This is a genomic window from Planosporangium thailandense (genome assembly GCF_011947195.1).
Classification (GTDB): Bacteria; Actinomycetota; Actinomycetes; order Mycobacteriales; family Micromonosporaceae; genus Planosporangium; species Planosporangium thailandense.
Map to the genome: position 1 here is coordinate 1 of NZ_JAATVY010000039.1, position 46,668 is coordinate 46,668.

The 46,668-nt window shown below is 71.6% G+C and carries 39 protein-coding genes; 21 read left to right on the forward strand and 18 right to left on the reverse strand.

What is annotated here, in order from left to right; all coding sequences use genetic code 11:
- Window positions 1-29 precede the first annotated feature (29 nt).
- On the reverse strand, window positions 30-1,559 hold the full coding sequence (locus HC031_RS29820) for a wax ester/triacylglycerol synthase domain-containing protein (RefSeq protein WP_167928788.1): 1,530 nt from the start codon (window positions 1,557-1,559) through the stop codon (window positions 30-32).
- A gap of 336 nt (window positions 1,560-1,895) precedes the next feature.
- Between HC031_RS29820 and HC031_RS29825 the strand changes: the two genes are divergently transcribed.
- On the forward strand, window positions 1,896-2,774 hold the full coding sequence (locus tag HC031_RS29825) for a ZIP family metal transporter (protein ID WP_167928789.1): 879 nt from the start codon (window positions 1,896-1,898) through the stop codon (window positions 2,772-2,774).
- Between the two features lie 33 nt (window positions 2,775-2,807).
- Here the strand turns inward: HC031_RS29825 and HC031_RS29830 are convergent, their stop codons facing one another.
- The gene (locus HC031_RS29830) at window positions 2,808-3,785 is read right to left on the reverse strand and encodes an EamA family transporter (RefSeq protein WP_167928790.1); all 978 of its coding nucleotides are present in this window, start codon (window positions 3,783-3,785) and stop codon (window positions 2,808-2,810) included.
- A 177-nt stretch (window positions 3,786-3,962) separates the two neighbouring features.
- On the opposite strand from HC031_RS29830, the gene HC031_RS29835 reads away from it, so the two are divergent.
- Window positions 3,963-4,526, forward strand: coding sequence for an NAD(P)H-dependent oxidoreductase (locus HC031_RS29835; RefSeq protein ID WP_167928791.1), 564 nt, complete (start codon window positions 3,963-3,965; stop codon window positions 4,524-4,526).
- On the opposite strand, the gene HC031_RS29840 is transcribed toward HC031_RS29835, so the two are convergent.
- Window positions 4,523-5,857 (reverse strand): MFS transporter, encoded by a 1,335-nt coding sequence (locus HC031_RS29840; RefSeq protein ID WP_167928792.1) that lies wholly within the window; start codon window positions 5,855-5,857, stop codon window positions 4,523-4,525. The two genes, HC031_RS29835 and HC031_RS29840, sit on opposite strands and share 4 nt — an antisense overlap.
- Before the next feature lie 138 nt (window positions 5,858-5,995).
- On the opposite strand from HC031_RS29840, the gene HC031_RS29845 reads away from it, so the two are divergent.
- Complete coding sequence (locus HC031_RS29845) at window positions 5,996-7,456, forward strand: aminotransferase-like domain-containing protein (protein WP_167928793.1); 1,461 nt, start codon at window positions 5,996-5,998, stop codon at window positions 7,454-7,456.
- Window positions 7,457-7,505: 49 nt separating this feature from the next.
- Here the strand turns inward: HC031_RS29845 and HC031_RS29850 are convergent, their stop codons facing one another.
- Entirely contained in the window at window positions 7,506-8,504 is a 999-nt protein-coding gene (locus HC031_RS29850) for a DUF3533 domain-containing protein (RefSeq protein WP_167928794.1), read from the reverse strand.
- Window positions 8,505-8,648: 144 nt separating this feature from the next.
- On the opposite strand from HC031_RS29850, the gene HC031_RS29855 reads away from it, so the two are divergent.
- Window positions 8,649-10,892 carry an EAL domain-containing protein gene (locus tag HC031_RS29855; RefSeq protein ID WP_167928795.1) on the forward strand — a complete coding sequence of 748 codons (2,244 nt, stop codon included), beginning with the start codon at window positions 8,649-8,651 and terminating at the stop codon, window positions 10,890-10,892.
- A 7-nt stretch (window positions 10,893-10,899) separates the two neighbouring features.
- Here HC031_RS29855 and HC031_RS29860 read toward each other — a convergent pair whose 3' ends face one another.
- Window positions 10,900-11,478: a hypothetical protein gene (locus tag HC031_RS29860; protein ID WP_167928796.1), complete on the reverse strand. Its 579-nt coding sequence runs from the start codon at window positions 11,476-11,478 to the stop codon at window positions 10,900-10,902.
- A gap of 26 nt (window positions 11,479-11,504) precedes the next feature.
- Between HC031_RS29860 and HC031_RS29865 the strand changes: the two genes are divergently transcribed.
- Both HC031_RS29865 and HC031_RS29870 read left to right on the forward strand, forming a co-directional pair.
- On the forward strand, window positions 11,505-12,212 hold the full coding sequence (locus HC031_RS29865) for a response regulator transcription factor (protein ID WP_167928797.1): 708 nt from the start codon (window positions 11,505-11,507) through the stop codon (window positions 12,210-12,212).
- Window positions 12,209-13,489, forward strand: a complete 1,281-nt coding sequence (locus HC031_RS29870) for a sensor histidine kinase (RefSeq protein ID WP_205863420.1) — start codon at window positions 12,209-12,211, stop codon at window positions 13,487-13,489. The genes HC031_RS29865 and HC031_RS29870 overlap by 4 nt, the downstream gene beginning before the upstream one ends.
- Window positions 13,490-13,876: 387 nt before the next feature.
- On the opposite strand, the gene HC031_RS34620 is transcribed toward HC031_RS29870, so the two are convergent.
- Window positions 13,877-15,580 (reverse strand): diguanylate cyclase, encoded by a 1,704-nt coding sequence (locus HC031_RS34620; RefSeq protein ID WP_167928798.1) that lies wholly within the window; start codon window positions 15,578-15,580, stop codon window positions 13,877-13,879.
- Between the two features lie 299 nt (window positions 15,581-15,879).
- Between HC031_RS34620 and HC031_RS29880 the strand changes: the two genes are divergently transcribed.
- Entirely contained in the window at window positions 15,880-16,257 is a 378-nt protein-coding gene (locus tag HC031_RS29880) for a hypothetical protein (protein WP_205863421.1), read from the forward strand.
- Window positions 16,258-16,410: 153 nt separating this feature from the next.
- On the opposite strand, the gene HC031_RS29885 is transcribed toward HC031_RS29880, so the two are convergent.
- Window positions 16,411-16,806, reverse strand: a complete 396-nt coding sequence (locus HC031_RS29885; protein WP_167928800.1) for a rhodanese-like domain-containing protein — start codon at window positions 16,804-16,806, stop codon at window positions 16,411-16,413.
- A gap of 495 nt (window positions 16,807-17,301) precedes the next feature.
- On the opposite strand from HC031_RS29885, the gene HC031_RS29890 reads away from it, so the two are divergent.
- Window positions 17,302-17,877 carry an NUDIX domain-containing protein gene (locus HC031_RS29890; RefSeq protein WP_167928801.1) on the forward strand — a complete coding sequence of 192 codons (576 nt, stop codon included), beginning with the start codon at window positions 17,302-17,304 and terminating at the stop codon, window positions 17,875-17,877.
- Between the two features lie 4 nt (window positions 17,878-17,881).
- Here the strand turns inward: HC031_RS29890 and HC031_RS29895 are convergent, their stop codons facing one another.
- The 3 genes from HC031_RS29895 to HC031_RS29905 form a co-directional block, all read right to left on the reverse strand.
- Entirely contained in the window at window positions 17,882-18,091 is a 210-nt protein-coding gene (locus HC031_RS29895; RefSeq protein WP_167928787.1) for a hypothetical protein, read from the reverse strand.
- A 100-nt stretch (window positions 18,092-18,191) separates the two neighbouring features.
- Window positions 18,192-18,350 (reverse strand): hypothetical protein, encoded by a 159-nt coding sequence (locus HC031_RS29900; RefSeq protein ID WP_167928802.1) that lies wholly within the window; start codon window positions 18,348-18,350, stop codon window positions 18,192-18,194.
- Window positions 18,351-18,521: 171 nt separating this feature from the next.
- Window positions 18,522-19,724 carry a CapA family protein gene (locus tag HC031_RS29905; protein ID WP_338090900.1) on the reverse strand — a complete coding sequence of 401 codons (1,203 nt, stop codon included), beginning with the start codon at window positions 19,722-19,724 and terminating at the stop codon, window positions 18,522-18,524.
- Between the two features lie 341 nt (window positions 19,725-20,065).
- Between HC031_RS29905 and HC031_RS32710 the strand changes: the two genes are divergently transcribed.
- The gene (locus tag HC031_RS32710) at window positions 20,066-22,063 is read left to right on the forward strand and encodes a hypothetical protein (protein WP_205863423.1); all 1,998 of its coding nucleotides are present in this window, start codon (window positions 20,066-20,068) and stop codon (window positions 22,061-22,063) included.
- Between the two features lie 52 nt (window positions 22,064-22,115).
- Here the strand turns inward: HC031_RS32710 and HC031_RS29915 are convergent, their stop codons facing one another.
- A complete protein-coding gene (locus HC031_RS29915; RefSeq protein ID WP_167928803.1) occupies window positions 22,116-23,288 on the reverse strand; it encodes an acyltransferase family protein in 1,173 nt (390 codons plus the stop codon).
- A gap of 627 nt (window positions 23,289-23,915) precedes the next feature.
- On the opposite strand from HC031_RS29915, the gene HC031_RS29920 reads away from it, so the two are divergent.
- The 4 genes from HC031_RS29920 (at window position 23,916) to HC031_RS29935 (ending at window position 26,900) form a co-directional block, all read left to right on the forward strand.
- A complete protein-coding gene (locus HC031_RS29920; protein WP_420813705.1) occupies window positions 23,916-24,740 on the forward strand; it encodes a serine hydrolase in 825 nt (274 codons plus the stop codon).
- A gap of 135 nt (window positions 24,741-24,875) precedes the next feature.
- A complete protein-coding gene (locus HC031_RS29925) occupies window positions 24,876-25,322 on the forward strand; it encodes a MarR family winged helix-turn-helix transcriptional regulator (protein ID WP_338090901.1) in 447 nt (148 codons plus the stop codon).
- On the forward strand, window positions 25,319-26,125 hold the full coding sequence (locus HC031_RS29930) for an ABC transporter ATP-binding protein (protein WP_167928805.1): 807 nt from the start codon (window positions 25,319-25,321) through the stop codon (window positions 26,123-26,125). The genes HC031_RS29925 and HC031_RS29930 overlap by 4 nt, the downstream gene beginning before the upstream one ends.
- Complete coding sequence (locus HC031_RS29935) at window positions 26,085-26,900, forward strand: ABC transporter permease (protein WP_167928806.1); 816 nt, start codon at window positions 26,085-26,087, stop codon at window positions 26,898-26,900. Before HC031_RS29930 ends, HC031_RS29935 begins: the two co-directional genes overlap by 41 nt.
- A gap of 3 nt (window positions 26,901-26,903) precedes the next feature.
- Here the strand turns inward: HC031_RS29935 and HC031_RS29940 are convergent, their stop codons facing one another.
- The gene (locus tag HC031_RS29940; protein WP_167928807.1) at window positions 26,904-27,350 is read right to left on the reverse strand and encodes a ChaB family protein; all 447 of its coding nucleotides are present in this window, start codon (window positions 27,348-27,350) and stop codon (window positions 26,904-26,906) included.
- 268 nt (window positions 27,351-27,618) lie between these two features.
- Between HC031_RS29940 and HC031_RS29945 the strand changes: the two genes are divergently transcribed.
- Both HC031_RS29945 and nicT read left to right on the forward strand, forming a co-directional pair.
- Window positions 27,619-29,295, forward strand: coding sequence for an alpha/beta hydrolase (locus tag HC031_RS29945; protein WP_167928808.1), 1,677 nt, complete (start codon window positions 27,619-27,621; stop codon window positions 29,293-29,295).
- A gap of 122 nt (window positions 29,296-29,417) precedes the next feature.
- On the forward strand, window positions 29,418-30,548 hold the full coding sequence (gene nicT, locus HC031_RS29950) for a Nickel transporter NicT (protein WP_205863424.1): 1,131 nt from the start codon (window positions 29,418-29,420) through the stop codon (window positions 30,546-30,548).
- Window positions 30,549-30,567: 19 nt separating this feature from the next.
- On the opposite strand, the gene HC031_RS34625 is transcribed toward nicT, so the two are convergent.
- Window positions 30,568-32,145: a diguanylate cyclase gene (locus HC031_RS34625; protein ID WP_167928809.1), complete on the reverse strand. Its 1,578-nt coding sequence runs from the start codon at window positions 32,143-32,145 to the stop codon at window positions 30,568-30,570.
- A gap of 90 nt (window positions 32,146-32,235) precedes the next feature.
- Window positions 32,236-32,838, reverse strand: coding sequence for a class I SAM-dependent methyltransferase (locus HC031_RS29960; RefSeq protein WP_167928810.1), 603 nt, complete (start codon window positions 32,836-32,838; stop codon window positions 32,236-32,238).
- A gap of 202 nt (window positions 32,839-33,040) precedes the next feature.
- Here HC031_RS29960 and HC031_RS29965 point away from each other — a divergent pair, with 202 nt between their 5' ends.
- Together HC031_RS29965 and HC031_RS29970 are read left to right on the forward strand one after the other, a co-directional pair.
- Entirely contained in the window at window positions 33,041-33,709 is a 669-nt protein-coding gene (locus HC031_RS29965) for a TetR/AcrR family transcriptional regulator (RefSeq protein WP_167928811.1), read from the forward strand.
- Window positions 33,710-33,854: 145 nt separating this feature from the next.
- A complete protein-coding gene (locus HC031_RS29970) occupies window positions 33,855-36,017 on the forward strand; it encodes a hypothetical protein (RefSeq protein WP_167928812.1) in 2,163 nt (720 codons plus the stop codon).
- A 67-nt stretch (window positions 36,018-36,084) separates the two neighbouring features.
- On the opposite strand, the gene HC031_RS29975 is transcribed toward HC031_RS29970, so the two are convergent.
- A complete protein-coding gene (locus HC031_RS29975; RefSeq protein ID WP_167928813.1) occupies window positions 36,085-36,738 on the reverse strand; it encodes a hypothetical protein in 654 nt (217 codons plus the stop codon).
- Window positions 36,739-36,861: 123 nt separating this feature from the next.
- Window positions 36,862-37,299, reverse strand: a complete 438-nt coding sequence (locus tag HC031_RS29980) for a hypothetical protein (RefSeq protein WP_167928814.1) — start codon at window positions 37,297-37,299, stop codon at window positions 36,862-36,864.
- A gap of 226 nt (window positions 37,300-37,525) precedes the next feature.
- Here HC031_RS29980 and HC031_RS29985 point away from each other — a divergent pair, with 226 nt between their 5' ends.
- Together HC031_RS29985 and HC031_RS29990 are read left to right on the forward strand one after the other, a co-directional pair.
- Window positions 37,526-40,624, forward strand: coding sequence for an ExeM/NucH family extracellular endonuclease (locus tag HC031_RS29985; protein WP_167928815.1), 3,099 nt, complete (start codon window positions 37,526-37,528; stop codon window positions 40,622-40,624).
- Window positions 40,625-40,840: 216 nt separating this feature from the next.
- A complete protein-coding gene (locus HC031_RS29990; protein WP_167928816.1) occupies window positions 40,841-41,779 on the forward strand; it encodes an MBL fold metallo-hydrolase in 939 nt (312 codons plus the stop codon).
- A 34-nt stretch (window positions 41,780-41,813) separates the two neighbouring features.
- Here HC031_RS29990 and HC031_RS29995 read toward each other — a convergent pair whose 3' ends face one another.
- The gene (locus HC031_RS29995) at window positions 41,814-42,137 is read right to left on the reverse strand and encodes a GYD domain-containing protein (RefSeq protein WP_167928817.1); all 324 of its coding nucleotides are present in this window, start codon (window positions 42,135-42,137) and stop codon (window positions 41,814-41,816) included.
- Between the two features lie 338 nt (window positions 42,138-42,475).
- Here HC031_RS29995 and HC031_RS30000 point away from each other — a divergent pair, with 338 nt between their 5' ends.
- Window positions 42,476-43,216 (forward strand): SDR family oxidoreductase, encoded by a 741-nt coding sequence (locus tag HC031_RS30000; protein ID WP_167928818.1) that lies wholly within the window; start codon window positions 42,476-42,478, stop codon window positions 43,214-43,216.
- Between the two features lie 62 nt (window positions 43,217-43,278).
- Here the strand turns inward: HC031_RS30000 and HC031_RS30005 are convergent, their stop codons facing one another.
- The gene (locus tag HC031_RS30005; protein ID WP_167928819.1) at window positions 43,279-44,544 is read right to left on the reverse strand and encodes an NAD(P)/FAD-dependent oxidoreductase; all 1,266 of its coding nucleotides are present in this window, start codon (window positions 44,542-44,544) and stop codon (window positions 43,279-43,281) included.
- 127 nt (window positions 44,545-44,671) lie between these two features.
- On the opposite strand from HC031_RS30005, the gene HC031_RS33665 reads away from it, so the two are divergent.
- Complete coding sequence (locus HC031_RS33665) at window positions 44,672-46,240, forward strand: helix-turn-helix domain-containing protein (protein WP_167928820.1); 1,569 nt, start codon at window positions 44,672-44,674, stop codon at window positions 46,238-46,240.
- Window positions 46,241-46,668: the final 428 nt, after the last annotated feature.

The window sequence follows — 46,668 nt, forward strand, 5'->3', positions numbered from 1 at the left end:
GTCCCGCCCGCGACCGCCCGGGCCGCCGGTCAGGTGGTCCTACTGACCAGGCTGGCCAGGGCGGCCGGCACGGCGTCGGCCAGCCGGCGCAGATCGGGCAGGGTCTGCCGGTCGGCGTGCAGGCCGACGTGGACGCGCCCCTGGTAGGCCGACAGGGCGATGCCGAGAGCCTGTCCGCTGGCCAGCGGCGCGATCGGGTACACCTCCTGCAGCTGCGCTCCGGCGAGGGTCAGGCCCCGTGCGGGGATGGGCACGTTGGTGATCATTGTGTCGAACAGCAGCGGCGCGCCGTGGCGTACCAGAGGCCCGGCCACCCGGTGAACCGCCGCCGGGACCCGGTCGGCGAGCACGGGGATCGCGCCCGGGCCGCGCGTGAACCCGGCGGCCTTGTGGCGGTCCATGGCGGAGCGGACCTGGCGCAGCCGGTCGAGCGGGTCCTCCTCCTGGATGGGCAGGTCACACAGGTACCCGGAGAGCAGGTTGCCCCGGCGCGGGCCGTTGGCGCCGCTGCGCCGGCTGACCGGGATGAACGCCCGTACGTTGAGGCTCTCGGCGCGGTGGCCCTGCTCGGCCAGCCAGTCCCGGATCGCCCCGGTGACCACGGCGAGCAGCACGTCGTTGTCGGTGCCGCCGTGGCGTTTGCGTACCTGCCGCACCGCGCCGACGTCCAGTTTCAGCAGGGCCAGCCGGCGGTTCGCCGCGGACCCGCGCGAGGCGGCCGTACCTGCGGTGGGCAGCGCCGGCGTGCCGGCCAGTGCCGCCGGCCCGCCGTTGAGCGGGGCGGTCAGGCTCGACGGGTCGGTCGGGATCGGTGCCGTGCTCAGGCTCGGTGGCGCGGTGAGCGCCGGTGACAGGAGCGCGCCGAGCCGGGCACAGGCCACTATGGACGATGCGATGCCGACGGTGCTCACCGCCTGCGTGATCGCGCCTGGGATCCCCACGGCGCTGCGGGCCAGCCCGGCCAGCAGCCGGTCCGGGCGGACGGCGGCCCCGGCTGCCGCCCGGGCCGTCGCGACCACCGACGACAGGCGGCCGGCCGGAGCGTGGTCCGCCGCGGCGGGTACGGCCGGCGCGACCGGCAGCCGGTCGCTGTACCCGTCCAGCAGGCCGACGCTCAACTCCACCGCCCTCAGCCCGTCGGCCATCGCATGGTGGAGCTTCACCAGTACCGCGAACCGGCCGGCGCCCAGTCCGGTCACCAGGTGCAGTTGCCACAGGGGCCGGTTGAGGTCGAGCGGTTCGGCCATCAGCTCCTCGGTGAGCCTGGCCAGCGCCGCCGACCCGCCCCGGTCGAGCTTGTGCAGGTGGAGGTGGCGGCTGAGGTCGAAGGCCGGGTCCTCCGCCCAGACCGGGGCGCCAAACGGCAGCAGCATCGGGCGTACCCGCTGCCGCAGGTGCGGCAGCCGGGTAATGCGCTCGCCGAGGACGGCGAGCAGGCGCGCCGACTGGACGCGTCGTGGCGACTGGAACACCGCGAGGGCTCCGAGATGCAGCGGGGCTTGCGGGGACTCCAGGCACAGGAAGGCGGTGTCGAGAGCGCTCAGTCGTTCACGATCCATCGGTGGCCTGTCTCATCGTGCGTCGCCCTTCATGGATTCCCGCTGCTTGCCCGCAGCCGGCGCGCCGGACCACCCAACCGAACCGTAGTCATATGACTACGCCGAGTCGATCGGGTGCATCCGACGTTACGATCCCGGTCCGGTCTGGTCGAGGCCGGTTTCGAGGCGTACCGGGATCGCCCCTGCGCCGTGCAGCGGCACGATCTCCCCTTTGGGCACAGATAAACCTGTATGTAGGAACGTCGAAGGCGTTAATGCCGGCGGTCCTCGGCCGGTCGGGTGGTGACGACGCGCTCTTGTTAGGCTAGCCTTGCCTAACGCTCAAGGGAGGCATCAATGTCCGCAGCCGGAATCGCGCTTCTGGGCGCTGTCGCCGGGTTCACCATCTTCCTCGGTCTGCCCGTCGGCCGGTTGCGCGCCGACGCGCCGCGGCTGCGGGCGCTGCTGAACGCGGCAGCCATCGGCATCCTGCTGTTCCTGCTGTGGGACGTGTTGACGCACGCCTGGGAACCGATCGACGACGCTCTCGCCAAGGGTGCGTACGCCCCGGCCGTCCGGAACGGCCTGGTGCTCGCGCTCGGATTGACCGCCGGCCTCGCCGGACTGGTGTACTTCGACCGCTGGATCGGTCGGCGCCGGAGCCGCATGGTCGCCGCCACCGCCGTGAGCGCGGCGGCACCGGTGCCGGCGACCGTTCCCGGCGCGCCGGCGACCGCCGGGGCCGCGGGGCCGGCGGAGACCGGTACGGGCTGGCGCAGCACCGGCGGTCAGCTCGCGCTGCTGATCGCGGTCGGCATCGGGCTGCACAACTTCGCCGAGGGGCTGGCCATCGGCAACTCGGCGGCCAAAGGGGAGATCGCGCTCGCGGTGCTGCTGATCGTCGGGTTCGGTCTGCACAACGGCACCGAGGGGTTCGGCATCGTCGCCCCGATGGCCGCGAGCGGGACCCGCCCGTCGTGGGGGTACCTCGGCGTGCTCGGCCTGATCGGCGGCGCGCCGACGTTCCTCGGCACCCTCGTCGGGCAGCGCTTCACGAGCGAGCCGGTCAGCGTCGCGTTCCTGGCGCTGGCGGCCGGATCGATCCTGTACGTGGTGATCGAACTGCTCGCCGTGGCCCGGCGGATGGCCGCCAAGGAGATCACGACGTGGGGCATCCTGGCCGGGCTGGCGGTCGGGTTCATCACCGACGCCATCGTCACCGCCGCCGGGGCGTGACCGCTCGCCGGGGCGTGACCCGCCCGCCGACGGTCAGGAGGTGGCCGGCGCCGGTTCCGGCTGCGGCTCGGCCTGCTGTCCGCGTGCCCGAGCCGCCGGCAGCCGCAGCATGCCCTGCGAGACCGCGACGCCGGTGAGGACCACGAGCGCGCCGACCGGCTGGTGCCAACTGATGTGCTCGCCCAGACCGGCCAGGCCGATGAGGGTGGAGACGATCGGCATCAGGTAGGTGACCGAGGCTGAGGTGCTCGCTCCGGCGAAGCGGATGACCCGGAAGTTGAGCACGAACGCCAGGCCGGTGCCGAGTACCCCGAGCGCCAGCACGCTCGCGACCACGGGTGCGGACAGCGAGGTCGGCGCGGGCGGCGCGCCGGCCACCAGCGGCGCCACGATCAGCAGGGCGAGGGCGGCCATGATGAGCTGCCCGGCGGGTACGGCCAGCCCGGAGCCGGACAGCCCGCCGAGGAAGCGCCGCTGGTACGGGATCGCGATGCCGTAGCAGGCCGCGGCACCCAGGCACATGAGCTGGCCGGTGAGCTGTACGCCGCCGATGCCGTGCCAGACGCCGAGGACGACCAGGACGCCGGCGAAGCCGACGAGGATGCCGGTGAGCCGCCGGGCCGTCATGCGCTCGGTGCGGAAGACCAGGGTCGCCACCGGAAGGGCCACCAGCGGTGTGGTGGCGTTCCAGATGCCGGCCAGCACGGACGAGACCCGCTGCTCGGCGTATCCGAACAGGGTGAACGGCATCGCCACGCCGAGGATGCCGATGACCGCCAGGTGGCCCCAGACGCGCGGGTCGCGGGGTAGCCGTACGCGGGTGATGAGCACGGTCGCGAGTACGGCGAGCGCGCCGGCGAGGACCCGGCCGAGGGTGACGTAGAGCGGGTGCAGCTCCCGGATGCCCACCTTGATGAACAGGAAGCTGGAGCCCCAGATCATGGCGAGAACGAGGTAGCCGGGCAGCCAGGCACGCAGCCCGGCCCTGTCAGGACTGGTAGCCGTGTTCACCCGTGACACGATGCCGGACCGGTGTGGCGTTGTCGCGCGACTTTCGGACGCTTTGGTGCCACTTCCCGTCAATCCTGCCGGCCGGCGGCCGTCACACTCCGTGGATGCTCCCGACAACCGTGACGGCGCGCCCGATACGGTGCGAACCGCCAGACACGCCGCAGAGGAGGAGCTTCGGTGCTGAAGTTGCAGATCATCATCACGAGTACCCGTCCCGGCCGGGTGGGCCTGCCGGTCGGCCAGTGGTTCGCCGAGCGGGCCCAGTCGCACGGCGGCTTCAAGGTCGAGGTGGTCGACCTGGCCGAGATCAACCTGCCGTTCCTGGACGAGCCCAACCACCCGCGGCTGCGGCAGTACACCCACCAGCACACCAAGGACTGGAGCGCGACCATCGACTCCGGTGACGCGTACGTGTTCGTGATGCCCGAGTACAACTACGGCATGAACGCCCCGATGAAGAACGCGATCGACTACCTCCACCAGGAGTGGCAGCACAAGCCGGTCGGCTTCGTCAGCTACGGCGGCGTCTCGGCGGGTACCCGGGCGGTGCAGATGGCCAAGCAGGTGGTGACCACGCTGAAGATGGTGCCGCTGCCCGAAGCGGTGTCGATCCCGTTCGTCGCGCAGTTCCTCGACGACGAGGGCCGGATCCAGCCCAACGACGTGATGAACACGTCGGCCGACGCGCTGCTCGCCGAACTGCTGCGGTACGCCGAGGCGCTGGCCCCGCTGCGGGCTTAGGCACCGGCGAGCGCGGATTCTTCCGTGGCGGGCGCCGTTTCGTCCGTCGCCGTTTCGTCCGGAGCCGCTTCGGCCGGCGCTGCTTCGTCCGGAGCCGCTTCGGCCGGCGCCGCGGGCATCGTCCGCAGCGGGCGTACCGCCGACAGCAGGACCGCGAGGGTGCCGAACGGGATCGCCGCACCCGCCACGGCCACCGTGGCGTGCAGCCCGATGCCGGCCGCGAGCAGACCGCCCGCCCCCGCGCCGAGCGGCATGGTGCCCCAGATCAGGAACCGGTTGGTGGCGTTCATCCGCGCCAGCATCGGCGCCGGCGTCGTCGTCTGACGCAGGCTCACCGCGTCGACGTTCCAGATGCCCTGCCCGGCCGCGGCGACCAGGAAGCCGCCGATGAGCCACGGCAGCGGATGGGTACGCGGGGCGAGGGCGGCCCCGAAGTAGGCGCCGTGCAGGAGCACGCCCAGCGCGATGGTCAGGCCGAGGCCGATGCGCCGGTTGAGCCACGGGGTGAGGAGCGAACCGCCCAGGTAGCCGAGGTTGGCCACGCCGAGCACCACGCCCACGGCGGCCGCCGGCAGGTGCAGGTGCCGCACGGCGTACGTGATGAACACCGCGAGCAGCGCCTGGGTCCAGAAGTTCATCCACGCGGCGGCCATCGCCAGCGGCCGGATGTAACGGTGGGTGAGGCAGAAGCGGATGCCGGCGCGGATCTGCGCCACCAGCGGTTCCCGCGCCCCGGCGGGGGCCGCTGGTGGCAGCGCCGGCAGTCCGTGCAGGAGCAGTGCGGACAGCAGGTAGCTGACCGCGTCGACCACGAGCGCGACCGGCGCGGTGATCGCTTGTACGAGGGCGCCGCCGAGGGCCGGCCCGCCGGTCTCGGCGATCGCCCGGGTGGCTTCCAACCTGACGTTCGCGGCGGCGATCCGGCCGGGCCGGACCAGCGCCGGCAGCACGGACAGCGAGGCAACGTCAAACGGCACGCTGAGCGCCCCGATCCCGGCGGCCACCACGTACAGGTGGGGCAGGGTCAGCACGCCCGCCGCGAACGCCAGTGGGACGCTGATCAGCAGGGCCGCGCGGATCAGGTCGGCGGAGACCATGAGGCGCCGTGGCCGGCACCGGTCGACGATCGCCCCGGCCGGCAGCCCCAACAGGAGAAAGGGCGCGGTGCCGGTCGCGGCGAGCGCCGCCACCTGCCCGGCCGAGGCGTGCAGCGCGGCGAGCGCCGTCAGCGGCAGGGCGAGCGTCGTCACCTGGGTGCCGATGAGGCTGACGCCGACCGAGCCCCACAGTCGGCGAAGGGTACGGCGCTCCGTCGAATCCGGCGTTTCCATCGCTCCTCCTCGTGGCCGGGCTGTGCGGCGGGGTTCGCCGATGGGCGGGCGCGCGGCCAATGACACCATAGATCAACAAAATTTATGGTGTCAATTTAAACTTGTACGGTGTCAATATGGCGTGGGATGATCGCAACCATGGCACGACCGACCACCACGCGATCGGGCGCCGCTCAACCGGGCAGCGCTCAACCGGGAAGCGCTCAGCCGGGCAGCGCTCAGCCGGGCGGCTGGAGCCCGCCGCCGCTGGCCCAGGACCGCCCCGCGTACCAGGCGCTCGCCGACGCGATCGCGGCCGACGTCGCCCACGGCCGGCTCAAGCCGGGAGATCGGCTGCCCACGCACCGGGCGCTCGCTCGTACGCTGGGGGTGACGGTCGGCACGGTGGCCCGCGGTTACGCCGAGGCCGAGCGCCGGGGACTACTCGGCGGTGAGGTGGGCCGGGGCACCTTCATCCGGGGCGGGTTCGGCGTGAGCCCGGCGGCGGGCGCGGACCTGGTCGACCTGGCGAGCCTGCATCCTCCAGCGCGGCGAATTGACTCCATTGCGCTGCTGGCGGAGACGCTCAATTCCATCGCGACCGACCGGTCGGCCCTGCGGACCATCGTCGACACCGACCACGGCGACGACGCGCCAGCGCACCGGCGCGCGGCCGCTGCCTGGCTGACCCATCGCGGCTTCCGCCCCGATGCCGGCCAGATCACGCTCACGGCGGGCGCACAGCACGCGATCACCGCGGCCCTGAGCGCGCTCGTCGAGCCCGGCACGGTCATCGCCACCACCGCGCTGACCAATCCCGGCCTCCTCGCCGGCGCCCGCCAACTGCGCCTGCCCGTCGTGGCGGTGGCGTCCGACGACGACGGAATGGTGCCGGCGGCCCTTGCCGAGGCCTGCCGGGACAACGCGGTCTCCGTCGTGCACCTGCAGCCCACGCTGGACAACCCGACCGGCCGGGTCATGCCGGCCGAGCGCCGCGCGGCGCTCGCCCAGGAGTGCGCCCGCGCCGGTGTGTGGGTGCTCGAGGACGATCCGCTCGGGGTACTGGTGGCCGACCGTCCCGACCCGGTCGCCGCGCTGCTGCCCGAGCGCACCTGCCACGTGGCGAGCGCGGCGAAGGTCCTCAGCCTGGGTCTGCGCGTCGGCGTGCTCACCACGCCGCCGGCCGCCCGCGCCCGGGTGGTCGGCGCGGTCCGCGCGACCGCCTGGCTCGCCGCGCCCCTGCTCGGTGAGGTGTTCGCGCGATGGGTCGGCGACGGGACGGCGGACCGGTTGGTGGCCGCCCGGATCGCCGCCGCCACGGCGCGCCGGGCGCTGGCCGGGGACCTGCTCGCCCCGTACCCGATCGCAGCCGCGCCGCAGGCGGCGCACCTGTGGCTTCCGCTGCCCGAACCGTGGACGGCCGGACTGCTCGTCGCCGCCGCCCGGCAGGCCGGGGTACTGGTGTCGCCGGGTGACGACTACGCGGCGACCCGGGCCGTGCCGGCCCACGGCGTCCGCCTCGGGCTCAACGCCGAGGTGGACGACGACCGGCTGCGCGAGGCGCTGCTGACCCTGGTCGCGCTCCTGGCCGCCGGCCCGGTGCCCGGTGGCCTGAGCTGATCGCGCCGGGCACCGGGCCGGTGCCGCGCGCTTCATCACGGTACGCGTGTCAGCCGGGTGACTCGGTCGGCTTGCGACCTGTCACCCGTACGGAGATCAACAACGCTGCGAGGCAGCCCACCAGCCACAGGCCTTCGACGAGGAACGGTCCGCGGCGCTGGGTGTGCGCGAAGTACACCGTCTGGTGGATCAGGCGCACCGCCGCGCCGGACGGCGTGAGGCGGCCGACGAGAGCGTAGAGCTGGGGTAGCAGCGGCGCGGCGACCGCGCCGCCCGACGACGGGTTTCCGAATGCGATGAACAGCAGCCAGGTGGGGATGATCGCCCAGCGGTGGAACAGGACGAGCATCGTGGAGTTGAACAGCGCCGCCACCGCGATCTGGACGGCCAGTACCCCCCACAGCTCGCCGAACGCGCCGCGCAGCGCGTGCAGGATGGGGTCGACGACCACGGTGAACGCGAGACCGCCGAGGACGGCGAGGATCCCGATGAAGGACAACCAGTCGCGCAGCGACAGCCCCGCCGCGTTCGCCCGCAACTGGAACATCACGACGAACCCGAGGACCGTGGCCGCGATCGTCACGTAGAAGCTGACCAGGCCCTGCGGATCGGTGGGCGGCAGCGGGTGGACGTCCACGACGCGCACCGGCTGAGCTCTCCCCGGTGCCAGCTGTTCGCCCACCTGTTCGGCCGCCCGCTCGAGTACCAGCGCCACGGACGCGCCCGACGCGCTCGAGACGAGCAGCAGCGCGCGATCGGGGCTCAGCACGAGCGCGGCGAAGAGCTCTTGCCGGTCGATCGCGGCCCTGGCCGCCCGAGCCGACGGGTACGGGTGGAGTACCAGGGCCCTGCGGGTCGCCTGCTCCAGCGCCGCCACCAGAACGGGGTGCTGGGCCGGGTCGCCGACCACGCCCGTCGGTATGCGCCTCGGCGCCGGCCGGCCGAGCGCGAGGCTGTACGACGCCACGAACAGCGACGCCATGATGATGCCGATCAGGATGACGACAAGCCCGGCGCGGTACTCCCGCCGCGCGGTCCTGTCGTTCACGCGGAACGCATGCCCGGGTCGAACCTGAACATGCCGGGAAAGAAAGCCCTATGGTCACAAATGGGGGAGATCCCACTGCGCCCTGCAACTGAGCGCAAACCGAACGGCACCGGCCGGTAACCCCGACTCATCGAGACTGATCGGGTGACCAGTAAGGGCGACCGGCTGCTGCGGGCGTGGCTCGCGGGCGGACTGCTGGCCGTCGTCGTCTACTGCCTTCTGCCGGCCCGCCCCTGGTACGGCGTACTGATCTACGAACCCCTGGGGTTCGTGTCGCTGATCATGATCCTGGTGGGGGTTCGCCGGCACCGTCCGGCCCGGCGGCGCATCTGGTACTGCATCGCGGCCGGCCAGGCCCTCTGGGTGCTCGGCGACGTCACCTTCGACTTCTACGACTACGTCCTGCACCGCTCGCCGTTCCCCTCGCTCGCGGACGTCTTCTACCTGGCCGGATACCCGGTGCTCATGGCGGGGCTGTTCATCCTCGTCCGCGGCCGCACCGCCGGTCGCGACCGGGCCGGTCTGATCGACGCCGCCGTCATCGCCACCGGGCTGGGTCTGGTGTGCTGGGCCTTCTTCATGCGGCCGATCGTCCAGGACGACTCGCTGTCGCCGGTGACGGCCGTGATCTCACTCGCGTACCCGGTCATGGACGTGGTCATGATCGCGATGATCGCCCGGTTGTTCACCGGCCCGGGCGCCCGCACCCCGAGCTACCGGTTCCTGATGGCCGGGGCGGTGCTGCTGACCGGCTCCGACATCTTCTTCTCCGCGCTCAACGCGTTCTTCACCTACGACGGCGGCGCGACGGACGCTGGCTTCCTGCTGTCCTACCTGTTGTGGGGAGCCGCCGCCCTCCACCCCTCCATGCGCTCGCTGTCGGAGCCGGCCACCGACCACGTCGCACGGCTGAGCCGGGTTCGCCTCGCGCTACTGGCCGCCGCTTCGCTGCTCGCCCCGTGCCTGCTGCTCATCCAGGGGCTGCACGACCCGCGCCACGTCGACTGGGTCGCCAGCGGCGTCGGTGCCGTCGTCCTGTTCCTGCTCGTCCTGGTCCGCATGTCCGGCCTCGTGACGCTGGTACAGGAGCAGGCCACCCAGGACGAGCTGACCCGGCTGGGCAACCGCCGGCTCCTGCACCGGGAGGTTGAACGGGCGCTGGCCGAGCTGGCGCCCGACCAGGTGCAGTTGGCGCTCATCGACCTCGACGACTTCAAGACGGTCAACGACCGGCTCGGCTACCACGTCGGCGACCAGTTGCTCACCGCCGTGGCGGGCCGGCTCACCGAAGCGACCGCGCCCGGCACGGTACTCGTGCGGCTCGGCGGTGACGAGTTCGCGGTACTCCTCGCGCCCGCGACGCAGCCGGAGGCCGACGCCGTGGTGCGGGAGGTCGCCGAGGCGCTGCGGCAGCCGATGTGCGCCGACGGCCACGATCTGTTGATCCGCGCCAGCATCGGGGTGGCCGACGCCGCCGACACCCAGGAGCCGCGGGAACTGCTGCGCCGCGCTGATGTGGCCATGTACGCGGCGAAGGACAACGGCAAGCAGCGGGTGGCGCGCTACCACCTCGAGATGGACCTGCACTCCGTCGAGGAGGTCCGGCTCGGCGCGCAGCTGCGGCACGCCATCGACGCCAGCGAGATGCACCTGGTCTACCAGCCCATCGTCGAGCTTCCCGACGGGCGCATGGTCGGGGTCGAGGCGCTGGTCCGGTGGCAGCACCCGCAGCACGGGCTGGTGTCGCCGGGCCTGTTCATACCGGTCGCCGAACGCAACGGCCTCATCGTGACGCTCGGCGAATGGATTCTGCGCGAGGCGTGCCAGCAGGCCGCGCGGTGGCAGAACGGGCCCGGGTCGCAGCACCTGCGCCGCATCTCGGTGAACGTGTCCGCGCGGCAGCTGCGTGAACCGGACTTCGCGGCCACGGTCGCCGGGATTCTCCGCGCGACCGGGCTGGAGCCCGAACGGCTGGTGGTGGAGGTGACCGAGACCGCCGTCTTCGACGGCGGTGCGGCGCTGGAATCGGTGTGGGCGCTGCACCGGCTCGGTGTGACCATCGCGCTGGACGACTTCGGTACCGGGCACTCCTCGCTCGGGCTGCTGCGTACCTGCCCGGCGAACATCCTCAAGGTGGACAAGAGCTTCGTCGACGAGGTCGGTGGTGGCAGCGACCAGGACGTGATCGCCACCGCGTTGATCCAGATCGCCGGTGGGCTGCGACTGGACGCGATCGCCGAGGGCGTGGAGTCCGCCGGCCAGGCCGACCACCTGCACCGGATCGGGTACCGGTACGCGCAGGGGTTCCACTTCGCCCGTCCCGTACCGGCGGCCGAGATCACCGAACTGCTGCGCGCGGAGGCGGCCGGCAGCCTCGTGGTCCCCTAGCCGCCGGTTACGGCACCTCGGTGACGCTGGCGTCTGGCGCGTCGCCGTCCCACCGGACCTCGAGCGCCGACGTGTGCAGGATCATCGTGAACGTCACCCGGAGCGGGTCGCTGCCGGCGGGCGTGACCGTCATGACGTACCCCGGCCGGGGCGTGGCGGACAGCAGCGCGACCTCGTCCGGGCCGGCCTGGACCGTGGCGGTGCCGCCGGTCAGCCGGAAGGTCCGCACGTAGCGCCCGTCGCCGGTCGGCGTCCACCCGGCCGGCACGGGCACCGCCGGCGAAGCGGTCACGCTGGCCGACGGCGCCGGCTGCGGTGTCCGGGAGGGCGATCGGGAAACCGGTACGCCCGACCGCGGCGCGGCGCTGCGCGTGCCCGGCGGGCGGCTCTCCGATGAGGCCGGTACGGCAGGGGTCTGCGGCGCCGTCTGCAGCCCGCTGACCGGGAAGGCGACGAGGCGCTCCGGCACGGCGGCGTCCAGCAGCGGGCGTACGCCGAACCAGGACACCCCGATCCCGACGCCGGTCGCCGCGAACCAGATAGCGGCAGCTCTTGCTGTTTTGGCCCCGCTACGCATGGCCGCCATCTTCGCACCTCGATACGGTGCCTTGCATGCCAACGGTGCTTCTGGTCGAAGACGACAGCATGATCCGCACCGCCCTGGTCAAGGCGCTCACGAACGCGGGGCACGTGGTGAGCGCCGTCGGAACCGCGATGGACGCGCTGCGCGAGGTGGCCGTACGGCCGCCGGACGTGGTCGTGCTCGACCTCGGGCTGCCCGACGTCGACGGTGCGGCGGCGCTGCGGATGATGCGTGGTGACAGCGACGTGCCCATCATCGTGGCGACCGCGCGCACCGGGGAGAACAACATCATCCGGCTGCTGAACGCCGGCGCGGACGACTACCTCACCAAGCCGTTCTCCGCCGAGCACCTGCTGGCCAGGATCTCGGCGGTGCTGCGCCGGCGGGGCAGCTTCGTGACCGCCCCGCCGGCGATCGAGGTCGGGTCCCTGCGCATCGACCTCGCCCGCCGCGCGGCCACCCTCGACGGGCAGCCGCTCGACCTCAACCGCAAGGAGTTCGAGCTGCTGGCCTACCTCGCCGCCCGGCGCGACACCCTGGTCACCCGGCAGGAGCTGATCGAGGAGGTGTGGCGGCAGCCGTACCGGGGCTCCGAGCAGACGGTGGACGTCCACATCTCGTGGCTGCGCCGCAAGCTCGGTGAGTCGGCCGCGAACCCCCGGTTCCTGCGGGTCATGCGCGGCGTCGGGATCATGCTCGTGGAACCGCGAGTGGAACCGCGAGTGGAACCGCGATGAGGTGGGCGCTCACCCGGGTCGCGCTGGCCACCACATCCATGGTGGCGCTGGCGTTCCTCGTACCACTGTGGATGGTGGTCGGCCAGATCGCCCCGGAGCGCGCGCTCGCCGACGCCCGCCAGCAGGCGTCCGCCATGGTTGCGGTGCTCACGGTCACCGACGACCGGGCCGCGCTGGCGGAGGCGGCCGCGAGTACCGAGGCTGGCGGCGCGGGGCGGCTGGCGCTGCACCCGCCGGACGGGCCACCGGTGGGGACCGCCCACGTCAGCGCCGGCGAGGTGGGCGTGGTGGCGCGGGCCCGGCGGGCGGCGGTCCGCGACGTCGCCGGCGGCACCGCATACCTGCAGCCCGTCGCCGTACGCGGAGGCCGCATCGCCGTGATCGAGGTTTTCGTGCCGCAGTCCGTGCTGCGTCGTGGCGTGCACCGGGCCTGGTTCGCGCTCGCCGCCGTCGCGCTGGGCCTGGTGGCGGGGTCGGTCCTGGTCGCCGACCGGCTGGCCGCGCGGATCGTCGCCGCCACCCGGAACCTGGCGGCCGCCACCCGGAGCCTGGGCCGCGACGACCTCGCGGTCCGGGTCACCCCGGACGGGCCGCCGGAGCTGGCCGAGGTGGGGCGCTCCTTCAACGCCATGGCCGAGCGGATGGTCGGGCTGCTGCGCGCCGAGCGGGAGCTCGCGGCCGACCTGTCCCACCGGCTGCGTACGCCGCTGACCGCGCTGCGGCTGGAGCTGGAGACGTGCGGCGGGCAGCCGGACGTGCAGCGGCTGCGCCGCGCGGTGGGGCTGCTGTCCGACGAGGTCGACGGCATCATCCGGACCGCGTTGGAGCCGTTGTCACGGCGTACGACCGAGTGGTGCGACCTGACCGACGTGCTCGCCGACCGGTTGGCCTTCTGGTCGGTCCTCGCCGAGGACCACGGGCGGGCGTGGACCGTGCTCGGCGATCCGGCGCCGCTGTGGGTACCGGTACCGCGTGACGAGGCGGAGGCGGCCGTCGACGCGTTGCTCGGCAACGTCTTCCACCACACGCCGGAAGGCACGGCGTTCCGGGCGGGGGTGGTCGGCTCGACGCTGGTCGTGGAGGACGACGGTCCGGGTATCGACGATCCGGACCGGGCGGTGCGGCGGGGGGCCAGCTCGGGCGGGTCGACCGGGCTCGGGCTCGACATCGTGCGGCGGATGGCGTCGACGTGCGGCGGCACCGTCGTCGTCACCCGTGGCCAGCGGGGCGGTGCCCGGATCGAGGTGCGCCTTAAAACAACCTCCGACCGCCCCTAACAGCACCTTAAACGATCTTTCCGTCGACATCGGCGGGCGTAACTTCTTACCCGTGCAACTCGGGATCGTCGCAGCCCGTACGGGTGCCGACGCAGGCCTGTCCCTGTCAGGTCACCGGCGGATCGATCCGCCGCCGGTGACTCGGCTTGCGGTGCCGGGCCGGCTCGGGCCGGCTGACCGGGCTTCCGTGCGGCCGCGGCCCGCTCCAGCCGCGTACCGCACCTAGGCGACGAGTACCGGCTGCCCCGCCCGCTCTCCTCCTCCCCGGCGGGGCAGCCGGTCGACGCCGGCGACGAGACCGTGCTGGCCGGGGGGTCAGTGGGGGTCGTGAACCGCGTGGCGCGGCCCCCACTGCGTGCGGCCGCTGATTCAGGGCTGCCTTGGACTTCAGCGGTCGGCGACCGTCCGGTCCCGGCCGGAGCGCTTGGCGATGTAGAGGTTGTGGTCGGCCCGCCGCAGCAGCGCGGACTGGCTCGCGCCGGCGGTCGGCACGGTCGCCACGCCGATGCTCGCGGTCACCGGAAGGCTGCCCGTCATGGGCTGCCAGGGGTACGAGCGGATCGACTCGTGGAGCTCGTCGAGCCGGGCCTCGGCCGCCGCGGCGTCGAGGCCGGGCAGTACGAGCAGGAACTCCTCACCGCCGAGCCGCGCCGCGAACGCCCCCGTGGTGGCGGCCCCGGCGGAGCCGGACCGGTCGTCCAGGCCCGCCACCAGCAGTTCGCTGAAGGTTCGCAGGACCTGGTCACCCGCGTCGTGCGAGTACGTGTCGTTGATCCGTTTGAAGTGGTCGATGTCGACCAGGGCGATGGACAACGGCGCCCCGTTGTTCGCGGCCTTCCCCAGCAGGACCGGTAACTGGCTGTCGACGTACCGCCGGTTGAACAGGCCGGTCAGCGGGTCGCGCAGCGCGAGGTCCCGGTAGTGCCGGCTGGAGCGGCGCGCCTCGTCGGTCTCGAACACCGCCTGCAGGATGCGCGCCCGGGCGTCGCGTTCCGCGTTGTACACCGCGGTTGCCTCGGCGTGGAACACCTTGTACTGGGCGTAGGCGTCCTCGAAACAGCCGAGCGCCGCGTACAGTTCAGCTCGCTCGCCCCACGCCCGCATCCGGGTTCCCCGCAGGTCGGCGCGGTCGCAGATGCGCAGGCACTCGTCGAGCGTCGCGCGGGCCTGCTCGGTGGCGCCCCGCAGCCGCTGGATCTCGGCCAGGGTGAGCAGGCATTCGGCGTATCCGTCCACTTCGGTGGTCGCCAGCACGTCCGCCGCCTCGACCACGGCCCGCAGGGTCTGCTCCGCTTCGGCGTAGCGGCCCAGCCGCATCCGGGTGCGGGCGAGCGTGTCGAGGCTGAACGAGTCCAGGGCGATTCCGGTCGCTTGCGCCACCTCGGCCATCCGCTCGGCCGTCGCGAGGGCCCGGTGCGGCTCGCCGGCCTCGTGCTCCATGTACGCCAGGTTGTTGAGCACCACGAGCCGCAGCCGTACGTCACCGGCCGCCTCGGCGATCCGCTCGGCCTCGGCGTAGCGCTGCCGGGCCTGGTCGAACGAGGCGGTCTGGGCCAGGGCGCCGGCCAGGGTGGCGAGGTGGTACCCGCGGACCAGTACGGGTGCGGTGTCGTCGAGGTACTCGATGCCGCGTAGCGCGTGCTCCAGTGCCGCGGACGGGTCGCCCAGCTGCCGGTAGAACGTCGCAAGCTGCCGGTGGCTGCGCGCGCGCAGGTAACGGTGGTCGTGCTCGGTGGCCCACCGGTTCACCTCGCGGGCGATCCGCCCGCTCTCGGCGGTCTCGCCCCGGCGGCCCAGGACCGAGGCCTGTACGAGCCGGGCCCGGCGCTCGAGGTCGGGCAGTGCCGCCGCGCGCGCCTCGTGCTCCAGGCGTACAGCCAGGTCGAACGCGTCCTCGAGCGCTCGAGGCGCGAGCGTGTCGAGGGCGTCGAGGTGGGCGCGGAGTTCGGCGACGGTACGCATTGGCCGGTCGAGGGCGGCCAGGATGTCACCGGCGTGACCCGTCCCGTCAGCTGCGGACGGCAGGGGGCTGGACGTGCCGGCAGCCGATTCGCCGACCGGGGACGGCGTCCGCACGCTGAACTCGAGCACGACTCACCCTGACATCAGAGATAGTTGCGGCAACAGCTTTCTGCCAAATCTGTGACGCTCTGCACTCAGCGCAATTACTGGCTGTGGTCACATTGGTGGAAGAATCGGCCGAACGGTCGACACTGAATGTCACATCGGGTGCGTTTCGGGCAGCTGACCGTGCGAGGTGCCCCGTGGGCGTGCCGGCCGTCCCGCCGGGTTGCACCCGGCAGGCAACCCGCCCTGCACCGTGATGCAGCCGGCGCGACACAGCCTTTCAGTCAGGTGGCGGACCTTCAGGTGAGCGGCGGCGAGGGGGGATGGCGGTGACCGCGCAGGCGCCCGTACGCACGACCGACGTCGAGGAGCACGCGTTCGCCGACGTCCTCACGGGACTCCGCGAGCACGGACCCGCGACCGCCTTCGAGCTGGCCGCGCTGATCGCGACGATGGAGACGGTCCCGCAGGCCGAGGTGCGGCGGGTGGCCGCCACGGCGGTCGTCGTGGAGCGGCTCGCGGTGGGGCTCGGCCGCCCGGACCTGGAGATGCGCGCCCGACTGATCCGGGCCGACGCCCTACAGCGCGACGGCGACACCGTCGAATCCGGCCGGCTCAGCCAGCAGGTGCAGGTGTGGGCCGCCGATAACGGCGACGATCACCTGCTCGCCCGCAGTCACAACCTGCTGGGCAGCGGCTAGCGGCAGGTGGGCGACGCGGCTGACGCGCTGGCGCACGCGGTCCGGTCCGTGGCGCACGATGCTACGGTCCGTAACCGCTGGATCCGTCGACTGTCTGGTCACTGAGGGTAACTGGCTGCCGAGTGCCTGCTCACCCTCGCCGAGCCTGGCGGTTCAGCGTCGCACGTCCGCCGGCCCCGAGGTCAGCGGCAGCCCGGCGCGCCGCCAGGCCTCGACTCCACCGATCATGTCCGTCGCGCGCCACAGGCCGACCGCCCGCAGGCTGGCCGCGGCAAGGCTCGAGCTGTACCCCTGCCGGCAGACGACCACGATCTCCAGGTCGTAGTCCGTGGCCTCCGGGATGCGCGCGTCGCTGGCCGGGTCGAGCCGCCACTCGAGCACGGTCCGGTCGATCACGATCGCGCCGGGCAGCTCACCCTGCTCCCGCCGCTGGGTCTCGGTGCGGGTGTCGATGATCAACGCACCCCGCCGCCGCGCGGCTTCCGTCTCCTCCGGGGTCATCCGCCGGAGACCGGCGCGCGCCTTGGCCAGAACCTCGTCGATACCCATGTGGCCGAGCCCCTCCCACGTCCACGATCCGCTCCAACCGGGCATTACCCACTGGGCGGGCGTGAATCGTCCGCGTCGCGTCGCGGGATCGCCGGACGCGGCTCTACCGGCTGCTCAGGAAGCGTAGCCACAGGCCGGCGGCGAGCGCGGTCGCGGCGGCGATGGCTATGAGGTAGCAGGGGGTGGGAGTCGTCGGTACAGCGGCTTTGAGTGTGTCCAACATGGGATCAGCTCCGGAAGACGGGAGCGAATGGAGAACAACATCGATGGTATGAACCGCGGACCACCCATGGTCGGGTCGCGACCGATCTGCACCGCTACCGCACCGGGCTCACCACCGGTGCGCAGGTGCACGCGGGCTGACCGCTCTCCGCGCGGATCTTGGACACCTGGCGGTGCTATGGGCCCGCCAGGTGTCCAAGATCGCCGGGGAGGCGTCAGTCGAGATGATCCAACACGTCGTGTAGCGCCTCGACGTACGGGTAGATCAGCGTCATGAACGCGCCTGAACTCGCCGACCGCGAGGTCGTCTACCGCGGAAAGATGATCACCGTGCACCGGGACACCCTCCGGCGCGCGGACGGCGGCACCATGGTCCGCGAGGTCGTCGATCACCCCGACTCCGTGGCCGTGGTCGTGCTCGACGCGCAGGAGCGGGTGCTCCTCGTGCGCCAGTACCGCCATCCGGTCGGCGAACCGCTGTGGGAGCTGCCGGCCGGGCTGCTCGACGAGCCCGGCGAGCCGGCGCTGGACGCGGCCAGGCGGGAACTGGCGGAGGAGACGGGCCTGGCCGCACAGGGCTGGCGTACCTTGGTCGACCTGTACACCAGTCCGGGCATGACCGGCGAGCGGACGCGCGTGTTCCTGGCGACCGAGCCGGAACGCGCGACCGGCGAGCATGAGCGGGACGCCGACGAAGGTGACATCGAGACCGCGTGGGTCGCGCTGGACGACGCGGTACGCCGGGTGTGGGCAGGTCAGATCACCAACGGGCTGGCCGTCGCGGGGCTGCTCGCCACCGCGCTGGCCCGCACCGAGGGCTTCACCGACCTGCGCCCACCCGACGCCTGACGCGCTACGCCCGCTCGCCGTGCCACGGGCTGGCCGCCTGGGGCTCGCGGCACACGCAGATCCCCCGGCTGGCTACCAGGCCGGCCCGCGCGCGGGTGTACTCGTCCCTGGTCAGGGCCGGCAACGGCCGGCCGCAGGCGGAGCAGGTCCGCACCGACGCTCCGGCCGCGGGCGACGCCGGACGCCGGACGGGTGCCTCGTACATCATGGTCATTGTTTCCTCCAGGTGTGCGCACCCGCGGGGTCTCGGGCCCCCGCGGAGTGACGAGCTCCGCTGCGGAGCCCGCTGATGTCTGCGCATGGAGCGGTGCCGGTCAGCTCGCGGTCGGCTCGCCGTGCAGGACGTAGTGATCGTCAGCCCGGTACGGGTCGACGGGCATGCCGACGGACATCGGGCTCAGGCCGCTCGACGCTCGGTACATCTGCTCGGCGAGCTCATCGAATCGACTGAAGGGATCGAACCGCAGCACCACGGACAATCACCTCCTCGTAGACACACGTGGCGCTGAATGTCGCGCCGGCCGCCGACGACCCCGGGGGCCGTCTCACGGTCGGTGGTTCAGCTCCAGAATTAGCACTCACGGGAAGCGAGTGACAAGCCTCCGGCGCGGTCCGTCGAGTTCGGGTGCCAGGGTGCATACCCCTCAGTTGCCCAGAACGGTAAGACCGGTGCGGTCGGCGCCGCGGCTGCGCAGCTGCGTGCTGATCCGGTTGTAGGCGGCCTGGTAGACGGCGCGCTGTGCGGCCGGCACCGCCGGGTCCGCCAACACTTTCGGCAACTCCACGATGTGGATGGTCGGCGTGAGGTCCACCCACGTGGGCACCGCCTCGGCCTTGGTGACCTCCCAGTGTCCGGGGGCGGACTCGGTGAAGGTGAACCGTGGCATCACGCCCTCCCGGCTGGCGTCGATCGGGTCCTCATGGCGGGCCACCTCGTTGCCCATGCCGTACACCACCCACTTGCCGTTGACCTTCTCGAACGGCTGCACCACGTGGGCGTGGCAGCCCAGGATCAGGTCGATCTCCGGTGCCGCCGTCAACTGCTGGGCCCAGCGCACCTGGTCGGCGTCGGCGTTCACGTCGTACTCGGTGCCCCAGTGCATCGACGCGATCACGATCTGCGCGCCGGCGGCGCGGGCCCGCTTCGCCTCGGCGATGATCGCCGCCGGGTCGATCAGGTTGGCGATCCACTCCTTGCCGGCCGGGCGGCGCAGGCCGTTGAAGCCGAAGGTGTACGACAGGTCGGCCACCTTCACCCCGTGCACGTCGATGATGTCCGGCGTCTGCTGTGCGGTGGCGTCACGGTAGCTGCCGGCGTGGTGCAGCCCGGCCGTGTCCAGGGCGTCGAGGGTACGGTCGACCCCCTGCTCCCCGACGTCGAGGGTGTGGTTGGACGCGGTCGAGCAGTCGTCGAAGCCGGTCTCGGAGAGGGCGGCCGTGACCTGTGGCGGCACGCTGAACGAGGGATAGCCGGAGAACGGGCCGCCGGGCGGTCCCAGGGGCGTCTCCAGGTGACAGATCGCGAGGTCCGCGGCGGACACCTCCGGCTTGACGCCGGCGAACACGGGCCCGAAGTCGTACCCGGACCGCCCCTGCGCCTTCGCGTCCGCGGCGGCCTGCTCCCACAGTGGAGGGTGCAGCAGCACGTCGCCGGCGCCTATGACGGTCAGCGTGCGGGGCCCGGACGGGCTCGCGCCGGCCTGGGGTTTCCGCGGGGTGGACCAGACGGCCTGCGCGGCGCCCGGACGGCCGGCTGGTCGCAGCACGACCCAGGCGGCGACCAGTCCGAGTACGACGACGGCCGCCGCGGCGACCCAAACGGCGGTGCGGGTCCGGTTCACTGTCACGCCCGCACTGTGGACCAACCCGTCGACCGGGGCAACCCAAACACATGAACGGGTGGCGTGAACCGGATCGCTTTAAGGTACGTACCAGTCAATGACCAGGCATTCGCCTTCTTGTTAAGACTCCTTGTTAAGGCTGCGCCTAAGACCGTCTGATGCTTGTCTTAGAGACCGGCTTCGATCCCCCGGGCGGCGGTAGCGTACGGCCAACCTGATCTCAGTACGTGGAACCCCGGCGCCGGCACGGTGCCGCGACCAACGCACCGAGACCCACCGTCGCGCCGCCGCGTACCGCCGGCGGCGCACCTGCGAAGGGGTGCACAGTGCCTGGGCAGAGGCGAACCATGCCGTCACGTACCCGGCCTCGCGGACGACGCGGCCGCACCGGCGGCAAGATCTGGAAGGCCGCGCTGTTCGCCGGCCTGATCATGATGACCGTCGTCGGCGGCCGGATGGCGTTCGCGGCCGGCGAGGCGGCCGGCGCCACGTGCACCCTGACGGTGCCGCCGGACCCGCTGAGCGCGCCGGGCCTGGCCACCCCGTACGAGCTGAGCGGCCCCTGCCACGAGTCCGACCCGGACACCGCGGCGTTCGTGCAGGCCACGATCATCGACCCGGCCACCGGCAGCGTCTCCGTGTACGACCCGCTCGTCGTCGACCGCGGCAGGCGGCCGGCTCTCGAGCCGCCCGTGCCGGAGCTACCGGCCGGAGCCGTGGTCGGCCTGTGGTTCGGGTTCAACGGTGACAATCTCGTCCTGGGTGGAGCCAAGGACAGCCTGGCCGCCGGCCGGTGTGTCAACGGACTCAACGGGTCGACCTTCGGGCAGTTCGCGTACTGCAACGCGCCGGCGTTCTTCAGCGCCGCCTCCGCCGCCATCGCCGCGGGCAGGCTACGTATCCCGGCACCGGGCACCGACCGGGAGGGGCAGCCCTGCCTGACCGTGCGCGACTTCGGGCTCGTCGACATGGACCAGAGCGACAACGTCACCAGCACGTACCTGTTCCTGCCCGACGGCAGGACCGCGCAGAACACCTCGGCCAACCGGGCCGCTCTCGCCCAGCGAGGCGCCAAGATCGTCATCAACGGCAGCGACAACGCGCTGCTCGACGACTTCGTCGACCCGGCGCTCGGCTGCACCCCGTTCACGGCGCCGGACCTGGCCCAGCCGGGCCGGACGACCACCTCGCTGGCGCTCAACGAGCTGCAGGCGGCCGCGTTCCAAGCTGAGCCGGTGGCCCTCGTGCCACCGAACGACCCGATGGCCCTGGTCAACGGCGCACCCAGCATCCAGAAGGCCAACCTGTACCGGGCCGGTGTCGGCCAGCGCCCGGTGGACCCGGCGGCAGACACGCCGCTGGCGTACTGCCGGAACCTGGTCCAGGCCGGGGTGCCCCGCGTCCAGCGGGAACGCGAGTTCACGCTGCGCGGCAACTCCCCGAACTCGGCGGTGGCGACCAACCTGTTCACGTTCCTCGCACAGCGGCTGTCCGGCAGCTTCGAGGCGCTCGGCTGCGGCAAGCTGCTCCACGTGCCGAACCCGGTCACGGTGGTCACCGACAAGAACGGCACGGCGGTCGAAGCCCGGTTCGCGGCCGTGCTCCCGCCCGCCCCGACACCCTCGGTCACCGTCAACGCCTCGGCCACCGCGCAGCCGTCGGCCACCGCAAAGCCTTCGGCCACCGCGAACCCGAGCCCCAGCGCCTCGGCTCCGTCGGCCCGGCCGACCGGTTCGCCGTCCGCCTCGGCGAAGCCGACCGGTACGGGGTCGGGCTCGGCGCGGCCCACCCGTACCCGCTCAGCCACCCCACGGCCGGTGCACAGCAGTGCCACCGCGCCGGCCGCGACACACACGTCCCCGCCGGCCACACGCAGCAGCGCCGGCGGTCCGGTCGTGGTGCAGGGACACCAGCCACCGCCCGCCGCGCCGTCCGGACCGAACGGTGCGCCGGCCGACCCCGGGTTGGTCATGGCTCAGCAGCCGGCGCCCGGCCAGCAGGCGCCCGGCGCCCAGCCACCGGTCTCCGACCAGCAGGCGGCCGCCGGCCAGCAGGTGACCGACGGGCAGGCGGACGCGGGCGCGGTGGCGAACGGGGCCGTTCCGGCTGCGGACCAGCAGAACGTGGTCGGGCTCGCCGGTACGCCGACAGGTCCGCTGGCCGGGCTTCCCGCCGCGCCCGCCCCGGTCCGCCATACCTCGTCCGGCAGCAGCCAGCTACCCCTGACCGGCTCGGCGCTGGGTGCGGCGTTGGCGGTCGCGGGCGCGCTGCTGGCTGGCGGCATGGCGCTGCGCCACGTACGTGGCTGGCGCCGCCGGGAACAGGACGTCATCGTCACGGTTTGAGCCGGATACGGCGCTGCGGGGGTGGCGGGCCACCCCCGCAGCGCCGTTTCGGTCAGGCCGCGGACGGTACGGGTACCGGCTGTCCGGTGGGCGCCGGCTGTGCGGTCGCCGCCGGCGGAATGATCGCCGGGCGGCGGTGGGCGGCCAGGTCCTCGATCCAGCCGGTGGCCATCACGGCGAGCGCGGTCAGCACGCTTCCGGCGACGAGCGTGAGGGCCATCCCGCCCGCGCTGTCGACGTTGACGCCGGCGAGCTTCAGCAGCGCGGCGGTGGCGAACAGGGCGGGCAGGTGCCAGACGTAGATGGTGACGGAGCGCGCGTTGATCAGGCTGACCAGTCGGCTGAGCCGGGGGGTACGGGCCAGCCAGGCCAGCGTCGGGCGGACCCGCATCAGGCCGAGCGCGTAGCCGGTACCCCACAGCAGGTCGGCGAGCGCGTCGTCGGACAGGTTGGCCACGCCGCCGTGGAAGGCGGCCCAGCCGAGACCGGCGCCGGTGAGAGCGGCCACGAGTACGGCGCAGGCCCACCCGGGCAGCCGGTCGAGCTGGCGGGTGTAGCGGGCGAACCCGATCAGCCAGCAGGTGCCGTACGTGGCGGTGGACAGCACCACGTCGGTGACCTTGTCAGCGGGCAGGTTGACCAGCGGCGAGTAGAACAGCGCGGCGGCGGCCATCGGCGCGAGCAGGGTGGGCAGCGGCCAGCGGCGGTAGGCCCACCACAGGATCGGCGACAGTAGGACCAGCCAGAGGTAGGCGCGCAGGTACCACAGCGCCAGCGCGAAGGGCAGGCCCCACGAGCTGGCCGGCGGGTTGGCCAGGGGGAAGAGCCACCAGGCCAGGTCGGGCCAGTGCAGCGGGCTGTCCGGGTCGACCAGCCAGCCGTGCGCGAGCATCACCGGCGTCGCGATCAGCGCCAGCGCCCACAGCGGGGGGAGCAGCCGCCGGGTCCGGGTCCGTACGGTACCGATGCCGCCCCGGCGATCCAGCGACGAGGCCGTCAGGCAGCCGGCGAGCGCGAACATCACCGACATCGACGGGAAGATGACCGTCAACCAGCTGATCCACAGCGTGTGGTGCAGGTACACCCGCACGATCGCCGCGGCGCGCAGCGCATCGAGGTACCGGCTGCGGGGGCGGGTGCGGGCGACGGGTTGGTTCGGGGAGACGGTGGGCGGCCGGTCGGTCAGGGGTGCCTGGGGCCGGCCGGTATCGATACCGCTCGCCATGGCGACGTGGTCCTTCCTGACGATGGGCCGTTGCGCCACGACCCGGTGGGCATTGGTCGCCGCCGTGCGGCGCTGGAACGGCAACCGCGTGGGGCGGCGACCTCGAGCTCGGCCCGGCACGCACACCGACCGCGGCGCGGTCCGCCGGGTGAACATCGCCGCCCATTGTGCTGGCGCCCGGTCGGAGCCGGATCGGCGTCAGCTGGTAGCGCGCTGGGAACGCTCACCGTTTGCCGCAACGACTGTAACGCGGCGTGAAGCGCGACTGATCCCGCCGGTCGGTACGGGCCCCGGCGGGGGTGCGCGCACAGCAGGTTCACAGGTGTTCCGAGCCGGCTCCGAGGTTGGTTTGACGCGGCATTGAGCCGGCTGGGTCGAGATGAGGTGGCGGCCGGCTGATCCCGGCGACCGGGCAGGTGTCGACATCGTGCGTTGAAGGGTGGTCGGATGGGCAGGCCGGTGATCCGTACCGCCCGTGCGACGGGCCGCTCCTCGGCCGCGCCCGGCCGGCCGGTACGCGGACCTCGTGCCGGGTGGCCGACCGTGGCCGGCGTGCTCGCGGTGGTGACGGCGCTGTCCGCGGGTGTCGGGCTGCGCCAGGCGGGTGCGAGCGCCAGATCTGCCGGGATGGGTGCCGCCCGTGCCGAAGTCACGCCGGCGGCCGGCGCCGCGCCGTTGGCGTCCACCGCGGCGTCGCCGGCGACACCCTCCGCTCCGACCGCGTCCCCGACGCCCTCGCCGTCCCCGACGCCATCGCCGCTGCTCGTCGCCGGCCCGGTCGCGGTACAGGTGCCGGGCTTCTTCTCCTGGGCGCTGCTCGATCGGCGTACCGGCGCCGTGGCGGGCTCGGCCAATGACGAGAGCGGTACGAGCAGCACCGAGTCGATGATCAAGGCTTGGATCACATCCGACTACCTGCGACTGCTCGGCAACCAGCAGCCCAGCCAGCAGCGGCTCGACGAGCTGCGCAGGATGATCCGGGACAGCGACGACCAGGCGGCCGAGGAGATCTACCGGGCCGACGGCGGCGACTCGGTGGTCTACCGGATGATCCGGATTTGCGGGCTGACCGACACGACCGTCGAGTCCGGCTGGTGGAGCATGACCCAGATCTCCGCCCGGGACGCGGTACGCCTCGGCCAGTGCGTCGCCGATGGCCGGGCGGCGGGCCCGACGTGGACCGCCTGGGTGCTCGACCAGATGCGCCAGGTCGAAGGCGAGGGGCGCTTCGGCATCATCGACGCGCTGCCGGCCGACATCGCGGCCCAGACGGCGATCAAGAACGGCTGGACGTTGATCTACGCCGACGGGTTGTGGCACGTCAGCTGCCTCGCCGTACACGACGACTTCGTGCTCGCCGTCCTCGCCCGCTATCCGGGTTCGCTGGGCCTGTCGTACGGGGCGAACGTCTGCAAGAGCGTCGCCGTGCAGCTGCAGACGCAGCACTCGTAATGGCGCACCGGTCGTAGTAATGGCGCACAGGTCGTAGTAATGGCGCGCACCGGTCGTAATGGCGCTCCGGGCGGGACTGTGACGAGTCCGATCGTCGCTTGATATTTAGCTCTGCAACAGAGGTATATTCGAGGAGTGACCGAGGAACTTGCGGACGAGGTCCTCCAGCAGATCTACGGCATCCGCCGGGTGCTGCGTCGCCGCCTGCGCGCCGCGATGGACGGGCCGGCCCTCACCGCGAGCCAGGTCGAGCTGCTCCGCCTGGTGGAGAACTCCGCCGGCATCGGCGTTTCGGCCGCCGCGCGGGCCCTCCACCTGGCGGGCAACTCGGTCAGCACCCTCGTCAACCAGCTCACCGAGGCCGGCTACCTGCGGCGGGAGACCGACCCGCAGGACCGGCGGGCGGTCCGGCTGTACCTGACCGACGCGGCGACCACCCGGCTGACGAGCTGGCGCAGCGCCCGGGCCGAGCTCGTCGGCACCGGCCTGGCCGCGCTGCCGGCCGCCGACCGCGAGGCCATCGTGCAGGCGCTGCCCGCGCTGCGGCGGCTCACCGAAGCCCTAGCGGAGGAGAACACATGACGCCCGGTCCCGCCGCGGTCGAGGTCCGCGGGTTGCGGCACACCTTCGGCGACACCGTCGCGGTCGACGACCTCGACCTGACCGTCCAGCCGGGGGAGATCTTCGGGCTGCTGGGCCCCAACGGCGCCGGCAAGACCACCACGATCCGCGTGATCACCACGCTGCTGCCGCCCATGGCCGGCTCGGTCACGGTGTTCGGGCTCGACGTGAACGGCCGGAAGATGGCGGTCCGCCGGCTGGTCGGGTACGTTCCGCAGCTGCTGTCCGCCGACGGTGCGCTGTCCGGCCGGGAGAACGTCGCCCTGTTCGCCCGGCTCTTCGACGTACCCCGTGCGCAGCGGCGCGAGCGCACCGCGGCGGCCATCGACGCGATGGGGCTGTCGGAGGCCGCCGACCGGCCGGCGAGCACCTACTCCGGCGGCATGGTGCGCCGGCTGGAGCTGGCCCAGGCGCTGGTCAGCTCCCCACGGCTGCTCATCCTCGACGAGCCGACCATCGGCCTCGACCCGGTCGCCCGGTCCGGCGTGTGGGAGCGCATCCTCGACGTCCGGCAGCAGACCGGGATGACCGTGCTCGTCACCACCCACTACATGGATGAGGCCGAGCAGTACTGCGATCGGGTCGCGCTCATGCACCGGGGTCGGATCCGCGCCATGGGCACTCCGGGCGAGCTGATCGCGAGCCTGGACGGCGCGGGCGAGAGCCTCGACGACGTGTTCCGTTCCTACACCGGTGACGATCTCGATTCGGGAGGATTCCGCGATGTCCGTGCCGCTCGCCGCACCGCACGCCGGCTCGGCTAGATTCGCCAACCCGGTCCGGGTGCTGTTCTCCCGTACCGGCGCGATGTGCCTGGTCGAACTGCAGAAGCTGCGCCGCGACCGTACCGAGCTCATCACCCGGGCCATCCAGCCCGCGCTCTGGCTGGTCATCTTCGGGGAGACGTTCACCCGGATCCGCGCCATCCCCACCGGCCACACGCCGTACCTCGACTTCCTGGCGCCCGGCATCCTGGCGCAGTCGGCGCTGTTCGTCTCGATCTTCTACGGCATTCAGATCATCTGGGAGCGGGACGCCGGCGTCCTGGCGAAGCTGATCGTCACGCCGACGCCGCGCGCCGCGCTGGTGACCGGCAAGGCGTTCGCCGCCGGGGTGCGGGCGCTGTTCCAGGCGTTCGTGGTCGTGATCCTGGCGGCGATCCTCGGGGTCGGCATGACCGCGAACCCGCTCAAGCTGCTGGGCACCGCGGTCGTGCTGCTGCTCGGTTCGGCCTTCTTCTGCTGCCTGTCCATCACGATCGCCGGCCTGGTGCTGAAGCGGGAACGGATGATGGGCATCGGCCAGGCCATCATGATGCCGCTGTTCTTCGCGTCGAACGCGCTGTACCCGGTGGCGATCATGCCGGGCTGGCTGCGGGTGCTCAACCACATCAACCCCTTGAGCTACGAGGTCGAGGCGCTGCGCGGCCTGCTGATCGGCGCGCCGGCCCGGCTCGGGCTCGACTTCGGGATCCTGATCTGCGCCACCGTGGTGGCCATCAGCGTCGCCTCCGGGCTGCTCGGCCGGCTGACCCGGTAGTACCTACCGCCCTTTCTCCCGAGCCTCGGCGGTCGCCCGCGCGTTCACCTTCTGGATCGCCGCCACCAGGTCGGACTTGTTCAGGTCTTCGGGGTGCTCGATGCCGACCTTGCGGGCCACCTCGTCGAGGTGGACCTTCGGGGCGTAGGCGTCGACGCCCTGCGCGGTGTCCCGCTGCTGCCGGCCCGATTGCGGCGTACCCTGCTCGGCCTGCGGGTCCGAGGGTCCCGTGCGCTCTTTGGGCTCCCAGTGGTCACCGACCTTCTCGTGCGTGTGCTTCAGCGACGCGTACGCGATGCGGCGGGCGCGCTCGCCGGGGCCGTACGTCTCCTCGGCCGATTCCAGCGTCTTCTCGTACGTCCGCACGGCCTTGTCGTCGGAACGGGCGATGGTCGACGGAACCTCGTCACGCATCTCCTCGGCCTGCCCATGCTTGTCCTTGCCCGGCATCTCGATCACCTTCCCGGGTGGCGGACCGGTACCCCGGCGGACCGGTACCCCGTAGGCATACCCCGCCACCCACGGTCGACCCTTGCCGGCGGATTGTGACTGACTTCCCAATAAGCAAACTTGCCTAATGGGCAAAGATTGACGATGCTGGTGCGTGCCCATCGAAAACAGGGAGGCGCGCCACGCCTGAGCAGCACCGACGCCACACTCGTCCCGGCCCCGGCCACACTCGTCCCGGCCTCGGCCACCCGGCGAGAAGGCCGCGCCGTTGATCGGCGTCGAGTCGATCACCGTACGGGAGCCGCGGCAGCTTCCGGCCGGCCCGGTGCGACGTGCCGGCCGGCCCACGCGCCTGTCCGGGCTGAGCGGTGCGACCCTGGCGCTCTGCGCGTCGCTGACCCCGTCGCTCCTACCGCGTACCTGGGTTCAGCAGGGGGTGATCAGCGGCTTCGCCGCCGTGATCGGTTACGTCCTGGGGATCGTCGTCGGCTGGCTGGTCACGAGGTTCGTACGGGTGGGCCCGCGGCTGCGGCGCATCGCCGGCCGGACGGCGGTGGCGCTCGGCGCGCCGCTCCTGGCCGTCTCCCTGTACGAGGGGGCGCGCTGGCAGCGCGACATCGACCGGCTGATGGGGCTGCCCGCGTCGCCGGTGTACCTGTGGCTGGGCGTGCCGGTCATCGCCGCGGGCGTGGCCGGGGCCCTGCTCATGCTCGGTCGCGGCCTCGGTGGCGCCGTACGGGCGGTCGCCCGGCTGCTGACCCGGTGGATCCCGCCGGCGGTCTCCCAGGTCACCGCCGTACTCGTGGTGGCGTTGCTGACCGCGGGCCTGCTCAACGGGGTGGTCTACCGCGGACTGCTGCGCGTGGCGACGTCGACGGCCGGCGCGGTCGACCAGAGCACGGGCAGCGGGGTGGCCGCCCCGACCAGCCCCGCCCGGTCCGGCAGCCCGCAGTCGCTGGTCAGCTGGTCCTCGCTCGGCATGCACGGGCGGGAGTTCGTCTCCGGCGGCCCGAGCGTACAGGCGCTGGCGCAGTTCAACGGCGCGCCGGCGAAGGAGCCGATCCGCGCCTACGCCGGCCTCGACTCGGCGCCCACCGTCGCCGACGAGGCGGCGTTGGCCGTACGCGAACTGCGCCGGACCGGCGCGTTCTCCCGCCAGGTGCTGTGCGTCGTCACCACGACGGGCACCGGCTGGGTGGACCCGAAGGCCGCGGCCGCGCTGGAGTACCTGTACAACGGCGACACCGCGCTGGTCGGCATCCAGTACTCGTACCTGCCGAGCTGGATCTCGTTCCTGGTGGAGAAGGGCAAGGCCCAGGAGGCCGGGCGGGAGCTGTTCGACCAGGTGTACGCCGCGTGGTCGGCCCTGCCGCCGGACGGGCGACCCCGGCTGCTGGTCTTCGGCGAGAGCCTCGGATCGATGGGGTCGGAAGCGGCGTTCAGCGGGCTCGACGACATCAGCGCCCGCGCCGACGGTGTGCTGTGGGTCGGGCCGACCAATGCCAACAGCCTCTGGGGCCGGCTGGAGCGCGGGCGGGACCCGGGCACGCCGGCGGTCCTGCCGACCTACGGGCGCGGCCGGGTCGTACGCTTCGCCGCCAAGCCGGCCGACCTGGCTCCGGACTCGCCGGACCGGCCGAAGGTCGTCTACCTGCAGCACGCCTCCGACCCGGTCGTCTGGTGGTCGCCGAAGCTGCTGCTGCACCGGCCCGACTGGCTCAAAGAGCGCCGTGGCGGTGACGTGCTCCCGTCGATCCGGTGGTACCCCTTCGTGACGTTTCTGCAGCTCACTGCGGATCTGGTGTCGGCGTACGGCGCGCCGGACACGCACGGACACCGCTACGGGGGGACGGTCGCCGCGGCCTGGTCGACCGTCGCGCCGCCGCCGGGGTGGTCGGCGGCCCGGACCGCTCAGCTCACCAAGGTGATCGCGCCGAACGGGTGAGGTCCGCCGACACCGGCTGGTGATCTCCAACAGAGACGAAGGCCATTAACGCTTGCCTCACGGCCTCTTATTGCCAAAGATAGGCAATAACAAGACGTCGTCGACAGCTGAGTGAGGATCGCATGGCCGTCACCACGCTGACGCGTACCACCCCGACAGGCCCGGTGCGCGCGGCCCTCGACCGTCGGGGCTGGGCCAGCCTGGCGGGGATGGCGGCCTTCATCGCGGCGCTGCACATCGTCGGCTGGGGGATCCTGCTCCTGGTCGTCGCCCCGGCGCGCTACCACGTCGGCACCGCAGGCGTCTTCGGCGTCGGCATCGGTATCACCGCATACACCCTCGGGATGCGGCACGCCTTCGACGCCGACCACATCGCCGCGATCGACAACACCACCCGCAAGCTCATGGTCGACCGGCAACGGCCCGTCTCGGTGGGGTTCTGGTTCTCGCTGGGCCACTCCAGCGTCGTGTTCGGGCTGTGCCTCCTGCTCGGCATCGGGGTGCGCGCCCTGGCCGGGCAGGTGGAGAACGGCAGCTCGACGCTCCAGCGGACCACCGGCCTTATCGGCACCACCGTGTCGGGGGTGTTCCTCTACCTCATCGGCATCATCAACCTGGTCATCCTGGTCGGCATCGTCAAGGTCTTCCGGCAGATGCGCCGGGGCGTCTACGACGAGCAGGCGCTCGAAGAGCAGCTCGACAAGCGCGGTCTGATGAACCGAATCCTGTCCGGCGCCACCAGGGCCGTGAGCAGGCCCTGGCAGATGTACCCGATCGGGCTGCTGTTCGGCCTCGGCTTCGACACCGCCACCGAAGTCTCCCTGCTCGTCCTGGCCGGCGGCGCGGCGGTGTTCAACCTGCCCTGGTACGCCATCCTCACCCTGCCGATCCTGTTCGCCGCCGGCATGAGCCTGCTCGACACCATCGACGGCTGCTTCATGAACTTCGCCTACGGCTGGGCGTTCTCCAAGCCCGTCCGCAAGGTGTACTACAACATCACCATCACCGGCCTGTCGGTGGCCGTGGCGCTCATCATCGGCACCATCGAGCTGGCCTCGATCCTCGCCGAGAAGCTCGACGTCACCACCGGTCCGCTCGCCGCGATCGGCGGCCTCGACCTCAACAACGTCGGGTACGTCATCGTCGGCCTGTTCGCCGTCACCTGGGTCGTCGCCCTGCTGATCTGGCGCTACGCCCGGATCGAGGACAAGTGGGCCGCCCGGCTCGCCGAGAGCCCGGTCGACGCCGAGTAGCCGGTTCCGAGTCGTCGTTTCAAAAGGGCGCGGCCACCACCCGGTCGCGGCCGGCACGCTTCGCTGCGTACAGGTTCTGGTCCGCCGCCCGTAGCAGATCCGCCGGTGAGCCGGTGTCCGCGCTGCTCACGGCGACGCCGAAGCTGGCCGTCACCGGCAGCTGGCCGGTCAGCGGCGCCCAGTCGTGCGCGTGCACGAGCCGGCGTACCTTCTCGCAGCGCCGCACCGCCTGCGCGCTGTCATCTCCGGGCAGCACCAGCACGAACTCCTCGCCGCCGAGCCGGGCGGCGAAGCCACCCTCGGCCGGCGCGCTGCCGAGGTAGCCCGCGACCGCCTTGAGGACCAGGTCGCCCGTCTCGTGTGAGCACTGATCATTGATCTGCTTGAAATGGTCGAGGTCGACGATCGCGACGGCGACGACGCCGCCGGTCTCGGCCGCCTCGGCCAGCAGCGCCGGCAGCCGCTCCTCCACACGACGGCGGTTGTACAGGCCGGTGAGCGGGTCGCGGAACGACAGCTCCCGGAAGCGGTCGGAATCCTGCCGCGCCTCCGCGGCCTCGAACACGGCCTGGGTGATGCGCGCCCGGGCGTCACTCTCCGCCTGGTGCAGCTCCGCCCACTCCCGATGGAAGACGAGGTGCTGCTCGAACGCTTCCCGGTATCGCCCCTGGCCGGCGTACAGGTGTGCCCGGGCGAGCAGGGCGCTGGCCCGGATCTCGGCAAGGCCGCCCTCGTCGGACAACGCGAGACACCGGTCCAGCGTCTCCTCGGCCGCTGCCGTGTCGTCCACGCGGCGGTACACCTCTGCGAGGGTCAACAGGCAGCTGGCGACCGCGTCGGCCTCCGTGGTGACGACCTGCGCGTCGGGCGCCGCCACGCGCAGCAGCGCCGCCCGCGCCGCCTCGTACTCGCCGTTGGCCAGGTACGCCTCTCCCAGCGTGTCGATGAAGGAGGCCGGCAGCACCACATCGTGCGCATCGGCCAGCGTCTGCATCCTGCGGGCGACAGCAAGGCTCGCGGCGGCGTTGCCCGCCTCGTACTCGCAGTACGCAAGGTTGTTGAGCACCGACAACCGGTGCCGCAGCGTGCCGTGTGCCTCCGCGAGCTGCCCGGCGCGCCCGTACCGGCGCCGCGCCGCCGCGTACGACCCGGTCATCGACAGCGCGACGGCCAGCGTCAGCTCGTGGTCGAACCGGACGACCGGGTGCGTGTCGTCGGGCGTGAGCTCCACCGCCCGCACCGCATCCTCGAGGGACCGCTGCCGGTCGCCCAGGTAACGGAAGAAGCGGGACAGGACCACGTGGCTGCGGGCAAGCAGGTACTGGTGCCGGTTCGCGTCGGCCCACCGGTTGACGTCACGGGCGGTGCGCCCGCCGGCCGCGGTCTCGCCGCTGCGCAGCAGGATGTCGGCCTGGACCAGCCGGGCTCTCAGCTCGAGGTCGACCAGCCCGAGGGCTGCGGCGGCCCGCTCGACCCGCTCGGCCCGCGCCATGTGCCGTGGATCGAACAGCTCCGTTTCCAGGCGTACGCTTTCGCGTCGCAGCTCTTCGGCATCCGCCGGCCCGGTCGGCGAATCCGCGACGGCGTTCTGACTCACAGCGGAGAGATCGGCGTCCACCCCGCCAGCATTAGCCAAGATCGTTGACGATTCCAGTGGTCGAATCGGGTCTCACCCGGCTGGCGGGCGTCAGTCCCGGACCGCCGTCACGACCGTGTCGATGGCGTCGACACACCGGCCGTCCTCGGTCGTCACCGGGCGGCGTGCCCGCTCGGCGCGGCCGATGCGCAGCCCGGGAAGCGTGGCGACGACCGCCTCCGGGCTGAGCAGGATCGCCGGGTCCTGCGGGCCGCCGATCCCGTCGGTGAGGTTGGTCAGGTCGTGGCCGATGACGACGAGCACGCCACCCGGGGCCAGGGCGCCGGCGGCGCGGGCCAGCACGGCCGCCCGGTCCGGGGCGGGCAGGTGCAGATAGGCCACCAGCACCGCGTCGAACGCAGCTGCCGGCGGGGCGTACCCGAGGAGGTCGGCGGTCACCCACTCCACCCGTACGCCGCGGGCGTCGGCCAGGCGTCGTCCCTTGTCGACGGCGACGGGCGAGAAGTCGACGGCGGTGACCTCCCATCCCCGGCCGGCCAGCCATACGGCGTTGCGGCCCTCACCCGCCGCCAGGTCGAGCGCCCGGCCCGGGGGCAGGGCGGCGAGCTCCTCGACGGCGAACCGGTTGGGCTCGCCGGTCCAGACCAGATCGGGCGCGGACGCGTAGCGGGCATCCCAGGCGGCACTGTCCATGACAGGACCTCATCATCGGTGCGTTGCGCGCACAAGAGATGTACGGATGCGTGTCGGCGCGACCACAATCTGCTACAGACCGATACGCTGGCGCGCGGCACCGGTTCATCTCTCCGATGGCACCGTGCCGATCGGCACCATCGGATCGTTGGCTGAAAGCCAACGCCGAAGGCGTCACGGTGTTCGTTCAACAGGAAGCACAATGGAAAGCAACAACCCCGTCCCTCAAACCGGGGGTCATATCCGTACGCATGCCGGATCGTCGACGGCGTCCATCGAGCCCATCGGGCTGCGGGAGCGCAAGAAGCGAGAGACCTTCCGCGCACTTCAGTCCGCGGCCTGGCGCCTGGTCGCCGAGCGCGGCCTGGAGAACGTGACGGTCGACGAGATCGCCGCTGCCGCGAACGTGTCCAAGCGCACCTTCTTCAACTACTTCGACTCCAAGGAAGCGGCGATCGTCGACCCCGATCCGGGCCGGGTCGAGTGCCTGGCGGCGTCGCTGGCGGCGCGACCGGCTGACGAGCCGCCGCTACAGGCGCTGCGGTCGGCCTCGATGGCCAGCCTGACCTGTCACGCCCGCGACCTGCAGCGCCTGACCACGCTGGTCTGCGCCAACCCGGGCCTGCTCGGGCCACAGGTACAGGCGTTCAACCCGTTGCGGAAGGTCATCGTCGAATGGGCGGCTGAGCGTACCGGCACCGATCCGGACACCGACATCTACCCGGAACTGCTGGCCGGAGTCACCAGTCTCATGCTGTGGCTGACCGTGTCCCGGTGGCGGCCGGAGACCGGCGACGAGGCGTTCATCCAGTTGGCGGATGAGATCTTCGTGCTGCTGGCCAACGGGCTGGCCGCCCCGCAAAAGGGATGAATCAGTAGTCTGCGAGACTCCAGCGGTGATCAGTCCGGGTGCACAGATCGAGCGGGATCCCGGCACGGGGTTGACGTTGTTCCCACCCGGTGCGCCCCGGCAGAACGGGTTCGGATTCTCCACACGGCACGACAGCATCGCCGCGTTGCGAACCTTTGTCACCCGACGGCTGGCCGAGGCCAACGCGTTGATACACAAGCCCCACTATGCCGACTGCGCCGCCGTCCTGCCGGTTGTCGTGTCGTTTGTGCCTCGACCTGACAACGACTACAACCCTCGTGCGATCTCGGTCGCCATGCCACCCGGCGACGGGGGCTCGCCGCTCGACCGGCACATCGGCTACCTGTACGAGAGCCAGCTGCGCTGGTTCGGGGGCGCCATTCACCGGCTGGCGACCGTCTCGGCCGGCCCGGTCGGATGCCACGGCTGGATCGAGCTGTACGAGATCGACGAATACCAGCGGGAGGAGCTCGAGCGCGACGCCGACCCAACGATGTCCGAGGGTGAGCTGCTCACCCCTGCCGAGCAGTTGCGCCTGGGCTACTCCGTCGGAAGCATCCGGCTGAATCTGCCGGATCCGGCGGACATGCCGGCACTCGTTGACGCGTACGAGCTGTCCCCGGCCCCGGCGACACCCGGCGCGGACGCTGTCGTGGCTGCGCAGCCTGCTGGCGCCCATGACGGCGCACCGGGTGTCGACCACTCGGAGGTGTTGCGGGCCGCGTACCTCACCCGGCTCGGAGAGGATCTGCGTACCGCGTTTGCCAACCGTGCCGCCACCGGCGCCTGGTGGCGGCCGACGGCCCGAAGCATGGCCGCGGACCGCCGAGCAGCCGAGGCCGAGAAGCGGCTCGAGCGGTGGAGCGACTACCGGCGCCAGCAGCACCGGTACCGGGGGCTGCGGGCCATCAGCCACTCGGTGTACGGATTCGGAAAGGTCCTCGTCGTCGACGAGCACGGAGCACGGGTGGGGGAGTACCACCTGCCGGACGGGCCCCTGACCCTTACCGACGAGCGGGTGCGCCCCGACGCGCTGCGGGCTCTCACCGCACATGGGATCACCCCGAAGCGCGGGCAGCAGTTGGCCGGCCTTGACGATTTCCCGGACGCGCTCGTCCTCGTGATGAGAAGAACCTGGTCGATTCGCGCCGTGCAGGAGTTGGCCGCTGCCGAGAGCCTGCCCGAGATCGGGACGTTCGAACCCGAGTCCGGCCGCCTCATCGTCTACGCGGCTCCGTACCGGGAGCCTGTCATGACACTGATCCGGCGGCACGGCCACGAACCCGCCACGGTAAATGTCGCGGCTCCGTCACGGGAGACCGAGAAATGGAACCAGGCCGCGTCCGGCTCCACCAACCAGGCCACGGCGATACGGACCACCGCGCCGCTGCGGGCGGAGCTCCGCCGATTCATCCCCGCCGAGCACCTCGCCTGCGTCGACATCACCTGGCTGACGGGCCCCACGCCCGAGGGGCTGACCTGGCGGACCCGGTCCGATCTGGAGAACGACTCCTACTACGTGCGGGAACTCACCGCCCTGTTCGGTGGGTACCGCGGGGAGGTTCGGCTGGCGCCGTGCCGGCTCTGTGGAGGCAACGCGCTGGCGGTCGGCTCAGCACTGCCGTACTGCTTCGGCTGCTGTAGGCGGGCGCAACGAGGGATACTTCAGGACAACGGAGTCGACGGGCCGTGGGTCGCGGCGGCGACGTGGGCGATCCGACGACTCGCCGAGATCGAGTTCTCCGGCCCACCGTCACTGGCGCAGCTGACCCGCCTCACCGTGACCGACGCCGGCCGGGCCGACGAGGCGATGCTCTGCCGCTTCCTCATTCCACGGCCGGAGTTCGCCTGGCCGGCCACCCGGCACCACCGCAAGCCGTATTCGTGGTCGGAGTGGTTGGCCCGCGCCGGCCTGCTGCGCGAGGGCATGCGGACCGCCAGGGGCACCAGGACGGTCGCCACCGACGGGCACCTGTGCCGGTCCCTGTTCGAGCGGCACGTCGACGACTTCTTCCACCACTGGGACATCGCGCACGACATTGAGCCGCACTATCCCTATGACAGCGAGCTCAACACCACCGGATTGCGGGCCGACTGGCGGCTGGCGGACGGGACGTTCGTCGAGGCGCTCGGCTTGCCGGACGAGAAGGCATACGCCGCGAAGGTCGAACGGAAGCTCGAGTTGGCGCGACGAACCGGCATCCGCGTCGTCACCATCACGGCTGACGACCTGAGTCGCCTCTCCACGGTCTTCGCCCCCTGGCTGACCGGCGTGATCGGTTCACGTGCCTCGAGCGCCGGCCCGTGATCGTGGCCCGCTCGCCATCGCGGGGGTCGACGTTGCTCCCGCGGCTGAACATCCGCGACAGGGCCGGTCACCGGGTCGCGGGGTGGAGCAGTCCGCTGCCGGCGGTGCGCTGACGGGGGATGGGCATGATCGCCGGCCGGTGCTGTCGGACCCGCGTCGCGGCGGTGAGCGCCTCGGTGGCGAGGCTGGTCTTCGCGGCGGCGGCGAGGTCGGCGGCGCGCCAGGCGACGCGTTCGGCGGCGGACGCGTCGAGGTAGGCGCGCAGTAGGTGGTCGCGGGTGGCGAGGCGCTGCCGCATCTCGACGACCGCCGGGTGCCGGCTCAGGTCGGTGTCTTCGGGGTGGCTCTGGTTGGCGTACGCGGTGGCGACCGCGGCGGCCTCAACCGCGCGGCGGGCGGCGAGATCGGCGGCCTCGAAGGCCTGCCATGCCTTCTCCGCGGCGGCGTGGGTGTCCGCCCAAGCGGTGCGACGGCGGTGCGCGGTCACCGCGGCGTTGGCGGCTGCCGCGGCCAGTTCCTGGGCGCAGCGGTGCTGAGCCTCGTACCGGTCGCGGCGCAGCCTCGCCGCGCTGCTGCGGATCCGTGCCCGCAGGATGTGCTCGCGCCATCTGGGCCCGTGCATCAGCGCGAACCCCATCGCGGCGAGGGCGACGAGGACGGCCCACACGCCGATGGCGTCGCGGGCACCGATGAGAAGGCTGTAGTGAGAAGTGGGGTGCATGCAAACCTCACCGAAGTCGTGGTGTTCGAGGGGAGGAAGGGGCGCCGCCGACGAGTGCGGCGCAGGTGAGAGCAGACGGAGCGCGAAACGCGCCCGCTACGCCCGCATGGGGCAGATCGGTGACTAGGCCAAGTGAAGTGGCGGCGCGCGCGACGCGCGAGGGGCGCATGCCACACCGAGCGGCGCAGGTACGTCGGGCTCTGCCGTGGTCTGCCGCGCCGATCCGTCCAGAGCGGACCGATCGGAGAGCACACCGCACGGCGCGACGTGGCCGTGGCTGTCGTGACTCGTGATTGCGCCGGCCGCGCAACCGTCCGGCTTTGCCGAGCGGACGGCGGCACCCAGGTCGGCGGCACCCAGGTCGGCGGCCGGCGAGCCGGGGACCGCGTACGGGGTAGGAGCCGAGGTGGCCGTGACGGTCGTGCCGCCGGACGGCCCCGGCGTGACGGCGGTGGAGACGCCGCTTCCGGCAGCGACCGTGATGGCCAGCAGGGTCAGCCCGGCGGCGAACGGCCGGAGCCGCCACGATCCCCACCACCGGCGAAGACGCGTGACGGCCATGCGCCAAAGATATCGAAACCGGTGCACCGGTCTGTAACCGGGGATGGTCGGTGTGCGCAACTCCTGGTCCAGTGGCCAGCCATCGATGAATTCGACAAAGTTGTTTACGGTTGTCACACATCGTTCACGTTCTATCCGCCGGAGGGTCGACGGTGGACGTCTAGCGTCCAGAGGCCGGCCGGTCGGACGTCGGCGCTGAGTCACGAGCACGTGGAGGTCCGAGTCCATGTCCCGCGCGCGCATCCAACGAGCGGCCATCGCCGCCTTACTGTTGTCCACAGTGGGCCTTTCCGGCCCGGTGCTCGCCGTCCCGGCGTTCGCCAACCCGGCTGGGACCGGTCTGGTCATCAGCGAGGTTTACGTCAACGGCGGCTCGTCCGGCGCGAGCTACCTCAACAAGTTCGTCGAGCTTTACAACCCCACGCCGAGCGCCGTGTCGCTGACCGGCGACACCCTGCAGTACCGCGCGCCCAAGAGCACCGTCGTTCCCAGCGGCACGCAGGTGTTCACGCTTTCGGGGACGGTGGCCGCGCACGGCCACTTCCTCATCCAACTGCCAGGCAACGGCGCGAGCAGCAACCCCGGCGCACCGTTGCCCACGCCCGACCTCAGCACCGGTGGCAGCGTCAACCCGGGCGCGGCGGGCGGCACACTGTACGTGGCGGCCAGCACGTCCGGCGTGCTTCCCACCGACGGCTCCGTCATCGACAGGATCGGCTGGGGGACCAGCAACTCGCCGGAGGGAACCGCTCCGAGCGGCAACTCGGTCGCCCTCAGCTATCAGCGTGACGCAACCGGTACGGACACCGACAACAACGCCGCCGACTTCCACACTGCCGCTCCCACACCGCAGGACGCGGCCTCCGATACGGGTAGCGGCGGCGGCACAGCCACGGTCACGGTGACGAACCCCGGCACCCGGAACGCGACGGCCGGCGCCGCGATCGCGCCACTCACCCTCAGCGCCTCGGGCGGCACCGCACCGTACACGTGGACGGCGACCGGCCTGCCCTCCGGTCTGGTGCTCGCCTCGGACGGTGTCGTCTCGGGCACCCCGGCCGCGGCCGGCACGTCGTCGGTGACGGTGACCGCGACCGACGCGACCGGTGCGACCGGCTCGGCGACCTTCAGCTTCCAGGTCACCTCCGCGCCGACGATCGTCCCGATCGCGTCGATCCAGGGCACGAACACCGACACGTCGCCGTACGTCAACCAGACCGTGACGACCGAAGGCGTCGTGACCGCGGCGTTCCCGAGCGGCGGCTTCAACGGCTTCTTCCTGGAGACCGGCGGCACCGAGGCGGACGACGCGACGCCGGGCGCCTCCGACGCCGTGTTCGTGTACGGATCGGTCGCGGCCGGACAGGTCGCCGTCGGCGAGAGCGTCCGGGTCACCGGCAAGGTGCAGGAGCACCAGGGCGAGACCGAGATCGACAGCCCGACGGTCACGAAGCTCGACAACCCGCTGCCGCCCGTCGTGCCGGACGAGATCCCGTGGTCCGACCTCGCGACGAGTGCGCAGAAGGAGGCGCACGAGGGCGAGCTGATCGCACCGCAGGGCGAGTTCACCGTGTCGGACAACTACGACGCGAACTACTACGGCTCGTTCACCCTGGCCGCGGGAAACACGCCGCTGCGCCAGCCGACCGACGCCGGACGGGCCGGAAGCGCCGAGGCGCGGGCCGCGGCCGCCGACAACGCCGCCCGGACGATCACCCTCGACGACGGCTCGAGCTGGAACTACAGCACCAGCACGTACGCCGGCAAGCCGCTGCCGTGGCTCACTCCGGACAACCCCGTCCGCGTCGGCTCGAAGGTGACCTTCCACCAGGCCGTGGTCCTCGACTACCGCTACTCGTCGTGGAACTTCCAGCCGACGCGGCAGGTCACCGACGACGGCTCCGCGGTCGCGACCTTCAGCGACACCCGGACCGGGAACGAGAAGCCGGCCACCGTCGGCGGCACCAGCCTGGCGACGTTCAACGTCGAGAACTACTTCCCGCTGACCGGGCAGGCGTACGTCGCCAAGGGGCTGGGCACCTGCACCTACTACAACGACCGGGCCGGCACCCACATCACCGTGAACACCTGCACCGGCACCGACGGCAGCCCCGGCCCGCGCGGCGCCGCCGACGACGCCAGCTTCGCCCGGCAGCAGGCGAAGATCGTCACCGGCATCAACCGGCTCGGCGCCGGCATCGTCTCCCTGGAGGAGATCGAGAACTCCGCGAAGTTCGGCGAGCCCCGCGACACCGCGCTCGCCGGTCTCGTCGACGCGCTCAACGCCGCCGCCGGTTCGAAGGTGTGGGCGTACGTGCCGTCGCCGTCCGCCGACAAGCTGCCGTCGCTCGACGAGCAGGACGTGATCCGTACGGCGTTCATCTACAAGCCGGCGCAGGTCGCGCTCGTCGGGCCGGCGACGGTGCTCACCGGCGACTCGGACCCCGGCCAGCCGTTCTCGATCGCCCGCGAACCGCTGGCGCAGGGTTTCAAGAAGGCCGGCACCTCCGACGCCGACGCGTTCCTGGTCGTCGCCAACCACTGGAAGTCGAAGGGCAGCGGCACCCCGCTGTACGACGGCGACACCGAGGACACGTCGTCGCCGGCGGTCGACCAGGGGGCGTTCAACGCGACCCGGGTGCACGAGGCGCAGGACGTGAACGCCTTCGCCACGCGGGTGGCGACGAGCCTGGGCACGAGCCGGATCTTCCTGGTCGGCGACTTCAACGCGTATACCCACGAGGACCCGATGGAGGTGCTGTACGCCGACGGCTACACCGACCTGGGCAGCGCCGTCGACCCGGCGGAGTCGACCTACTCCTACAACGGCCTGGAGGGCTCGCTCGACCACGTGCTAGCCAACGGCGCCGCCCACGCGATGGTCACCGGGGCGGACGTGTGGCAGATCAACGCCCAGGAGGCGGTGGCCTACGCCTACAGCCGCTTCAACTACAACGCCACGCTGCTGTTCAACGGCGGCGACCCGTTCGCCGAGTCGGACCACGACCCGGTCGTCGTCGGGCTGACGCTGCCGGCGACGCCCGCCTGGAACGCCTCGACGATCTACAACTCCGGCGACACGGTGGCCTACCAGGGGTCGGTCTGGCGGGCGCTGTGGTGGAACCAGCACCAGGCGCCGGGTAGCCCGTACGGTGCCTGGGAGCAGATCGTGACCGCCCCCGACGGCACCGCGATCTGGACCCCCTCGCGGATCTTCACCACCGGCGACGTCGTCGTCTACCAGGGCAAGAAGTACGCCGCCCAATGGTGGACGCGCAACCAGGCGCCCGGCCAGCCCTACGGGCCCTGGCGGAGCGCGGGCTGACCCGAGGCCGGTGCAACGGGGCCGTCTTCGACTCAGCTCGAAGGCGGCCCCGTTGCGATTGAGACGGTCCGTCTTTCGCCGCGTCCAACTCCGCGGGCGCGACATCAAGCCCGGTCCCACGTTGCCTACACCGACTGGCCACGCCGGCCAACAGCGTCGCACCGGTCGCTCCCGCCTCACCCTGCCGGTAACGTCACCAGGGAGAAGGAGCGCCACATGCACTCTCCAACCAACTCCCACCCCGCCGCCGCAGCCCCGGCCTGGACGGTGGGGGACCTCACCGTTCAGCGCATCGACGAGGTGGCCCTCCCTCCGCAGACCGGGCCCTGGCTGCTCCCCTCGGCCACCCCGGACGTGGTGGCCGAGGCACCTTGGCTGCGGCCCGACTTCGTCGACAGCGCGGGCATCCTGCGCCTGGACAGCCACAGTTTCGCCGTCACGGTGAACGGCCTGCGTGTGCTCGTCGACACCGGAATCGGCAACGGAAAGACGCGGGCCAACCCCGCATGGCACAACCTGAACAGCGACTACCTCGCACGTCTCAGCGGCGCCGGTTTCGCACCGGAGACCGTGGACCTCGTGATCCTCACGCACCTCCACACCGATCACGTCGGGTGGAACACGTACGCGCAGGACGGCACCTGGGCTCCCACCTTCCCCAACGCCCGTTATCTGACCGCCCGCGCCGAGTGGGACTACTGGGCGGGGGTGGACCTGGAGGAGGCCCGGCGGCAGATGTTCCGAGACTCGGTTCACCCCGTCAGGGACGCCGGCCTCCTCGACCTCGTCGATGTCCCCGACGAGGGCACCGACGTCGCCCCGGGCATACACCTGGTCCCGACCCCCGGACACACACCCGGCCACGTCGCCGTGAAGCTGCACAGCCACGCCGCAGCCGCCCTGATCACCGGCGACTGCGTCCACCACCCCGTGCAGATGCTGCATCCCGGTATCGGGAGCTGCGCGGACGTCGACCCCGTCCAGGCGGAGTACACCCGGCGCGGCCTGCTCGCCTCGCTGGCCGACACCGACACCCTGGTGCTGGGTACTCACTTTCCCCCGCCCACCGGTGGTCTGGTGGTGTCCGAGGGCGGCTCCTACCGATTCGCTCCCGCGCCTGCAAGCCCCACGAGTGACCTGCCAGCGCGCCGCTGACTGCCAGTGGATCGGAGCGGCCCTGGATTCGGGCCTACCGGGCACCGGGTGGCCGGTAAGTGACCTTCTGCTGGACGGCGCGATCAATTTCTTCTGGCGTAAGCAGTACAACCGTCTTCGTCCTGAGCGCGCCGGAGGCGGTAGCGGCAAAGCCGACGGCGGCGGCCGTCGCGTTGTCGGGCAGATCCACGATGAGGTATACGTCCGCACCACCGAAGGCAAAGTAGAACGACTCCAGCCGGCCTCCGAGACGGGCGATCAGGTTCTCGGTCTGCGTAACGCGGCCGCTGCCGCCTTCGTCGAGGAGGCCACGAACGCCTTCGGTCGTGTAAGTGGATTGAACCAGGTACTTCGCCACGCACGTCACCTTCTTCCAGGGTCGCTGACCTCTGTCGGCAGCCGAACGGAAGTCCACCCACGGCCACCTCAGGCTTACGCCTTCTGCGGCGGCGCCAGGTCCGAACAGTTTCCTTATGTCGGCGACACAAACCTTCCGAGCACGTCAGCATCCGCACCGGCGTCGCGATGCTGCGCTCCGCATGGACATCGAGGGACGCGCATCCGGCGGCGCGTTTGAGCGGCTGGTCTTCGGGTACGGCCACGAGCCGACCCGTACAAGGCGACGAGCGGGAGAGCCCGATGACCGATTTCGCCGATCCTGGCGTGCCCCGCGAAACGCCGTGAAAGGTGAAACTCATGAAGCTCACGGTCATCGGCGGTACCGGATTGATCGGCTCGCAGGTGGTCCGGAAGCTGACCGCAGCCGGACACGAGGCCGTGCCCGCGGCACTGTCCACCGGCGTCGACCTGATCACGGGGAAGGGTCTGGGCCAGGCGCTGGAGGGCGCCGAGGTCGTGGTCAACCTGGCGAACTCGCCGACATTCGACGAGGCCTCCCTGGACTTCTTCCGCACCTCCATGGCCAATCTGCTGGCCGAGGGAGAGCGCGCCGGTGTCCGGCACCAGGTGATCCTCTCGATCGTCGGCGTGGACCAGGTGCCCCAGCTGGACTACTACCGGGCCAAGGCCCTGCAGGAGGACCTGCTCCGCCAGGGGCCCACGCCGTACTCCATCGTGCGCGCCACCCAGTTCTTCGAATTCATGGCCGCCCTCTTGTCCTGGACCTCCGACGACACCACCGTTCGCCTGCCCTCCACCCGCGTTCAGCCGATCGCGGCCGCGGACGTCGCCGACGCGGTCGTCGACGTCGCCACCGGCACGCCACTGCGAGGCATCCGCATCGTCGCCGGCCCGGATGTCTTCGCCCTCGACGAACTCGGCAGGGCCACTCTGGCGGCACGGCAGGACAACCGGACCGTCATCACCGACGACACGGCCGGCATGTTCGCGGGCGTCACCGGTGACGTGCTCATCGCCGGCCCGGACGCGCACGTGGCACCCACGCACTACCAGGACTGGATCCAGACGAACCGGTAACCGCGTCCTCGGCCGGCACGGCAGCCTGGGGCGACAACGTGCTGCACCCTCTGGCGCAATGATCAGCGCAGTGGGCTGAAGGGCCGAAGCTCGTCGGGTTGGTGGCCGGTGGTGATCTGCTCGGCGAGCAGCTTGCCGGTGATCGGGCCGAGGGTGATGCCCCACATGCCGTGACCGCCGGCGGCGAAGACCCGTGGTGACCTGGTGCGGCCGATCAGCGGCAGCCCGTCGGGGGTGCAGGGCCGTGACCCGACCCACTCGTCGGTTCGGGCGTCCAGGTCCGCTCCGCGCAGCAGTGGCCGCGCGGCCTCGGCGATGGCCGAGATCCGGCGACGGTCCAGCGGCGCCTCGGCGCTGCGGAACTCCATCATCCCGGCCACACGCAGTCGGTCGCCGAGTGGCGTACACGCCACCCGCTGCGCGGGGAAGTACACCGGACCGGCCGGGACGTGCTCGATCGCGATGCTGAAGCTGTATCCGCGACCGGCCTGCACGACTGTCCGTACGCCGAAGCGCCGGGCCAGCGTACCGAGCCAGGTGCCGGTCGCCAGGACCACGGCGTCGTACCGGTCGGCCGAGCCGGCGGCGGTCACCACCCGTGCCCCCGTGCCTTCGTCGCGGACGTCGACGATGTCCGCTCCGATCACGAGCGATGCACCGCGGGCGCGGACGGAATCAGCCAACGCGTGCACGTACTGTCCGGGGTTGATGAACCGCTGGCCATAGAGGCGGATGGCGGCACCGACCTGATCCGACAGCGACGGCTCCACCTCGCGCGCCTCGGCGCCGGTCAGGACGTCGTACTCGATCCGCTGACCGGCGGTGTGGATGTGCCGTAGCTCATCCAGCAACACTGAGCGCTCGACCTCGGTGCGGTACGCCGCGATGAACGACTTGGCCTCGTTCGTCTGCGCCGCGACCCCACCGTCGGCCAACGCGTCGAATCCCTCGAAGGCGCGCTGGTTCATCGGGATGTACGCCCGCATGGCGGCCTGCCATTTCGCGGCGGTGCTGTGCCGGGCGAATCCGGTCAGGAAGCGCAGCAGTTGGGCGTCGGCGCGCGGCGGCACGTACACCGGCGACGAGGGGCTCAGCACGGCACGCAGCCCGTAACGCAGCACTGCCGGCTCGGGCAGGGGAGTGGTGATGCCAGGGGTCAGCCAGCCGGCGTTGCCCCACGATGCGCCGGCAGCGACACCGGCACGGTCGAGCACGGTGACCTGTACTCCCCGTTCCTGCAGGAACCACGCGGTGGCCAGCCCGACCATCCCGGCACCGATGACGGCGACGTGCCGGGGAGCGTGTTCGACCGACTCGGTGCCAGGCATTGCGGTTCTCCTTCGGTGCAGGGTCCCCTCGATCGTCGCCTGGCCGCTTCGTGACGTCATTGTCGCGTAAGGCCAATACCCAGCTAGATAATTGGCCGCAGGGAACAAATTGCGACATCATGGTTTCATGATCACTGTTGCCGGTGTCGTGGAAGCGGTCGGCGCCGCCCTACTCCGGGTCGTCGTCGCTGGCGGTGAGGCTGAGGTCCGCGACGTGACCATCGTCGAGCTCGACGAGGCAGCCAGCGGGCAACCCGGCGACCTCGTACTCGGTGCCGGCCTTGCCACACCCGAACAGGCGCTCGTCGTCATCGGGCGCTGCGCGCAGGCCGGGGCGGCAGGCATGGTCCTCAAGCCCCCGCTGGCCACGCACCCCGACGTCGCGTCGGCCGCCGCCGAGCGCAAGCTGGCCCTGGTGGAGCTGCGCAGCCACGGCTCGTGGGCACAACTCGTCTGGCTGCTGCGCGGCGTGATCGACCGGGCAACGGCGCCCGGCACGCCCGATACCGCTGCCGCCGGCGTGTACGACGAGATGTTCGCCCTGGCCGACGCGGTCGCCGCCGTCGTCGATGCGCCCGTGACGATCGAGGACGCGCAATCGCGGGTACTCGCCTACTCGTCGCGGCAGGACCGCACCGACCCGGCGCGCGTGTCCACCATCGTCGGACGACGTGTCCCCGGCGATGTGGTCGCGCAACTCCGGTCCCGCGGCGTCTTCCGCAGGCTCGCCAAGAGCGGCGATCCGATCTTCGTGCCACAGGGCCCGGACGGTACGTTGCCCCGGCTCGTGATCCCGATCCGTGCCGGAGGTGAGCTGCTCGGCTCGATCTGGGCCGTCGTCGAGGGCCCGGTGCCGGCCGAGCGCCTGCGCGATCTCCAGGGTCCCGCGTCCGTCCTGGCGCTACACCTGCTCCGCCTACGGGTGCAGGCCGATGTCGCGCGCCGCGTGGCAGCCGACCGCCTGCGAGCGGCCCTGCGCGCCGTCGTCCAGACGGGTCCGGAACTGGGACTGCCAACCGGGCCGTGGCGGGTCGTCGCGCTCGGCGTTCATGTCGGGACCGGGGAGATGCTGCACAACCTGGCGGTGTGGGAGTCGATCGCCCGTCGCCACGGCTGGCGCCAGCCGCTGATCGTGGATGTCGGTGACGTCCTCTTCGCGGTCGTGGCCGCTCACGGCGAGTCGCCCGGCTCATGGCCTTGGCTGGAGAAGTTGATCCGCAGCGTCGCCGTACACGACCCGGGGCTGCGCGCCGCCTCGGGCAGCCTCGCCGTGGGGCTGGCGGACCTGCCACGATCGCGTGCCGAAGCGGCGGAACTGCTCGCGCTGCACGGCGCCGCCAGACATGCGGGCCCATTGCTACTGTTCGAGGACGCCTGGGCCGAGGTAGTCGTGCACCGTGCGGTCGCCGCGGTCCCGATCGACGACCTGCTCGTCGGCGGGCCACTGCCCGACCTGTTGGTGCATGACCGCGAGCACGGTACTGACTACGTCGCCACCCTCGCCGCCTGGCTTGACCATTGGGGAGACCCGCAGAAGACGGCCCGCCGCCTGCACGTGCATCCCAACACCCTCCGGTACCGCCTGCGCCGGATCGCGGAGGTCGTCCACCTCGATGTCGAGTCGCCACAGGCACGGCTCGCACTGCAGATCCAACTCGCGGCGTTCAGCGTGGCCCGCACCAGCCCACAGGTGTGATATCTGCGGTTCGGCGCCGATTTCCACGACGTCGATGGGTGCCGTTTCCCTGCCGGCCACCGTGGTGGCTATGCCCTGACCGGTGCCGGTCTCGCCATCACCACGGCACTCGCCGCCGCCCGCTCCGTCGTTGTGACACTGGACTACCGACCGGCCGAGATCACCGTGTCGCCACCCTTCCGGCAGCTGTCGAGGGTGGGGTTGCCCGGTGACGATACGAGTGCTGACCGTTGACGACCGCGCCATCGTGCACGCCGGTTACTCATGTGGGCGCATACTCGGTTGAAACGGGACAGTCGGCGAGCCTGTGTCCCGGATGGGCGACCACACTCATGCATCAGGGGCGTGTCGATTTCTGGTCGGCTCCTCGGGGATCGTTCGATGATTTTGCGGCCGGGCACCGGTCTACGTTCGTGCCGGCACCCAAG

Excerpts from the sequence above, each read along its gene's own strand:
- HC031_RS29890 (WP_167928801.1), top strand. The coding sequence starts at position 17,302 with ATGAACGCGCCTGAACTCGCCGACCGCGAGGTCGTCTACCGCGGAAAG.
- HC031_RS29930 (WP_167928805.1), top strand. The coding sequence starts at position 25,319 with ATGACGCCCGGTCCCGCCGCGGTCGAGGTCCGCGGGTTGCGGCACACC.
- HC031_RS29985 (WP_167928815.1), top strand. The coding sequence starts at position 37,526 with ATGTCCCGCGCGCGCATCCAACGAGCGGCCATCGCCGCCTTACTGTTG.
- HC031_RS29980 (WP_167928814.1), bottom strand. The coding sequence starts at position 37,299 with ATGGCCGTCACGCGTCTTCGCCGGTGGTGGGGATCGTGGCGGCTCCGG.
- HC031_RS30000 (WP_167928818.1), top strand. The coding sequence starts at position 42,476 with ATGAAGCTCACGGTCATCGGCGGTACCGGATTGATCGGCTCGCAGGTG.
- HC031_RS29825 (WP_167928789.1), top strand. The coding sequence starts at position 1,896 with ATGTCCGCAGCCGGAATCGCGCTTCTGGGCGCTGTCGCCGGGTTCACC.
- HC031_RS29940 (WP_167928807.1), bottom strand. The coding sequence starts at position 27,350 with ATGCCGGGCAAGGACAAGCATGGGCAGGCCGAGGAGATGCGTGACGAG.
- HC031_RS29840 (WP_167928792.1), bottom strand. The coding sequence starts at position 5,857 with ATGGAAACGCCGGATTCGACGGAGCGCCGTACCCTTCGCCGACTGTGG.
- HC031_RS29965 (WP_167928811.1), top strand. The coding sequence starts at position 33,041 with ATGGAAAGCAACAACCCCGTCCCTCAAACCGGGGGTCATATCCGTACG.
- HC031_RS29870 (WP_205863420.1), top strand. The coding sequence starts at position 12,209 with ATGAGGTGGGCGCTCACCCGGGTCGCGCTGGCCACCACATCCATGGTG.
- HC031_RS30005 (WP_167928819.1), bottom strand. The coding sequence starts at position 44,544 with ATGCCTGGCACCGAGTCGGTCGAACACGCTCCCCGGCACGTCGCCGTC.
- HC031_RS29920 (WP_420813705.1), top strand. The coding sequence starts at position 23,916 with ATGGGTGCCGCCCGTGCCGAAGTCACGCCGGCGGCCGGCGCCGCGCCG.
- HC031_RS33665 (WP_167928820.1), top strand. The coding sequence starts at position 44,672 with ATGATCACTGTTGCCGGTGTCGTGGAAGCGGTCGGCGCCGCCCTACTC.
- HC031_RS29860 (WP_167928796.1), bottom strand. The coding sequence starts at position 11,478 with ATGGCGGCCATGCGTAGCGGGGCCAAAACAGCAAGAGCTGCCGCTATC.
- HC031_RS29895 (WP_167928787.1), bottom strand. The coding sequence starts at position 18,091 with ATGACCATGATGTACGAGGCACCCGTCCGGCGTCCGGCGTCGCCCGCG.
- nicT (WP_205863424.1), top strand. The coding sequence starts at position 29,418 with ATGGCCGTCACCACGCTGACGCGTACCACCCCGACAGGCCCGGTGCGC.
- HC031_RS29975 (WP_167928813.1), bottom strand. The coding sequence starts at position 36,738 with ATGCACCCCACTTCTCACTACAGCCTTCTCATCGGTGCCCGCGACGCC.
- HC031_RS29885 (WP_167928800.1), bottom strand. The coding sequence starts at position 16,806 with ATGGGTATCGACGAGGTTCTGGCCAAGGCGCGCGCCGGTCTCCGGCGG.
- HC031_RS32710 (WP_205863423.1), top strand. The coding sequence starts at position 20,066 with ATGCCGTCACGTACCCGGCCTCGCGGACGACGCGGCCGCACCGGCGGC.
- HC031_RS29865 (WP_167928797.1), top strand. The coding sequence starts at position 11,505 with ATGCCAACGGTGCTTCTGGTCGAAGACGACAGCATGATCCGCACCGCC.
- HC031_RS29935 (WP_167928806.1), top strand. The coding sequence starts at position 26,085 with ATGTCCGTGCCGCTCGCCGCACCGCACGCCGGCTCGGCTAGATTCGCC.
- HC031_RS29960 (WP_167928810.1), bottom strand. The coding sequence starts at position 32,838 with ATGGACAGTGCCGCCTGGGATGCCCGCTACGCGTCCGCGCCCGATCTG.
- HC031_RS29880 (WP_205863421.1), top strand. The coding sequence starts at position 15,880 with ATGGCGGTGACCGCGCAGGCGCCCGTACGCACGACCGACGTCGAGGAG.
- HC031_RS29845 (WP_167928793.1), top strand. The coding sequence starts at position 5,996 with ATGGCACGACCGACCACCACGCGATCGGGCGCCGCTCAACCGGGCAGC.
- HC031_RS29820 (WP_167928788.1), bottom strand. The coding sequence starts at position 1,559 with ATGGATCGTGAACGACTGAGCGCTCTCGACACCGCCTTCCTGTGCCTG.
- HC031_RS29990 (WP_167928816.1), top strand. The coding sequence starts at position 40,841 with ATGCACTCTCCAACCAACTCCCACCCCGCCGCCGCAGCCCCGGCCTGG.
- HC031_RS29915 (WP_167928803.1), bottom strand. The coding sequence starts at position 23,288 with ATGGCGAGCGGTATCGATACCGGCCGGCCCCAGGCACCCCTGACCGAC.